This window comes from Pseudacidovorax intermedius, assembly GCF_003350475.1.
Taxonomy (GTDB): Bacteria; Pseudomonadota; Gammaproteobacteria; order Burkholderiales; family Burkholderiaceae_C; genus Xenophilus; species Xenophilus intermedius.
The window spans coordinates 749,821-806,095 of record NZ_QQAV01000001.1 but is presented as its reverse complement, the minus strand read 5'-3'; the positions used below and the strand labels follow the sequence as shown (position 1 = coordinate 806,095).

The 56,275-nt window shown below is 70.1% G+C and carries 48 protein-coding genes and 1 pseudogene (2 of these 49 running past the window's edge); 31 read left to right on the top strand and 18 right to left on the bottom strand.

Annotation, left to right across the window (positions count from 1 at the left end):
* Both DFR41_RS03520 and DFR41_RS03515 read left to right on the top strand, forming a co-directional pair.
* Positions 1 to 574 carry the 3' portion of a flavodoxin family protein gene (locus tag DFR41_RS03520; RefSeq protein WP_114801696.1) on the top strand. The gene continues 506 nt to the left of window position 1, outside the view, so only the last 574 of its 1,080 coding nucleotides appear in the window; its start codon lies beyond the left edge, outside the window; its stop codon occupies positions 572 to 574.
* A 191-nt stretch (positions 575 to 765) separates the two neighbouring features.
* A complete protein-coding gene (locus DFR41_RS03515) occupies positions 766 to 1,296 on the top strand; it encodes a Spy/CpxP family protein refolding chaperone (protein ID WP_114801695.1) in 531 nt (176 codons plus the stop codon).
* Between the two features lie 87 nt (positions 1,297 to 1,383).
* On the opposite strand, the gene DFR41_RS03510 is transcribed toward DFR41_RS03515, so the two are convergent.
* Positions 1,384 to 1,803 carry a serine/threonine protein kinase gene (locus tag DFR41_RS03510; RefSeq protein ID WP_114801694.1) on the bottom strand — a complete coding sequence of 140 codons (420 nt, stop codon included), beginning with the start codon at positions 1,801 to 1,803 and terminating at the stop codon, positions 1,384 to 1,386.
* Positions 1,804 to 2,067: 264 nt separating this feature from the next.
* Between DFR41_RS03510 and DFR41_RS03505 the strand changes: the two genes are divergently transcribed.
* The 5 genes from DFR41_RS03505 (at position 2,068) to DFR41_RS03485 (ending at position 8,224) form a co-directional block, all read left to right on the top strand.
* Entirely contained in the window at positions 2,068 to 2,850 is a 783-nt protein-coding gene (locus DFR41_RS03505; protein WP_114801693.1) for an endonuclease/exonuclease/phosphatase family protein, read from the top strand.
* A 27-nt stretch (positions 2,851 to 2,877) separates the two neighbouring features.
* Positions 2,878 to 4,167, top strand: coding sequence for a cardiolipin synthase ClsB (gene clsB, locus DFR41_RS03500; protein ID WP_114801692.1), 1,290 nt, complete (start codon positions 2,878 to 2,880; stop codon positions 4,165 to 4,167).
* Positions 4,168 to 4,172: 5 nt separating this feature from the next.
* Complete coding sequence (locus DFR41_RS03495) at positions 4,173 to 5,150, top strand: lysylphosphatidylglycerol synthase domain-containing protein (RefSeq protein WP_017760033.1); 978 nt, start codon at positions 4,173 to 4,175, stop codon at positions 5,148 to 5,150.
* 51 nt (positions 5,151 to 5,201) lie between these two features.
* The gene (locus DFR41_RS03490) at positions 5,202 to 6,485 is read left to right on the top strand and encodes a putative DNA modification/repair radical SAM protein (RefSeq protein ID WP_114801691.1); all 1,284 of its coding nucleotides are present in this window, start codon (positions 5,202 to 5,204) and stop codon (positions 6,483 to 6,485) included.
* A gap of 179 nt (positions 6,486 to 6,664) precedes the next feature.
* Positions 6,665 to 8,224: a UdgX family uracil-DNA binding protein gene (locus DFR41_RS03485; RefSeq protein ID WP_114801690.1), complete on the top strand. Its 1,560-nt coding sequence runs from the start codon at positions 6,665 to 6,667 to the stop codon at positions 8,222 to 8,224.
* On the opposite strand, the gene DFR41_RS03480 is transcribed toward DFR41_RS03485, so the two are convergent.
* Positions 8,199 to 9,383: a metallophosphoesterase gene (locus tag DFR41_RS03480; RefSeq protein WP_114801689.1), complete on the bottom strand. Its 1,185-nt coding sequence runs from the start codon at positions 9,381 to 9,383 to the stop codon at positions 8,199 to 8,201. The two genes, DFR41_RS03485 and DFR41_RS03480, sit on opposite strands and share 26 nt — an antisense overlap.
* A 212-nt stretch (positions 9,384 to 9,595) precedes the next feature.
* On the bottom strand, positions 9,596 to 10,099 hold the full coding sequence (locus DFR41_RS03475) for a hypothetical protein (protein WP_043117100.1): 504 nt from the start codon (positions 10,097 to 10,099) through the stop codon (positions 9,596 to 9,598).
* Between the two features lie 259 nt (positions 10,100 to 10,358).
* On the opposite strand from DFR41_RS03475, the gene DFR41_RS03470 reads away from it, so the two are divergent.
* Positions 10,359 to 10,655 carry a hypothetical protein gene (locus tag DFR41_RS03470; protein WP_244917632.1) on the top strand — a complete coding sequence of 99 codons (297 nt, stop codon included), beginning with the start codon at positions 10,359 to 10,361 and terminating at the stop codon, positions 10,653 to 10,655.
* A 79-nt stretch (positions 10,656 to 10,734) separates the two neighbouring features.
* On the opposite strand, the gene DFR41_RS03465 is transcribed toward DFR41_RS03470, so the two are convergent.
* Positions 10,735 to 12,738: a PhoX family protein gene (locus DFR41_RS03465; protein WP_114801688.1), complete on the bottom strand. Its 2,004-nt coding sequence runs from the start codon at positions 12,736 to 12,738 to the stop codon at positions 10,735 to 10,737.
* 156 nt (positions 12,739 to 12,894) lie between these two features.
* Positions 12,895 to 14,184, bottom strand: a complete 1,290-nt coding sequence (mltA, locus tag DFR41_RS03460; RefSeq protein ID WP_425326685.1) for a murein transglycosylase A — start codon at positions 14,182 to 14,184, stop codon at positions 12,895 to 12,897.
* On the opposite strand from mltA, the gene DFR41_RS28145 reads away from it, so the two are divergent.
* Both DFR41_RS28145 and DFR41_RS03455 read left to right on the top strand, forming a co-directional pair.
* Positions 14,174 to 14,302: a hypothetical protein gene (locus DFR41_RS28145; protein WP_017760173.1), complete on the top strand. Its 129-nt coding sequence runs from the start codon at positions 14,174 to 14,176 to the stop codon at positions 14,300 to 14,302. The genes mltA and DFR41_RS28145 overlap by 11 nt on opposite strands.
* 252 nt (positions 14,303 to 14,554) lie before the next feature.
* A complete protein-coding gene (locus DFR41_RS03455) occupies positions 14,555 to 15,223 on the top strand; it encodes a YiaD family glycine zipper/OmpA-like lipoprotein (RefSeq protein ID WP_017758251.1) in 669 nt (222 codons plus the stop codon).
* Positions 15,224 to 15,334: 111 nt separating this feature from the next.
* On the opposite strand, the gene DFR41_RS03450 is transcribed toward DFR41_RS03455, so the two are convergent.
* The 4 genes from DFR41_RS03450 to DFR41_RS03435 are packed head-to-tail and all read right to left on the bottom strand — an operon-like array spanning position 15,335 to position 22,929.
* Positions 15,335 to 15,970 (bottom strand): response regulator transcription factor, encoded by a 636-nt coding sequence (locus tag DFR41_RS03450; protein ID WP_017758252.1) that lies wholly within the window; start codon positions 15,968 to 15,970, stop codon positions 15,335 to 15,337.
* Positions 15,971 to 15,975: 5 nt separating this feature from the next.
* Positions 15,976 to 18,048: an ATP-binding protein gene (locus DFR41_RS03445; protein WP_114801686.1), complete on the bottom strand. Its 2,073-nt coding sequence runs from the start codon at positions 18,046 to 18,048 to the stop codon at positions 15,976 to 15,978.
* A gap of 16 nt (positions 18,049 to 18,064) precedes the next feature.
* On the bottom strand, positions 18,065 to 18,883 hold the full coding sequence (locus DFR41_RS03440) for a carbon-nitrogen hydrolase family protein (protein ID WP_114801685.1): 819 nt from the start codon (positions 18,881 to 18,883) through the stop codon (positions 18,065 to 18,067).
* Positions 18,880 to 22,929 carry a YhdP family protein gene (locus DFR41_RS03435; protein WP_114801684.1) on the bottom strand — a complete coding sequence of 1,350 codons (4,050 nt, stop codon included), beginning with the start codon at positions 22,927 to 22,929 and terminating at the stop codon, positions 18,880 to 18,882. The genes DFR41_RS03440 and DFR41_RS03435 overlap by 4 nt, the downstream gene beginning before the upstream one ends.
* 127 nt (positions 22,930 to 23,056) lie before the next feature.
* On the opposite strand from DFR41_RS03435, the gene glnE reads away from it, so the two are divergent.
* Together glnE and DFR41_RS03425 are read left to right on the top strand one after the other, a co-directional pair.
* Positions 23,057 to 25,792, top strand: a complete 2,736-nt coding sequence (gene glnE / locus DFR41_RS03430) for a bifunctional [glutamate--ammonia ligase]-adenylyl-L-tyrosine phosphorylase/[glutamate--ammonia-ligase] adenylyltransferase (protein ID WP_114802169.1) — start codon at positions 23,057 to 23,059, stop codon at positions 25,790 to 25,792.
* 4 nt (positions 25,793 to 25,796) lie between these two features.
* Entirely contained in the window at positions 25,797 to 27,065 is a 1,269-nt protein-coding gene (locus DFR41_RS03425; RefSeq protein ID WP_244917630.1) for a septal ring lytic transglycosylase RlpA family protein, read from the top strand.
* 58 nt (positions 27,066 to 27,123) lie between these two features.
* Here DFR41_RS03425 and DFR41_RS03420 read toward each other — a convergent pair whose 3' ends face one another.
* Positions 27,124 to 27,987, bottom strand: coding sequence for a ferritin family protein (locus DFR41_RS03420; RefSeq protein ID WP_114801683.1), 864 nt, complete (start codon positions 27,985 to 27,987; stop codon positions 27,124 to 27,126).
* Positions 27,988 to 28,398: 411 nt separating this feature from the next.
* Positions 28,399 to 29,013, bottom strand: a complete 615-nt coding sequence (locus tag DFR41_RS03415) for a glutathione S-transferase N-terminal domain-containing protein (RefSeq protein WP_114801682.1) — start codon at positions 29,011 to 29,013, stop codon at positions 28,399 to 28,401.
* A 114-nt stretch (positions 29,014 to 29,127) separates the two neighbouring features.
* Between DFR41_RS03415 and purB the strand changes: the two genes are divergently transcribed.
* Together purB and DFR41_RS03405 are read left to right on the top strand one after the other, a co-directional pair.
* A complete protein-coding gene (gene purB / locus DFR41_RS03410; RefSeq protein WP_114801681.1) occupies positions 29,128 to 30,522 on the top strand; it encodes an adenylosuccinate lyase in 1,395 nt (464 codons plus the stop codon).
* On the top strand, positions 30,522 to 31,082 hold the full coding sequence (locus DFR41_RS03405; RefSeq protein ID WP_017758703.1) for a YaeQ family protein: 561 nt from the start codon (positions 30,522 to 30,524) through the stop codon (positions 31,080 to 31,082). The genes purB and DFR41_RS03405 overlap by 1 nt, the downstream gene beginning before the upstream one ends.
* Before the next feature lie 165 nt (positions 31,083 to 31,247).
* On the opposite strand, the pseudogene DFR41_RS03400 reads toward DFR41_RS03405, so the two are convergent.
* Together DFR41_RS03400 and DFR41_RS03395 are read right to left on the bottom strand one after the other, a co-directional pair.
* Positions 31,248 to 31,531 (bottom strand): annotated as a pseudogene (locus tag DFR41_RS03400) (DUF2007 domain-containing protein).
* 18 nt (positions 31,532 to 31,549) lie between these two features.
* Positions 31,550 to 32,026 carry a DUF3717 domain-containing protein gene (locus DFR41_RS03395; RefSeq protein ID WP_017759568.1) on the bottom strand — a complete coding sequence of 159 codons (477 nt, stop codon included), beginning with the start codon at positions 32,024 to 32,026 and terminating at the stop codon, positions 31,550 to 31,552.
* A gap of 396 nt (positions 32,027 to 32,422) precedes the next feature.
* Between DFR41_RS03395 and DFR41_RS03390 the strand changes: the two genes are divergently transcribed.
* The 3 genes from DFR41_RS03390 to DFR41_RS03380 all read left to right on the top strand — a co-directional run bounded on the left by DFR41_RS03390 (position 32,423) and on the right by DFR41_RS03380 (position 34,113).
* Positions 32,423 to 33,148, top strand: coding sequence for a TerC family protein (locus DFR41_RS03390; protein ID WP_017759569.1), 726 nt, complete (start codon positions 32,423 to 32,425; stop codon positions 33,146 to 33,148).
* A gap of 82 nt (positions 33,149 to 33,230) precedes the next feature.
* A complete protein-coding gene (locus DFR41_RS03385; protein WP_114801680.1) occupies positions 33,231 to 33,704 on the top strand; it encodes a hypothetical protein in 474 nt (157 codons plus the stop codon).
* Between the two features lie 61 nt (positions 33,705 to 33,765).
* Entirely contained in the window at positions 33,766 to 34,113 is a 348-nt protein-coding gene (locus DFR41_RS03380) for a phage holin family protein (RefSeq protein WP_043114101.1), read from the top strand.
* Between the two features lie 166 nt (positions 34,114 to 34,279).
* Here the strand turns inward: DFR41_RS03380 and DFR41_RS03375 are convergent, their stop codons facing one another.
* Entirely contained in the window at positions 34,280 to 35,767 is a 1,488-nt protein-coding gene (locus DFR41_RS03375) for a M48 family metalloprotease (protein WP_425326678.1), read from the bottom strand.
* Positions 35,768 to 35,979: 212 nt separating this feature from the next.
* Between DFR41_RS03375 and moaC the strand changes: the two genes are divergently transcribed.
* Entirely contained in the window at positions 35,980 to 36,468 is a 489-nt protein-coding gene (gene moaC, locus DFR41_RS03370) for a cyclic pyranopterin monophosphate synthase MoaC (RefSeq protein WP_017760040.1), read from the top strand.
* A 79-nt stretch (positions 36,469 to 36,547) separates the two neighbouring features.
* Here moaC and DFR41_RS03365 read toward each other — a convergent pair whose 3' ends face one another.
* Positions 36,548 to 37,441: a LysR family transcriptional regulator gene (locus tag DFR41_RS03365; protein WP_017760039.1), complete on the bottom strand. Its 894-nt coding sequence runs from the start codon at positions 37,439 to 37,441 to the stop codon at positions 36,548 to 36,550.
* Between the two features lie 108 nt (positions 37,442 to 37,549).
* Between DFR41_RS03365 and DFR41_RS03360 the strand changes: the two genes are divergently transcribed.
* From DFR41_RS03360 to DFR41_RS03340, 5 genes are all read left to right on the top strand, one after another.
* On the top strand, positions 37,550 to 37,990 hold the full coding sequence (locus tag DFR41_RS03360) for a PACE efflux transporter (protein ID WP_017760038.1): 441 nt from the start codon (positions 37,550 to 37,552) through the stop codon (positions 37,988 to 37,990).
* Between the two features lie 271 nt (positions 37,991 to 38,261).
* Positions 38,262 to 40,979, top strand: a complete 2,718-nt coding sequence (gene metH, locus DFR41_RS03355) for a methionine synthase (RefSeq protein WP_114801679.1) — start codon at positions 38,262 to 38,264, stop codon at positions 40,977 to 40,979.
* A 190-nt stretch (positions 40,980 to 41,169) separates the two neighbouring features.
* Positions 41,170 to 42,939, top strand: a complete 1,770-nt coding sequence (locus DFR41_RS03350; protein ID WP_244917629.1) for an ArnT family glycosyltransferase — start codon at positions 41,170 to 41,172, stop codon at positions 42,937 to 42,939.
* A 49-nt stretch (positions 42,940 to 42,988) separates the two neighbouring features.
* Positions 42,989 to 43,936, top strand: a complete 948-nt coding sequence (locus DFR41_RS03345; RefSeq protein ID WP_017758771.1) for a glycosyltransferase family 2 protein — start codon at positions 42,989 to 42,991, stop codon at positions 43,934 to 43,936.
* Between the two features lie 34 nt (positions 43,937 to 43,970).
* Complete coding sequence (locus DFR41_RS03340; protein WP_017758772.1) at positions 43,971 to 44,366, top strand: GtrA family protein; 396 nt, start codon at positions 43,971 to 43,973, stop codon at positions 44,364 to 44,366.
* Between the two features lie 19 nt (positions 44,367 to 44,385).
* Here the strand turns inward: DFR41_RS03340 and DFR41_RS03335 are convergent, their stop codons facing one another.
* The 3 genes from DFR41_RS03335 to DFR41_RS03325 are packed head-to-tail and all read right to left on the bottom strand — an operon-like array spanning position 44,386 to position 47,068.
* On the bottom strand, positions 44,386 to 45,585 hold the full coding sequence (locus DFR41_RS03335) for an amidohydrolase family protein (protein ID WP_017758773.1): 1,200 nt from the start codon (positions 45,583 to 45,585) through the stop codon (positions 44,386 to 44,388).
* A complete protein-coding gene (locus DFR41_RS03330; RefSeq protein WP_114801677.1) occupies positions 45,531 to 46,289 on the bottom strand; it encodes a TetR/AcrR family transcriptional regulator in 759 nt (252 codons plus the stop codon). The genes DFR41_RS03335 and DFR41_RS03330 overlap by 55 nt, the downstream gene beginning before the upstream one ends.
* 5 nt (positions 46,290 to 46,294) lie before the next feature.
* Positions 46,295 to 47,068, bottom strand: a complete 774-nt coding sequence (locus DFR41_RS03325; RefSeq protein ID WP_017758775.1) for a ferredoxin--NADP reductase — start codon at positions 47,066 to 47,068, stop codon at positions 46,295 to 46,297.
* A gap of 289 nt (positions 47,069 to 47,357) precedes the next feature.
* Between DFR41_RS03325 and DFR41_RS03320 the strand changes: the two genes are divergently transcribed.
* The 8 genes from DFR41_RS03320 to DFR41_RS03285 all read left to right on the top strand — a co-directional run.
* Positions 47,358 to 48,977, top strand: a complete 1,620-nt coding sequence (locus DFR41_RS03320; protein ID WP_114801676.1) for a 6-hydroxynicotinate reductase — start codon at positions 47,358 to 47,360, stop codon at positions 48,975 to 48,977.
* 23 nt (positions 48,978 to 49,000) lie between these two features.
* Entirely contained in the window at positions 49,001 to 49,891 is an 891-nt protein-coding gene (locus DFR41_RS03315) for a UPF0280 family protein (RefSeq protein ID WP_114801675.1), read from the top strand.
* Positions 49,892 to 49,915: 24 nt separating this feature from the next.
* Complete coding sequence (locus DFR41_RS03310) at positions 49,916 to 50,557, top strand: amino acid synthesis family protein (RefSeq protein ID WP_017758778.1); 642 nt, start codon at positions 49,916 to 49,918, stop codon at positions 50,555 to 50,557.
* A 26-nt stretch (positions 50,558 to 50,583) separates the two neighbouring features.
* Complete coding sequence (locus tag DFR41_RS03305) at positions 50,584 to 51,168, top strand: amino acid synthesis family protein (protein ID WP_076504932.1); 585 nt, start codon at positions 50,584 to 50,586, stop codon at positions 51,166 to 51,168.
* Positions 51,169 to 51,238: 70 nt separating this feature from the next.
* Entirely contained in the window at positions 51,239 to 52,453 is a 1,215-nt protein-coding gene (locus tag DFR41_RS03300; RefSeq protein WP_017758780.1) for an ABC transporter substrate-binding protein, read from the top strand.
* A gap of 30 nt (positions 52,454 to 52,483) precedes the next feature.
* Positions 52,484 to 54,439 (top strand): ABC transporter permease, encoded by a 1,956-nt coding sequence (locus DFR41_RS03295; RefSeq protein WP_114801674.1) that lies wholly within the window; start codon positions 52,484 to 52,486, stop codon positions 54,437 to 54,439.
* A 43-nt stretch (positions 54,440 to 54,482) separates the two neighbouring features.
* The gene (locus DFR41_RS03290; RefSeq protein ID WP_017758024.1) at positions 54,483 to 55,247 is read left to right on the top strand and encodes an ABC transporter ATP-binding protein; all 765 of its coding nucleotides are present in this window, start codon (positions 54,483 to 54,485) and stop codon (positions 55,245 to 55,247) included.
* Between the two features lie 784 nt (positions 55,248 to 56,031).
* Positions 56,032 to 56,275: the 5' end (the start) of an ABC transporter ATP-binding protein gene (locus DFR41_RS03285; protein ID WP_017758025.1), read on the top strand. The gene runs 491 nt beyond the window's last position; only the first 244 of its 735 coding nucleotides appear in the window; its start codon is at positions 56,032 to 56,034; its stop codon lies beyond the right edge, outside the window.

Genomic DNA, 56,275 nt, shown 5'->3' with positions numbered 1-56,275 from the left:
GTGCCACTGGCCCTGCAGCTGCTATCCCAACCATTCGCTGCGGCAGACGGGCGACTGGATGAACGAGATCTACGAGCGCTGGGTGGCGGCACACGGCGTGCTGATCTTCACGCCCACCCACTGGTACCAGGCGCCCACGCCGCTCAAGGCGATGATCGACAGGCTGGTCTGCGCCGACGGCGGCAATCCCGATCCCACGTCCACCCACGGCAAGAAGGCCGCGCAAGCGAAGGCGCTGGAGCTCCAGGGCTGGGACTATCCCAAGCACCTGGAAGGTCGGGCCTATGGCGTGGTGGTGCATGGCGACGTGGCGGGCATCGAAAGCCTGCGCCGCAACCTCTGCGACTGGCTCGACTGGATGGGCCTCATCGACGCGGGCACCCAGGCCAGACTCGACCGCTACATCGGCTACTACGAGCCGTACGCGACCAGCCACCAGACACTGGACGCCGACGAGGCCATGCAGGAAGAGGCCCGCAATGCCGCCCGCGCGGTGGCGACGGCCGTAGGGATGCTGCGCGCCGGTCGCCTTTCCCCGCCCGATGCGCGCCTGAAGAGGCCGCGGCCCAAGTAAGCAGCTGCAACGCCCGCGCGAGGGTCGCGGGGTTGCGGCTCCTCGATTCCTGCCCGATCACGCGGCAGGCTTCACGCTTCTTTACCTCGACACACCTGTCGCTTACCGAGGACGAACGCCGTCTTGACCTGCGGGGCGCACAGTCGTCTCCACGCTGCCGATCCGGTGGCGGTCTTCGGAAAGGAAGCACCATGAAATCCCCTCGTCATTCCCTCCTCGCGGCCGGCCTGCTGGCCTGTGCCGCCTTCGCCGCCTCCGCGCAGCCCGCGCCGTCGGCCCCTGCAGAGGGCGCCCCGCCGCCGGCCGGCATGAACGGCCAGCGCCATGGCAAGACCATGGACCCGCAGCAGCGCATGGAGCGCATGAAGGAGCACCATGCCAAGCGCATGGAGGCCCTCAAGGCCAAGCTGCAGCTGACGCCGGCCCAGCAGCCCGCCTGGGACGCCTATGCCAGCGCCTTCACGCCGCCAGCGCGTCCCCCGGGGGCGCGTGAAGATCTGGCCAAGCTCAGCACCCCCGAGCGTCTGGACCGCATGCAGGCCCGGCAGGCTGAACGCCAGGCGCGCTTCGCCAAGGTGGCCGATGCGACCCGCAGCTTCTATGCGCAGCTGTCGCCGCAGCAGCGCCAGACCTTCGATGCCGAGACGCTGCCGCGCATGCATGCGCGTGGCGAGCATCCGCACGGCCACGGGCCACGGCCCGGAGATGCAGCCCGCGGCTGACATTCGAGGCGAGCGCCCATGAAAAAACCGCGGTCCATCGGCCGGGGTTTTTTCGTGCGGCGCCGGGGTGGGTGGCGCCGGTGTCGGTCACTTCGGCGTGCCGGTCATGTTCTTGGGGTTGGTGGGCACGTCCGGGCGCTCGCCGGTATTGCCATAGGGCCGACGCTGCATGTCGGCCTTGGTGTCGGCGCGCACCTCGGCGCGGGTGTTCTGGTTCACGGGCGGCGTCGGGTTGGGCTGGCCGTTCATCACGGTGCTCGGCTGGCCGCTGGGCGTCGTGGTGTTGTCGGGCATGCGGTTGTTGGCCCGGGCCTCGGAACGCACGTTGTCGCGTTGGGCCGGCATGGTGCCGTCGGGACGCTGCGTGGGGTTGGGCACGCCGGCCGGCGTCATCGTGCTGGCCTGGCCCTGCGTCGCAGGCACCGTGGTCTGGGCGATGGCGCTGGCGCCCACGGCCATCAGGCTGGCGGCGGCGAGTGCGGACAGGGTGCGAGTGGTGCGGGTCATGGGTCTCTCCTTCGATGGGTTGGAAGTTGCGGGATGACGTCGCCATCCCGACGGCGTGCAAGCACCGTAGCGGTGCCGATTGCAACGCCGGTGTGGGCCTCGACTGCGCGCCCCTGTAGGAGCCGCATCCGCATGGGCCGCTGCTGAAGCGAAATCGGCTGGAGAAAAAATGGGCGTGGGGAACCGGACGCGCTCCTACAGGGCAGTTCCGACGGGCGGCCTACAACATGCCCCGTGTCCTCATTGCCCCAACCCGATCTGTCCATGCCTGCGCCCGAGCCTGCCTCGGTCCCCGCCGCCGCGCGCCGCGTCAAGGTGATGACGGTGAACACGCACAAGGGCTTCACCACCTTCAACCGGCGCTTCATCCTGCCGGAGTTGCGCGAAGCCGTGCGCACGGTCGGCGCCGACGTCGTCTTCCTTCAGGAAGTGCTGGGCACGCACGAGCGGCATGCGCGTCGGGTCGACAACTGGCCGGAGGCACCGCACTATGAATTCCTCGCGGACACCATGTGGCCGCAGTTCGCCTATGGCCGCAACGCGGTCTATCCGCGCGGACACCATGGCAATGCCCTGCTGTCCAAGTTTCCGATCGTCCATCACCGCAACCATGACGTATCGGTGGCGGGGCCGGAAAAGCGCGGTTTGCTGCATTGCGCGATCCGCATGCCCGGCATCGCGGGCGAGCTGCATGCCATCTGCGCCCACCTGGGCCTGGCCGAGTCGCACCGTCAGCAGCAGCTGGAGTTGCTGTGCCACATCGTCCGCGATGAGGTGCCGGCCGATGCCCCGCTGATCGTGGCGGGCGACTTCAACGACTGGCGCAGCCGCGCAAACGCTGTGCTGGAAGAAGGAGCCGGCCTGAAGGAGGTCTTCATGAGCGCAACGGGCAAGGCAGCCCGCACCTTCCCGGCTCGCTTTCCGCTGCTGCCGCTGGATCGCATCTACGTGCGCAATGCCGATGTTTCCGCGCCGGTGGTGCTGCCCCGCACGCCCTGGTCCCATCTGTCCGACCACGCACCGCTGGTGGCCGAAATTCATTTCTGATCCCATGCCGATGGAGCGACTGCGACCATGACCGCGCCCACATGGCACCCTGACAACGACGTCGAACTGCTCGAGAACGGCGAGGCGTTCTTTCCGCGCGTCTTCGAGGCCATCCGTCGCGCCGAGCGCGAGGTGGTGATCGAAACCTTCATCCTCTTCGAGGACAAGGTGGGTCTCGCATTGCACGAGGCGCTGTGCGAGGCCGGCCGCCGCGGCGTGAGCATCGACCTGATGATCGATGGCTTCGGCTCGCCAGATCTGTCCGCGCGCTTCCTGGGCGAGCTGGCTGCGGCCGGTGTGAAGGTGCGCGTGTTCGACCCCGGCGAGCGCTTCTTCGGCAAGCGGCTCAATGTGTTCCGCCGCATGCATCGCAAGATCGTGGTCGTCGATGGCTGGCGCGCCTTCATCGGCGGCATCAACTACTCCGCCGACCACCTGGCCGACTTCGGCCCCGAGGCCAAGCAGGACTATTCGGTCGAGCTGCGCGGCCCCATTGTGGGCGAGCTGCACCGCTTCGTGCTGCGCGAGATCGCCCTGGGGGCACGCAAGCCGCGCTGGTACCGGCGGCGCATGAAGCGGGTGCAGGCGCTGCAGCAGTCGCCCGCCCACCATGACGCACCGCCCACGGCCACGCGGCTGCGCGGGCCGCAGGCGGCACAGGGCATGCAGGCCCTGCTGGTCACCCGCGACAACCGCCACCACACGACGGACATCGAGCGCCACTACCTGGAGGCGATCCGCAAGGCGCGTCGGCGCGTCGTGATCGCCAATGCCTATTTCTTTCCGGGCTACCGCTTCATCAAGGCCTTGCGGCAGGCGGCGCGGCGGGGTGTGGATGTGCGGCTGATCCTGCAGGGCGAGCCCGACATGCCCATCGTAAAGAAGGCGGCAAGCATGCTCTACCACCACCTGCTGCATGCCGGCGTGCGCATCTACGAATACTGCGAGCGCCCGCTGCACGGCAAGGTGGCGCTGGTGGACGACGACTGGAGCACCGTGGGGTCGAGCAACCTCGATCCGCTGTCGCTCTCGCTCAACCTCGAGGCCAATGTGGTGCTGCGCGGCGAGGGCTTCAACCGCGTGCTGTCCGAGCGGCTGGAGCACCTGATGCGCCACAGCTGCAAGCAGATCGCGCCCGAAGACCTGGCCGAGGAGTGGAGCGGCTGGCGCCTGGTGCGCAGCTTCTTCGTCTTTCACTTCCTGCGTTGGTATCCCTCGCTCACCAGCTGGCTGCCGCGCCATGCGCCGCAGCTCAAGCCGGCGGTGCCGCCGGCTGCGGCTGCGCCCCTGGGCGCGCAGCCGGCCGACGCCGTCTGACGGCCATGCCGACGGCCGCCTCTGCCCGCGCGCCAGCCCGGCCGGCGGCGTCCGAGCGACGCTGGTGGCCCTGGCTCAAGCGCGGCGCGCTGTGGGCCTTCCTGCTGGGGGTCGGATGGCTGATCGTGCGGCAGGCCCGCACCATCGAATGGGACGAGGTGCTGGACGCATTGCAAGCGCTGCCGCTCGCCCTGGTGGCCGCCGCGGCGGCCCTTGCGGCCTTCAGCTTTGCGCTCTACACCACCTTCGACCTGCTCGGCCGTCACCTTACCGGCCATGGCCTGCGCGCGCCCACCGTCATGGGCGTGGCCTTCATCAGTTACGCCTTCAACCTGAACTTCGGCTCGCTGGTGGGCGGCGTGGCCTTCCGCTATCGGCTTTATTCGCGGCTCGGGCTGCGCGCCTCGGACATCACGCGGGTGCTGGGCTTCTCGATGCTCACCAACTGGATCGGCTACCTGCTGGTGGCGGGCGCCGCCTTCGCGCTGTCGCCGCTCGCCCTGCCGCCGGAGTGGCGCATCGACAGTGGTGGGCTTCGCGTGCTCGGCGTCGTTCTGGCGGCCGTGGCCCTCGGCTACCTGCTGCTGTGCGCCTTCGCGGGCGGGCGCTCGATGACGGTGCGCGGCCATGCGCTGGAAGTGCCCTCGCTGCGCATGGGTGCGCTTCAGCTGCTGCTGTCCGCGGCCAACTGGTCATTGATGGGCGCCATCGTCTGGCTGTTGCTGCAGGGGCGTGTCGACTATCCGCAGGTGCTGGCCGTGCTGCTGGTCGCGGCCGTGGCCGGCGTCATCACCCATGTGCCCGCTGGGCTGGGCGTGCTGGAGGCGGTCTTCGTCGCGCTGCTGTCGCACCGGGTGCCGCAGGCGCCGCTGCTGGGGGCGCTGCTCGCCTATCGGGCGGTGTACTACCTGCTCCCGCTCGTCGTGGCGGTGATGCTCTATGGCGTCACCGAGTGGCGGGCGCGCCACCGGCACAAGACCTGATCGCGCGCGGGGCCTTCGCGCAACGGCGGCGCGGGGCTGTATATTCATCCAGTGGATCTCCAGCGCAAACTCGCCATCCTTGCCGACGCGGCCAAGTACGACGCCTCCTGTGCCTCATCCGGCACGGACAAGCGTGACTCGCGCGGCGGACGCGGCATGGGCTCGACCGAGGGCATGGGCATCTGCCACAGCTATGCGCCCGACGGCCGCTGCATCTCGCTGCTCAAGATCCTGCTCACCAACTTCTGCCAGTACGACTGCCTCTACTGCATCAACCGCGTGAGCAGCAACGTGCCGCGCGCACGCTTCTCGGTGGACGAGGTGGTGCACCTCACGCTCGACTTCTACGCCCGCAACTGCATCGAGGGCCTGTTCCTGTCCAGCGGCATCATCCGCAGCCCCGACTACACCATGGAGCAACTGGTGGAGGTGGCGCGCATCCTGCGCGAGGACCACGACTTCCGCGGCTACATCCACCTCAAGACCATCCCCGATGCCGATCCGGTGCTCCTGGCCCGCGCCGGACGCTATGCCGACCGGCTGAGCATCAATGTCGAGCTGCCCACGCCCGCCGGCCTCGAGGCCCTCGCGCCGGAAAAGGACGCCACGGCCATCCGCCGCTCGATGGCTCGCATGGCGGTGCACATTGGCGAGGCCAAGGGCCAGGCCGGCGACGACGCGGTGGCCGCGGCCAAGGCCGTCTCCCTGCCCGTCACCGGCCCGCGCCGCGGCAAGGCGCCGCGCTTCGCGCCCGCCGGCCAGAGCACGCAGATGATCGTCGGCGCCGATGCGGCCACCGACGTGGCCATCCTCGACACCAGCGCCAACCTCTACGGCGCCTACCGGCTTCGGCGCGTGTACTACTCGGCCTTCAGCCCCATTCCCGATGCAGCCAGCCGCCTCCCGCCCGCAGCGCCCCCGCTGATGCGCGAGCACCGCCTCTACCAGGCCGACTGGCTCATGCGCTTCTATGGCTTCGAGCACCACGAGATCGTGCCGGCCTCGCAGCAGGGCATGCTGGCGCTGGACGTCGACCCCAAGCTGGCCTGGGCGCTCGCGCACCGCGAGCGCTTTCCCATCGACCTCAACACCGCCCCGCGCGAGCTGCTGCTGCGCGTGCCCGGCCTCGGTGTGCGGGCCGTGCAGCAGCTGGTGGCCGCGCGTCGCCACCGACGCCTGCGGGCCGAGGACCTGCGCCGCCTGCGCGTGCCCGTGGCGCGCGTGATGCCCTTCGTGCAGCTCGATGGCCATCGTCCCGCACGGGCGCTGGAGTCGCCCGCCTTGCGCGCCACGCTCGCCGCGCCCGCGGCGCCCGTCCAGGCCAGCCTGTTCTGAGCGTCCGGCGTGGCGCGTCAGGGCGGGCGCGCAACGCGGCGGGCGCCGGCCCGCGCGCATCACGCAGGTCTGCGCACGTGCTGCAGTCCCCCGCTGACCCAGGCGCATGAATCCGACCTGTGCGCCGCGGGTCACCTGCCTACAGAACGGGCGCTTCCGCCTCCCTACCTTGCATCCCCATGAGTCCCCGTGTCATCACCCTGGAAAGCGAGATCGATTGGCCGGGCTTCCGTCGTGAGGCACGCACGCTGCTGGCGTCCTTGGTCCCGCCTGACGAGGTGGTGTGGCAGACACCGGGCCACCCCGCGCCGGAGCTGTGGCAGGCCGAGGCCGCGCCTGCGCCCGTCGCCGCTGCGGCGCCGCATCGGCCGCTCAATGCTTCGCGGCCTGGGAGGCTGGTGGTGCCGCCCGCCTTCATCACGCTGTGCGAAAAGGTGGTGCTGCATCAGGACCCGCAACGCTTCGCGCTGCTCTACCGCCTGCTGTGGCGGCTGGTGCACGAGCGCGGCCTGCGGCAGGACCCGCTGGACCCCGATCGCCTGCGCGCGCGGCAGATGCTCCAGTCCGTGCGGCGCGACATGCACAAGATGAAGGCCTTCGTGCGCTTTCGGCCCGTCGGCCAGCCCGAAGGCGAGCCACCGCTCTCGGTGGCCTGGTTCGAGCCGGAGCACCACATCGTCGAAGCCGTGGCGCCCTTCTTCGTGCGGCGCTTCACGCAGATGCACTGGGCCATCCTGACGCCCGAGTGCTCCGTCCGCTGGACGCCCTCTCCCAAGGACGCGCCGCCCCTGGCGGGTGACGAGGCCCTGCCCGGCGAACTGGAGTTCGGCCCCGGCGCCTCGCGGGAACAGGCCCCGGGACCGGACGAAGGCGAGGCGCTGTGGCTCACCTACTACGCCCACATCTTCAATCCCGCCCGGCTCAAGCTGTCGATGATGGCGCGGGAGATGCCGCGCAAGTACTGGGCGAACCTGCCCGAGGCGCAACTCATCGCGCCCCTGGCGGCGCAGGCGGCCGAGCGCACGGGCCGGATGGTGCAGACCGTGCCGGCCGAGCCGCGTCGCCGCATTCCTGCCCGCGCCCCGCTGCCGCCGGTGGACACGGCCCAGGACCCCGCGCTGACGCTCACCTCCCTCGCCACGGCTGCAGATCGCTGCCGCGACTGCCCGCTCGGCGAGCACGCCACGCAGGTCGTGTTCGGCGAGGGCGCGCTGCGCCCGCCGCTGATGCTGGTGGGCGAACAGCCCGGCGACCAGGAGGACCTGGCGGGTCATCCTTTCGTCGGCCCGGCCGGCCGCCTGCTGGACCGTGCATTGGAGGAACTGGGCTGGCCGCGCGAGGCGCTCTTCCTCACCAACGCGGTGAAGCATTTCAAGTTCGAGCTGCGCGGCACGCGCCGCATCCACAAGAGCCCGGGTCAGCGCGAAGTGCTGGCCTGCCAGCAGTGGCTGGAGCGGGAGATCGCGCTGGTGCGTCCCCAGGCCTTCGTGGCCCTGGGCGCCACGGCCGCCCGTGCGCTGGTGGGGCGGGCCGTGCCGGTGATGAGCGAGCGCGGGCAATGGCTCACCGGACCGGACGATCTGCCGGTGCTCGTCACGCTGCATCCTTCGGCGCTGCTGCGGGGCGACCCGGCCGAGCGGGACACGGCCTGGCGCGCCTGGCTGGACGACCTCGCCCTCGCCGGGCGCTATCTGCGCGGCGAGGACCCCGCCCTCAATCGTCCGCGCGCCGCAGCGTGACGAGCGTGATCTCCGAGGGGGCACCCAGGCGCTTGGGCGGTCCCCAGTAGCCGGTGCCCCGGCTCACGTAGACCCACATGTCCTGCAGCCGGTGCAGGCCCGCCGTGAAGGGCTGTTGCAGCGGCACGAACAGGTTCCAGGGAAAGAACTGTCCGCCATGCGTGTGGCCCGACAGCTGGAGCTGGAACCCGGCCTCGGCCGCCGCAGGCGCGCTGCGGGGCTGGTGGGCGAGCAGGATGCGCGTCGCCACCATCGGAGGCGCATCGCGCAGCGCCTCCTGGGGATCGCTTTCATGCGCGGCGTCGAAGTGGCCGGCGGTGTAGTCGGTCACGCCGGCCACCAGCAGCGCGCTGTCGAGGATCTCCTCGTCGGTCTGCGCGCCGTGCACGCTGCGCGTCTGCAGCACGACATGCTCGTTCAGCAGCACCTTCAGGCCCAGGCGGCGCAGTTCGTCGATCCAGGCATGAGCGCCGGCGTAGTACTCGTGGTTGCCGGTCACCACGAAGGTGCCGTGGCGCGCCCGCAGCCGCGCGAGCGGTGCCACATGCGCGCGCAGTTCGGCTACCGAGCCGTCGACCAGGTCGCCGGTGATGGCCACCATGTCGGCGCCGAGCCGGTTCACCTCCTCCACGATCCGGGCGATGTAGGAGGCGCGGATGGTCGGGCCCACATGCAGGTCGCTCAACTGGGCGATGGTGAAGCCGGCCAGGCGCGCGGGCAGCCCGGCAATGGGCACCTCCACGCGGCGCACCGGCGGCGTGCGCCGGGCAAAGAACAAGCCCACCAGCGAATCGGCCGTGGCCAGTGCCATGACGGCCAGGGCGCTGCCCTGTTCCCACGAGGCGCGGTCCATGGACAGATCGGCGAGCCGCGTGACGGCCCAGGCCGAGAGCAGCCCGATGTCGCGCAGCACCGCCAGCACGAACACCGAGGAGAACCAGCCCATGGCCAGCAGGCCGACCCAGCGCACCGGGGCGCGCAGCACGTCGGGCAGGGGCAGTCGGCGAAGGAAGGGCAGCGGCATGGTCACGGCCGACAGCAGCAGCAGCAGCGCGAAGACCGGCCAGGCGCCGGTCGCCTGCGCCAGGGCAGGCAGCAGCCGCACGGCCAGGAAGACGTGCAGCAGCGTGGTCAGAAAGGCGATGGGAGCGAGAGGCATGGCAGGCGGGCGCCATTTTGCTGCGCCGCAGCAAACTGCGCACGTGGGGAAACCCGCTGTCCTTGCAGAAGCGGGTAATAAAAAGCGCTAAAGGTAAGAAATTACCGCCGGCGTGTGAGCCAACCGGCGGGAGACCCCGGACGCCCCGCGCTCACAAGGTGTGAATGAATCCGGCGTGGCCGAGCGGGCATGTCGGGGTCGTTCACACCTTGTCAGTGGTCGGCCTGCGGACCTTGGGCCAGGGCCTGCGGCGGATGCGTGGCGGCGGCGATGTCGAAATTGGACGGCCACAGGAACAGTGTCCGTCCCGGGGCGCCCAGCGCCACGTTGAGGGTCTGCGTGAGCGTCAACGGCCCGAGCGTCGCCTGCACGTCGTAGGTGCCGGGAGCCAGCCGCGCCAGCATGTACGGACCATGGGCGACCGCGTCGAGCACCTGTTCGCCGTTGTACTTGTTGACCACGCGCACCTTCACGGGCTCGTCGAACTGGCCGCGCTGGCCGCGCGAGACCGCGAACTCGAGGGTGGCGCCCCAGCGCGGCGAGACCATCTCCATGAAGGCCTGCTGTTCGCGACCCACGCCACCGCACATGTATTCGGTGCCCTGCGGCGCCATGAGGATGTCCGGCAACGGCGCGGCGGAGGCAGGGCCTGCAGACAGGACGCAGGCGCCGGCGGTGACGGCGGCGGAAAGAAGACGGGAGAGCCGGAAGGACATGGACTTCTTCAACAACGGTGGACGGTGCGCGGCCCGGATCGACCCGGCCTTGCGGGCCGCAACGGCGGCCGGGCCATTGTGCTCAGCAAGAATCGGGCGCAGTCTGGGGACTGCTCCCCTTGACAGCAGGCGCCGGCACGGGCGGGCTTTGGCGCCGGAATGCGCCAGCATGGGGCATCGGCAGCGGGCGTGCACCTACAGGCGGGGGCCGCCCGGCGGTCTACAAGCGTCGCTTCTCTGCCTATTTCCGATGCCTGCCATGACCCAGCCCGGTTTCCCCCAGACGCCCGACTCGCCAGTCGAGCCCGCCCGCACCGACGGCCAGCAATCCTGGCTCGACGCGATGAAGGCCTTCGATGCCCGACGCCCCGACCTGCCGGGCGAGCACCTGGTGGTGCTGGGCCTGGGGGTGGCCCTGCTGCTGTCCTCGGGCCGGAGCCGCTCGATCCTGGGCCGGCTGGTCAAGGCGGCGGCCGGCGGTGCCCTGGTGGCACGCGCCGCCAGCGGCACCGGCGGTGTGGCCCGCGTGGCGCGGGTCATCTCCAAGGTCACCTGAGGAAGGACGCGCCCGTCAGGTCCTGACGGACGCGCCTTCGAGGCGGCGGGGCGGCATCGCGCCGTTCCCCTCTGCGCGCTCAGCCCTTGATCAGGCGGTACTGGACCGGGTCTGCCGTGAGGTAGCCGACGGCGCAACCGTCGCCGTAGTTCGAGCGGATCAGCGGCTCCAGCGTGCCCTTGACGACGCTGTGGATGCTTCCCCAGTCGCCCGGGTGCTGGAAGTTGCTCATGATGTAGGTCCAGCCGTTGATCTCGTCCACCGCATGCAGGCCGGTGGATTCGGCGCCGGCCGGCGTCGACAGGATGCGCGACAGCTTCTTCGTGTCCACGTTGTACGCCCAGAGGAAGTTGTTGACGTGGTGGCCGCTGTCTTCACCGATGAAGAGCGTGCGCATCTTCTCGGAGAACTTCAGGTTGTCGGCGCTGGAGATCTTGTCCGGGTTGGTCGTGTTGCCCAGGCTGTCGGGGGTGCTCAGGTCCTCGCCCGTGAGCAGCACGCGCGAGCTCACCGCCACCCATTCGCTGTCGATGGCCGCGCCGGAGGAATCCTTGGCGCCGCCGCCCAGCTTGTGCTCCAGCACCACGCCGCAGTTCAGCACCTTGGGGAAGGTCACGTTGGCGCTGCTCATCCAGGCGCTGTTGCCGTTGACCATCGAGCTCTGCACGTTGGCAAGCGCCGAGTAGGCCACCTTGTCCTTGACGTTCACCGTCGTGCCTTCCATCTTGGTGAAGGCCATGCTGCCGCCCTTGAGGGCGGCATAGCGGTGGGTTTCCAGGAAGGCCGCGGCCTTGTCCTTGTTGGTCTTGACCTTGATCCAGTTGGCCTTGCCGCTGTACATGATCCGGGTGTACGTCGCGTCGGCCGGATCGGCGGTCTGCACGTCCATGATGTCCGTGGGCACCAGGGCGTTGGCCAGCGCCTCGATCTCCGCGCTCGTGGCATGGCCGAGGTTGATCCACGTGAGCCTGGCGGTGCTGGTGTCCGTCAGCACCTCGTCGTAGCGCGCCACGTACAGCGTGCCGGCCGACAGGTCGCGTGCCTTGTCGGCCACGAACATGAACAGGCCGCCGTTGGTGGCGTCGTCGCCCATCAGCGCGGTGCGCTCGTCGGGCATGACGTGGATCAGCTCGTGCGAGATGCGGCCCAGGCAGTAGTGCTTCTTGCAGCTGCCGGTGCCGTCGGCGTTGACGGTGATCTCGGGCAGATGGCCGTAGTGGTACGGGTTGGCCTTGGTGGCATCGCCGAACACGTTCTTGCTGTAGGCCTGGAACATCGTGTTGGAGGCGATGGTGAAGGCGTCCGGCTCGTACTCCTCGCTCGACAGGTGCGTGCCCCAGGGCGACAGGCTGGCGCCGCAGGTGATCCACAGGCCATGCGCGGCCGAGGTGTCGACGTTGTGGTACTTGACCAGCGACAGCTTGCCTGTCTTCGGGTCCTGATCGAGCGTGAGCACGGCGATGGGCGAGGGCAGCTTGCCGTACATGTCGGTCTTGCGATCCTGCGCCAGGCTGGTGTACTCGAACTGCACCACGGCGAACACCGCATTGCCCTTGACGCCGCTCACCTTGGCGCCCGGCACCGTCAGCAGCGAGCTGCCATCGGCGCAGTCCGAGAAGAACTGGCGCTCCTTGCCGGCCACCGAGTTGTCGATGATCGGCTTGTTGTTGATGTCGTAGTAGCCGCCGGCTAGGACGGTGCCGCCCTTGCCGTCCGGCACCATCTGCCCGCTGATGAAGTAGGGCTGGTAGGCCAGGTTGTAGCTGACGCTGCTGCCGTCGTTGAACGCGACCTTCATGACCGAGCTGGTCGTCGTGGTGGCCATCTCGGCCGGCTTGACGAGCGATGGCGCGGGCATGCTGCTGAACTCGGTGGACACGTACTGCGCGGCGGGTGCCGGAACGGGCGCAGGGGCAGGCGCCGGGCTGGGCGTCACGCCCGCGAAGTTGAAGTTGCCGTCGCTGCCGCCGCCGCAGGCGGTCAGCAGGGCAGCGCCGCCCAGCGGCAGCAGCGGCGCGGTGCCGAAGAGCTTCAGCGCCTTGCGGCGCGTGGGGACGGAAAGGATGCTGTCGTGGGTCGTCATCGTCGGACTCTCTAACGGGGGAGAACAAGGCCGGCGCCGTCCGTGAGGCGGGCGTCGGCCGAAAGCCGTGACGATGGCGCCGCTCGATGACAGCGGCGTGAAATGGTCAGCCTGGTGGCAGTTTTTTGCGATAAGCGCCAGGCCGGCCGGGGTCGCTCAGAATCCGGCGCCCGAGGGGTCCACCCCGCGCGGCCACAGCGCCCACAGCCGCAGCGGCTGCTTCATGCGCGCCGCGAAGCGGCCGGCCTCGGCGCCGGTGCCAGCGAAGAAGTCGGCGCGCACGGCACCCAGGATGGCGCTGCCCGTGTCCTGCGCCACCACCAGCCGCGACATCTGCGCCACCGGCCCGCTGGTGGCCAGCCACACGGGGGTGCCGTAGGGGATGGACTCGCGGTCCACCGCGATGGAACGGCCCGCCGTCAGCGGCACGCCCTGGGCGCCGCGCGGGCCGAAGGCGGCGTCCAGCTCGGTCAGCGGCTCTTCACGGAAGAACACGTAGCGCGGATTGCTCCACAGCATCTGCTGCACGCGCTGGGGGTTCTGGCGCGCCCAGTCCTTCACGTCCTCCGGCCAGCGGCCGATGGGCGAGACGCCCTGGCTGGCCAGCCACTGCTGCACGCTGCGGTAGGGCTGCTCGTTGGTGCCGGCGAAGGCCAGGCGCACCGTGCGGCGGCTGCCGTCGGGCTCGGTGATCTGCAGCCGGCCCGAGCCCTGGATGTGCAGCATCAGTGCATCGACCGGGTCGGACAGCCAGGCGATCTCGCGCCCCCGCAGTGCGGCCTGGGCCTCGGGCAGGGTGTCGATCTGCTGGCGGGTGTACCAGGGCCGGCGCGGCGCCCAGCCGGCCGGGGTCTGGTAGAGCGGCACGGCATAGGCGGAGGAGGGCGTGCGGCTGGCCTCGAAGACCGGCTCGTAGTAGCTGGTGAGCATGCCCTGCGACTGGCCATCGGCCGCCTCCACGCGGTAGGGCTGCAACCGCTCCATCAGGAAGGCGCGCTGCTCCTCGGGCGTGCCGATCGACAGCCGGCGCAGCTCCTGGCACAGCGGCGAGATCACGGCATTGGGACGCTGGCAGTTGGCCATGAGCACGATCCAGGCCTCGTGCATCGCATCGTCCTGCACGCCGGGCAGCTCGGACCAGTCCACTGGCACCCAGCGGCTCTTGGGATGGGTGAGTGGCCCGGTGAGTGGTGCCAGCGGCGGCTGGGGCGGGGGCGCCGTGGGCGCGACGGTGCGGGCCGGGGGCACCGGCGCCGAGGCGCAGCCGGCCAGCACCGCTACGATGGCCGCCGCGGTCAGGGCCGCCAGGCCGCGCCAGCGTCCCGCGCCCTGCCGCCGCAGCGGCGTGCCGTCCCGCGAGGGCGCCTGTCCCGGCGCGGTGGCAAGGCGGCCCTGCAGGAGGAACAGCCGTGAAACTTGTGGAGCATTGGGACGCATGTACTTGATTTTGCTGGAAGCATTCGCCGCACTGGCGGTGCTGGTGCTGATTGTGTGGTGGACCATGTTCCACGGTCGCCGCGGGGGTGAACTGCCGCCGGACGAGGACCCCGACAAGAAGCCCTGAACCCTGTCGGACAGTCGGCCAGCCGCCTGTGGGAAGGGCATGCGACCTCGGCGGTGCCAAGGGGCAAGCGATTCACTTTTGATAGCGGTCAAGATTGATGGATAAAGGCGTGTGTCAGGTTTTCATCGGCGCTGGCAGGCCATCCTCCCTGTCTCGCCGTCGCCCTGGGCGCCTCCCATAATGGCGCCAACCCGCCGGGTGGACGGACGTCCCGGCCATGGTGAGGCGGGTGCCATCCAAGGAGAAACAACCATGCAGAAACTCTCGGGCAAGCTCGTCCTCAGCTCCGCCGCCCTGGCCGTCTTCCTCACCGGCTGCGCCGGCATGAGCGACACGCAGCGCAACACCGGCATGGGCGCTGGCATCGGCGCGCTGGGCGGCGCGGCCATCGGCGCGGCCACCGGCAACAGCCGCACTGCCGCCACCGGCGCGGCCATCGGCGCTGGCGTTGGCGCGCTGGGCGGCTACCTGTGGTCGCAGCGCATGGAAGCGCAGAAGCGCCAGATGGAGCAGGCCACCCAGGGCACCGGCATCGCCGTGTCCCAGACCGCCAACAACGAGCTGAAGCTGGCCATCCCGAGCGACGCCGGTTTCGACACCGGCCGCGCCAACATCCGCCCGACGCTGGCGGGCGTGCTGGACCAGTTCGCGACCGGCCTGCGCAACAACCCGAATGCCGAAGTGCGCATCATCGGCCACACCGACAACACCGGCACCGACGCCATCAACGATCCGCTGTCGGTGCAGCGCGCCGCCGCCACCCGCGACTACCTGACCTCGCGCGGCGTGCCCGCCCGGGCCATCCAGATCGACGGCCGTGGCTCGCGCGAGCCCATCGCCAGCAACGCCACCGATGCCGGCCGCGCGCAGAACCGCCGCGTCGAGATCTACGTCGGCGAGCGCGCACCCAACCGCGGCTGATCGATCTCCATCGCCGTCTGCGGCCCCCGGGGAGGGCGGACGGCAACACGCCGTGGACCGGACCCTCGGGACTGGCCGCGGCGTTGTCGCGTCTGGCCGTGCGCGGCGCAATCAGGCGTCCGCGCCGCGCAGCAGGTTGGCCAGCTCGACGGCCGACTTCACTTCCATCTTGTCGAACACGCGCGCCCGGTGCACTTCCACCGTGCGGACGCTGATCGACAGCTCGTCGGCGATCAGCTTGTTGGGTAGGCCGCGCACCACGCGGCGCAAGACCTCGCGCTCGCGCTCGGTCAGCTCCTCCAGCCGCTGCTGGATGCGCTGGCGCGCCTGCCGCACGTCGATGGCGGCCTGCGACAGGCGCAGCGCCTCCTCCACGCGGTCCACCAGGGCGTTGTCCGAGAAGGGCTTCTCGCAGAAGTCGAAGGCGCCGCGCTTGACGGCGTCGACCGCCGTGGGCACGTCGGCATGGCCGGTGAGGAAGATCACGGGCATCTCGTCCAACTGGCCGGCGCCGGCCAGCCGGTCGAACAGCGCCAGGCCGCTGGTGCCGGGCATGCGCACGTCCAGCAGCAGGCAGCGCGGCTGGTTGCGGAAGGCGGTGCTTTCGTCCAGCCGGGCGGTGAAGGCGTCGGCACTGGCGAAATGCTCGCTGGCCAGGCGGCGCGAGCGCAGCAGCCAGGCCAGGGCCTCGCGCACGCTCGCGTCGTCGTCGACGATGAAGATGAGGGCGTCGATGAGGGGTTGCATGGGGGTCAGAAGGAAAGGGGCGCCGCCTCGCCGCGGCCCGTCGGCAGCGTGAAGCGGAAGACGGTGCCGCGCGGGCGGTTGGGCGCGTGTCCGAGCGCGCCGCCGTGCTGCTCGACCACCGTACGACACAGGCTCAGGCCGAGGCCCATGCCGTCGCGGCGGGTGGTGAAGAAGGGGGTGAACAGGCGCTCCTGCACCTCTGCGTCGATGCCGCAGCCCTCGTCGGCCACGCTGAAGGCGATCCAGCGGCGCGTGTCGACAGCGCTGCCGTCCGCGGGTTCTGCGCTCAGGGTGAGCACGCGGCGGCGCAGCTCGGACCGGTCCATGGCCTGCATGCCGTTGCGCGCGAGGTTGAGCAGCACCTGTTCGACCAGCGAGCGGTCGCACAGCACCGGCGGCAGGTTGGCAGGCACCTGCAGTTCGACGCGCACGTCCAGCTTGCGGGCCTGCAATTGCACCAGCGGCATCACGGCCTCGAAGAGCTGCAGCGGCGTCACCGGCTCGCGCGCACGCTCGCGGCGGCGCACGAAGTCGTGCACGCTGCGGATCACGCGGCCTGCGCGCTCGGCCTGCTCGGCGATGCGGCGCATGGCCAGCGCCAGCTGATGGCGGTCCTCGGCCTCCTGGCCGGGCAGCGGCGGGCTTTCGAGCAGGTTGATCGAGCCGGTCGCATAGCTGGCGATGGCGGCCAGGGGCTGGTTGAGTTCGTGGCTCAGCAGCGAGGCCATCTCGCCCACCGTGGCCAGGCGTGCCGTGGCCTGCAGCCGCTCCTGGCTGGCGCGCGACATCTCCTCGATGCGGCGCTGCTCGCTCAGGTCGACGATGGCGCTCATCCAGCCGGTCTGCACGCGCCGGTCATCGATCAGCGGCGTCTCGAAGATCAGCACCGGGAAGCGACTGCCGTCCTTGCGGCGGAAGACCGACTCGTAGCCCTCGCGCGCGGTGCCGCCGCTGGCCTGACGCATGTGCTGGCGGTTGCGGTATTCGGCCGACAGTTCCGGCGGCCAGTAGGGCATCTCGTCGGCGCGGCCCAGCAGCTCTTCGGCCGTGAAGCCCACCATGTCGCAGAAGGCGGCATTGACGTAGGTGACGCGGCCGTCCAGGTCGCGCGCGCGCAGCCCCGTGAGCACCGAGTCCTCCATCGCCTTGCGGAAGGCCAGGGTGTTCGACAGGTCGTGTTCCACGCGCAGCCGCCGGCGCGTGTCGCGCGCCAGCAGCACCAGCACCGACACCAGCGCGATCGACATGGCCGTGACCAGGCCGGTGAGCAGGTTGGGGAAGAGATCCGGTGCGCTGCGCCAGCCGTCCACGCGCAGCATCAGCGTGAGGCCGGGCAGCTCCAGCGCCTGCTGCGCCGTGAACACGCGGTTGCCGGCGCGCCGCGCGGTGCCGATGCTGGCCAGGCGCGTGCCGTCCAGCTCCAGCAGCGAGACCTCCTGGCCGCGGGTCATGCTCGCATCCAGCATCTCGGAGAGCACGCCGCGCAGCGAATAGAGGGCGATCAGGTAGCCGCCGTGGCGCGAGGGCAGGCAGACCTCCAGCACCTCGATGCCGCCGCCGCCGGGCAGCGGCAGGTAGTGCGAGGGCGCGTAGGCGCCGCCGCGCTGGCGCTCGGCCGCGGTGCAGGCCTGCACCAGCTCCGGCAGGCTGGACGGGCGCTGCTGCAGGTCCAGCGGATGCGGCCGGTAGGGCGTGTCCTCGGCCGTCTGCAGCACCAGCGAGGCGTCGCGCCGCTCGATGCGCAGCCACTCGCGGTGGCCGCGCAGCAGCTGCGCCGCCTCGGCGGCAAAGCGCTGCGGGTCGGCGTCGGTGGCCTGCAGGCTCTGCAGGTTGCGCGCAAGGGCCGACCGCAGTTCGGACGTCGCGTCGGCGGTGTCGCGCTCCAGCCGCTGCTGCACCTGCTCGATCTCGTGGCGCCCCGCCAGCCAGACCACCGTGATGAGCAGGCCCATCACCAGCAGCGCCATCAGCACCCACAGGAACCAGCGGCGCCACATCGAGCGCAGGCGCCGCCAGCCGGGGGGCGGCAATGCGGCGGCCTCGATCGGCAGCTCGGCGGCGGGCAGGCTGGCGCTCATCGACGAAGGGCCTGGCTCACAGCACGCGGTGACCCAGCGCCGGCAGCTGTTCGCGGCAGGCGATCAGGCGCGCGATGTCCAGCTCGGCGATCACCACGCCTTCGCCCTCGTCGCGGCGTTCGGCCAGCGTCTGGCCCCAGGGTTCGGCCACCAGCGTCTGGCCCCAGGTGCGCCGGCCGTTCTCGTGCCGGCCGCCCTGGGCCGGCGCGGCCACGAAGGCCAGGTTTTCGACGGCGCGGGCGCGAAGCAGCAGTTCCCAGTGGGCCTGTCCGGTGGTGTGCGTGAAGGCCGCGGGCACCAGCAGCAGTTCGGCGCCCTGCGCCGACAACTGGCGGTAGAGCTCCGGAAAGCGCAGGTCGTAGCAGACCGACAGGCCCACCTTCCAGCGGTGGCCATCGCGCGAGGGCAGCTCGAACAGCGTCGGGGTGCCGCCCGGCGCGATCACGCGCGCCTCGTCATAGCGCTCGCGGCCGTTGTCGAAGCAGAAGAGGTGGATCTTGTCGTAGCGCGCCACGCATTCGCCCGTCGGCGCATAGGCGAGCGAGGTGTTGAACACATGGGCCTCGTCCGCCGCCTGCAGGGGCAGCGTGCCGCCCACGATCCACAGGCCGAACTCGCGGGCGCAGGCCGCCAGGAAGTCCTGCACCGGCCCCTGGCCCGGTGCTTCGCGCAGCGGCAGCTTGTCGGTGTCGCGGTGACCCATGAGGCAGAAATACTCGGGCAGCGCGGCCAGTTCGGCGCCGGCCTCGGCGGCCTGGGCGAGCAGGGCGCGGGCCCGCGCGAGGTTGTCCTCGCGCACGGGGCCCGAGACCATCTGGATGGCGGCGATCTTCATGGTTTGGATTCGTTGTCGGTGGCGGTACCGGCGCCCGGTTGTGCCGCTGCGCGCGGCACCTTGACCACGCGCGGATCGGCCCAGGTGCCGTCGATCAGGAACTCCTGCGTGGTGGCGGCCACCAGCGGGCGGCTCAGCACCATCTGCGCCAGGAAGGTGCCCAGGCCGACCGCCGGGTTGATGGCCGTGGCCACCAGCGCCGCCGTGCCGGCGTTGATCTCGGGAATCACCACCACGCGCAGCTGCTGCGTCTCGTGCGCGATGTCGGCCGAGCCGTCCATGAAGACGGCGGCATTCACGCCCTTCATCTGCAGGTTGTTGGTGCTGGCGATGCCGTTGGCGATGCGCGCGTCGCCGCGGATCTGGTCGAAGGCGAAGCCGGCGCTGAACAGGTCGCGGAAGTCCAGCGTCAGCCGGCGCGGCAGCGCCTGCAGGTTGATCACGCCCAGCAGCTTGGCGATGCCGGGCTCGGCCTTGAGAAACTGGCCGCTGGCGACGTCCAGGTGCAGGTTGCCGCCCAGCGAGGCCAGGTCGAGGTCGAACGGCGAGCCTTGCCAATGCACGTCGCCGCCCAGCCGGCCCTTGCCGGAGGCCAGCACGCCGGGCATGCCGAAGCGGCCGAGCAGAGCGCCCGCGTCCTGCATGTCGAGGATGAAGTCCAGCGTCATGTGGCGCTTGGCGCCGGCCGAGGTGGGGGGCGCCCAGCGGCCCTTGGCGTCCAGGCGCGCCTCGGGCAGCGTGAAGGCCAGCTTGTCGAGCCGCCACTCGCGCCGGCCACCTTCGGCTGCCTGCGTGGCGGCCACGATCTCGGCCCGGCCCAGGTGGCGGCCGAGCAGTTCCAGGTCGTCCACCACCACGTCCAGGGCCGGCAGGTCCTCGGGCGGGGCGGTGTCGAGCAGCGACTCCACCTGCTCGCGCGACTCGCCCGGCGCGATGCGCAGATAGGCCAGCCGCGCCTTCACCTGGGCGGGCGCCTGGTTGCGGTACTCGACGCTGCCGCTCAGCTCGCGGGCCTGCACCTTGGCCTTGTACACATTGCCTTCGATGGTGCCGTCCACCGTCAGGTCGTGCAGCGTGCGGCCGGCCACCTGCAGGCGGCCGGCCTGCAGCGCAACGCGGTTGGGCAGCCAGGGCGAGGCGGCCACCGCCTGGGCGGTGCCCGGCGGCGCGGGCGTGGTCGGGGCGGCCGGCGCCTTCTGGGTCGCCAGGGCGCGCCAGGCGTCCACGTCGATGTCGTCCAGGTGGATCTGCGCCAGCACGCCGTTGGCCGGCAGCGTCTTCGAGCCGGCCACGGCCGTGCCGACACGCAGCGCGCCGCGCACCACAGTGGGCTGCGGCGTGTCGAGCTCGCGCACGTACTCGGCCGAGGCCACGTCGCCCAGGCGCACGTCGATGGTCTCGGTGCGGCCGCGGCGCGCTTCCTCGGCCTGGCGCAGGCCGAGGCGAAGCGGGCGCGTCGCTTCGGCAGATTTGCCCAGGGGTGCCGGCAGGTCCATGCCCAGGCCCTGCAGGCTGCTTTCGAACTGGAAGTCGGGCACGCCGTTCTGCAGCTGCAGGCTGGCCGTGTAGCTGCTGCCACCCTGCAGCCTGCCGGCCAGGCCGTTGAGTTCGGGCTGGCCTTCCACCGTGCGCAGGCCTTCGGCCGTGAACTGGCCCTGGGCCTTGAGCGCAAGCGGCTTGGTGGTGCCGCCGTAGCCGCCCTGGCCTTCGATGCGGATGGAGCCGCCGGCCAACTGGGCCTGCACGCCGGCCAGCGAGAAGCCGCTGTCGGTGAACTGCAGCGTGCCCTTGACCTGCGTGAACGATGGCGAATTCGGCACCAGCCGCACGTCGTTGCCCGGCAGGGCGACGCTGGCCTTGACCTGCGTCTGCGCCATCTGCGTGAGCGGCATGTCCATGTCGAAGCGGTAGTCGGCGTTTCCGCTGGCCTGGATGCCCCCGATGAAGCTGCGGGCGTCGCCGGTGAGCGGCGCGCCCTGGCGCAACAGGTCGGCCACCGGGCCGCGGGCCTGCAACTGCAGCAGCAGCCGGGGCGCATGGGCGAGGTCGGGAATGCGGGCCTCGCCCTTGACCAGTTCGATGGAGGGCGCCCCCGCCATGCGCCCGCGGGCGTTCAGCACCTGCATCGTCTGCCGGTCGAACACCAGTTCGCCCGACAGGCCGGTAACGGCCGGCCAGGCCGCGTGGCCGGTGGGCACATGCGGCACGTAGTTGAAGTGCACGTCCTGCACCTGGGCTGTGATGCGGAAGGCGTCCTGCGGCGCCGCCGAAGGCACATGGTGCAGGTCGCCGCGGATGCGGAACTGCACGTCGCTGGCGCGGCCCTTGACCACCGCGTCGCGCACGTAATGGCGCGTCTCGGCCGGGATGCCCAGCGGCAGGTAGCGGTGCACGCGCGTGCCGTCGGCGCGGGTGAGCTGCGCCGTGAGATCGAGCACGCCCGGAAAGCGGCCTTGCCCGGCGGGGGCAGGCTCGCCGGTGTGCCAGCGGATCTGCGCGCTGCCTTCCGCGTCGGCATTGGCCAGGCGCAGATCGGGCAGCTGCACCTCGATGTCCTCGTCCTTGCGGCTCCAGCGGAGGGAGGTGTCGAGCCGGTCGACCGGCACCGACGGCTCCTCGAACACGCCCGGCACGTCGACCGCGCCATTGCGGATCTGCACCCGGGCCGTGCCGCCGGCCTGATTCAGGTCCACCTCGGCGTCCAGTCCGCGCACGCCCGGCGAGCCCAGGTGGTGGCCATCGGGCGTGGCGTTGCGCCCGTCCGCGGCCACCGCCAGGCCCTTCACGCGCAATTTGGCCTGGTAGCGCGTGGGCGAATCGGCCGGGCCCTGCCAGCTGCCCTCGATGTGTTCGAGCAGGCCGCGCGGCGCCCGCACCGAGAGCAGGCGCCGCACCTGGCTGCCGATGGGCAGCCGGTCGGCAATGAGGGCCATCGCGCCCAGGTCCAGCTGGTCCGCGCGCAGGGCGCCGCTTTCGGGCGTGCGGCCGTTGGCCGGGTGCGTGCGCAGCCAGAAGTTGCCGCCGGGCCAGCGCTGTCCGTCGCCGGTGGCGAACTGCAGGTTCTGGGTCGAGAACTCGAACAGCTGGTCGGTGGCGCGTACCGCCAGGCGCCCCGTCAGGTCGCGCAACTGCAGCGGTTCGAGCTGGGCGCCGAGCACGGCGTCGATGCGCGACAGGGCCAGGTCGGCCGCGCCGCCGACGGCCCGGCCCGACTCGACGTCGATCCAGGCCCGGACCGCGCCCTCACCCTCGCGGATGCGCGCATCCAGCTTGACGTACTGGCCCAGCCGCGTGACGTCGATGTGCGGCAGGTCGGCATAGAGCTGGCCGCTCCAGTCGCGCCAGTCGCCGCTGCGCAGGCTCAGCAGCGGCTGGCGAAAGCGGCCGTTGATGGAAAAGCGCTGCCCCCAGCCCTCGGGCGGCGTGGCGTCCAGCCGCATCGCGTGGCTGCGCACGCCGTTGCGCACCACGAAGCGCACGTCTGCCAACGTGAGCGTGGGCGCATCGCGTGTCTCGTCGGTCCAGCGCACCGTGCCGTGCTCGACCACCACCTCGCGCTGGGAGAAGAGCCAGTCGGCGCCCGGGCTGTCGTCCTTGCGGTCGTCGGGGTTGAGCACCACGCCGGCGATGCGCAGCCGGCCGTCGGCATCGCGCCGCACGTCGAGCTCGGGCCGCTCGATGTAGAGCTGCTCGAAGCCGCGGTGCCACAGCGAGCGCGGCGACACGCTGGCCACCACGCGCGCCAGCCGCAACGCCTCGCCGCGGCCAGGGTCTTCCAGCACGACGTCGTGCAGCTCGATGGTCGGAAACAGGCTCCTGGAGTACGCCTCCAGCGAGCCGATGCGAACGGGTACCCCTGCGAGACGGCTGGCTTGCGCCTCCAGCGCGCCGCGCCACTCGCCGATCCGCGGCACAATCCACGCGTGTAGGACGACGACGCACAGGCCGACGAGCAACCAGCCGGCCACCACCAGGGCCAGCAGCCAGCGTGCTGCGGCAGCTGCGATCCTGAGCAGACGTGGAGGAGATGGCGTCGTGACATTCATGAAGGATCGCGCTGTGTCGGAAATTATGACCGGCCGCCCCTGGCCCGGTTCCGAGCCGGCCGGCGGAGAAGGCCCCTCAAACCGTCCGATTTCGGAGCATGCGCAGTCGGCTGTCTCGTCGGCCGCCATGCCGCCCTCGCGAGGGCTTTCATCGGGCTCTCGTTTCGTGCAGCGGCTGCGCCGGCGCTATGCCGACGAACTGACGCTGCTGCCCCCCGGGGCGCCCCGCCGCCCCCATATGGAGAGCGCGCTGGCCGCATTGCGCGCGGCCGGCCGGCCCACGGGCGATGCGCTGCGCATCGTGCGCCAGCTGGTCATGGAGCGCTTGATTGCCCGCGATTGCGATGAAGGCGCGCCGCTCGAGGAAGTGCTGCAGGCCGTGACCGAGCTGGCCGAGTTCGCCCTCGACACCGCCTGCCGCGAGGCCTGCGCCGAGCTTGATGCCGTGCACGGCGCGCCGCGCACCGCCGACGGCCAGCGGGCCCAGCTGTGGATCGTGGGCATGGGCAAGCTGGGCGCGCGCGAGCTCAACGTCTCCAGCGACATCGACCTCATCTACCTGTACGACCAGGACGGCGACACCGCGGGCGACGCCCAGGGCCGCGGCAGCATCGCCAACCAGGATTACTTCGGCCGCGCGGTCAAGCGCATCTACCAGCTGGTGGGCGACACCACCGAGCACGGCTTTGTCTTTCGCGTCGACCTGGCGCTGCGGCCCAACGGCAACTCGGGGCCCAGCGTGGTCTCGCTCGACGCGCTGGAGGAGTACTTCCAGGTCCAGGGCCGCGAATGGGAGCGCTTCGCCTGGCTCAAGAGCCGCGTGGTCGCGCCGACGGCCGCCATCGAATCGGGCAGCGCCCAGGCCCTGCGCGGCGTGGTGCTGCCCTTCGTCTTCCGCCGCTACCTCGACTACAGCGTGTTCGACGCGCTGCGTTCGCTGCACCGGCAGATCCGCGAGCAGGCCATGCGCCGCAGCGCCGGCCGGCCCGAGCGGGCCAACGACGTCAAGCTTTCGCGCGGCGGCATCCGCGAGATCGAATTCATCGTCCAGCTGCTGCAGGTGGTGCGTGGCGGGCAGTTTCCCGAACTGCGCACCCGTCCCACGCTCGACGCCCTGCAGCGCCTAGCGCGTGCCGGCCTCATGCCCCAGGCCACCGCCGACGAGCTCGACCGCGCCTACCGCTTCCTGCGCCAGGTGGAGCACCGCATCCAGTACCTGGACGACCAGCAGACCCACATGCTGCCCGTGGCGGATGAGGACCTGCGCTGGATCTCCGCCACGCTGGGCTTCCCGGACTGCTGCGCCTTCCTCGAAAAGCTGGACACCTACCGCGAGTTCGTCGCGCAGGAGTTCGACACGCTGCTGGGCGGCGAAAAGCGCTGCAGCGGCGGCAGCTGCCAGCGTGGCGGCACCGGCCCGCGCTCGGCGCCGCAGGACCTGGGCGAACTACTGGCCAGCCTGCCCGCCCCCTTCGCGGAGCGCGTGCGCCAGTGGGCCGACAACCCGCGCATCGCCGCCCTGCGCGACGAGGCTCGCGCCCGGCTGCGCCAGCTGGTGATCCGCACCGGCCGCTGGCTGCAGGAGGCCGAGGCGTCGACCGCGGGCGACCGCTGCGCCCATCCGGTCGATGCCGCCCTGCGCTGGGCCGACTGGATCGAGCCGCTGCTGCGCCGCGAGAGCTACCTGGCGCTGCTGGTCGAGCGCCCCGGCGTGCACGAGCGCCTGCTGCGCCTGCTGGGCGCGGCCAAATGGCCGGCGCGCTACCTGCTGCAGCACCCCGGCGTGATCGACGAACTCGCCAGCCCCGACATGCTGGCCGCGCGCTTCTCGGCCATCGAGTTCGACGCCGAACTGGACGCCCGCCACCGCTCGCTCTCGCGCACCGGCGAGGCCGACGAGGAGGCGCTGATGAACCTGCTGCGCCGTGCCCACCATGCCGAGGTCTTCCGCATCCTGGCGCGCGACCTCGAAGGCCGGCTGACGGTCGAGCAGGTGGCCGACGACCTGAGCGCCCTGGCCGACACCGTGCTGGCCATCACCGCCCGCTGGTGCTGGCCCCACGTGCGCAACCGCCACCGCGAGCTGCCGCGCTTCGCCGTCATCGGCTACGGCAAGCTGGGTGGCAAGGAGCTGGGCTATGGCAGCGACCTGGACATCGTGTTCGTCTACGACGACGAGGACGAGCGCGCGCCCGAGGTCTATGCCGCCTATGTGCGCAAGCTCATCAACTGGCTGACCATCAAGACGCGCGAAGGCGACCTGTTCGAGATCGACACCGCGCTGCGGCCCAATGGCAACTCGGGCCTGCTGACCATCACCTTCGACGCCTACGAGAAGTACCAGTTGGGCCGCGGCAGCAACACGGCCTGGACCTGGGAACACCAGGCCATGACCCGCGCGCGCTATGTGCTGGGCAGCGCGGAGCTGGGCGCGCGCTTCAACGCGGTGCGCCACGCCGTCATCGCCGCACCGCGCGACCGCGCCGCCCTGCGCAAGGAGATCGTCGCCATGCGCGAGAAGGTGCGTGCCGCCCACCCGGTGCGCCCCGGTCGCTTCGACGTCAAGCACAGCGCCGGCGGCATGGTGGATGCCGAGTTCGCCGTGCAGTACCTGGTGCTGGCCCATTCGGGCGAGGTGCCGGCGCTGCTGGACAACGTGGGCAACATCGCGCTGCTGCAGCGCTCGGAGGCTGCCGGACTGCTGCCGGCCGGCGTCGGCCATGTCGCCGGCGATGCCTACCGCGAGCTGCGCCGCCTGCAGCACCGCGCACGCCTGGACGAGGCGCCCACGCAGGTGCCGCCCGAACTGGCGGCCGGCGAGCGCGCCGCCATGCTGGCGCTGTGGGAGGCGGTCTTTGGCTGAACCGGTGTTGCGTCGCCGCCGGCCGATCGGCTTTCCGGTCCGATGGACGACCTGGACGGCGGCCTGCGCCGCCGTCGTGCTGGCCGGATGCGCCAGCGCGCCGCGCGACGGCCCACCCCGCAACCCGCCCCCGGGGCTGGCCCAGACGCCCGATGCCGAGCCCCGTGTGGAGCCCATCCGCGGCGCGGGCGGGACCAGCCGTCCCTACACCGTCGCCGGCCGCAGCTACACGCCCATCACCGACGACCGCCCGCTCGTCGAGCGTGGTCTGGCCTCCTGGTATGGCCAGGGCTTCCATGCGCGCTCCACCGCCACCGGTGAGCCCTACGACATGTACGCCATGACGGCTGCGCACCGCACCATGCCGCTGCCCAGCTACGCGCGGGTGCGCAACCCGGCCAACGGGCGCGAGGTGATCGTGCGGGTGAATGACCGCGGCCCCTTCCGCGACGACCGCATCATCGACCTGAGCTACACCGCGGCGCTGCGGCTGGACCTGCTGCGCGGCGTCGCGCCGGTGGAAGTGGAGCGGCTGACCAACGAGGCGATCCGCACCGGCGCCTGGCGCCGGCCGTCGGACACGCAGCTGGCCGCGGCGCCGACGGCCGTCGCGTCGTCACGAGCGGTGGCGTCGTCGGCGCAGGCCGAGGCCGTGCCAGTGCCGGCGGCCTGGGTGCAGCCGGTCGCGGCCGTGCCGTCGGGTGCAGCGGCATCGCCTTCGGCGTCCGCACCCGTGCCGGTCTGGCGGCTGGCGCAGGCGTCCACGGCCGTGGCCAGCGATGCGGCGCCTGCGTCAGCGGCGCCCGAGCTGCCAGCAGCGATTGCGCCTGCAGCGTCACTGCCCGCCGAGCCGCCGCCGCGTTTCCGCAACATGGAAGTCGCGCCGCTGGCGCCGATGACGCCCGCGCCTGTGCCGGCGCCCGCTGCGCCAGCCTCGCCCGCTGCACCGGACGCAACGCTGCCCGGTTCGGCGGCCGCCCCTGGCGTGTCGCCACCGTCCGCCGCAGGCGCGGCAGCGTCTGCCTCGTCAGCCATCGCTGCAGGCGTATGGATGCAACTCGGTGCCTTCCGCGAGCGCGATGGGGCGCAGACGCTGCTGGCGCGCGTGGCCGCCTCCCAGCCCGAACTGGCGGGCCGCCTGCGCATCGTCGAAGAAGCGGGGGCGCACAAGGTGCAGGTCGGCCCCTATGCCACGCGCGACGCCGCGCAGGCGGCGGTCGGACCCCTGCGCGGTGCGCTGGGCCTGTCGCCCTTCGCGGTGGAACGCCGCTGAAGGCCTGGCCCGGCGGCTTCCGCCTCGGGCCGATCCGGGCGCAGCGGCCGAGTGCGGCTCAGGTGCCCTGCGGGGCGGGGCCGGCCGGCGAGCCGAGCCGACTCGTCAGTTCCTTGCGATAGCGATTCAGGTCCTGCACCGTCTTGAAACTGCGGTTGAACAACAGCCCCAGGTTGTGCAGGATGCGCTCGCCCACCTTGCCTTCCCACACCGCGTCGAAACGGATCTGCTGGTCGAGCCAGTGCTCCAGCCAGTCCGGATCGGGCATGCGGCTTTGCACCGTGTCGCGTGGGAACAGCGCCTTGTTGACATGCAGGTTGGTCGGGTGCAGCGCCTGGGCGGTGCGGCGGGCGCTGGCCATCAGCACGCCCACCTTGGCGAAGGCCGCACGCGCCTCGTCGCCGCACTTCTCGAGTGCGCGGCGCATGTAGCGCAGGTAGGCGCCGCCGTGGCGCGCCTCGTCCTGCGAGAGCGTGGTGTAGATGTGCTTGATGACCGGTTCGCTGTGCCATTCGGCCGCGCGGCGGTACCAGTGGTTCAGCCGGATCTCGCCGCAGAAGTGCAGCATCAGCGTCTCCAACGGAGGTGCGGGGTCGAAGTCGAAGCGCACCTGGTGGAGTTCTTCCTCGCTGGGCACGCAGTCGGGCCGGAAGCGGCGCAGGTATTCCATCAGCACCAGCGAGTGCTTCTGTTCCTCGAAGAACCAGATGGACATGAAGGCACTGAAGTCGCTGTCGTGCCGGTTGTCACGCAGGAACATCTCGGTCGCCGGCAGCGCGGCCCATTCCGTGATGGCGTTCATCTTGATGGTCTGCGCCTGTTCGTCGGACAGGCGCGCGCCGTCGAAGTCCTGCCAGGGGATGTCGGTCGCCATGTCCCAGCGAACCGATTCGAGCTGCTTGAAAAGATCGGGGTAAAGCATGTCCGAAGGTCTGTGGGTAAGCCTTGCATTGTCCCGGCCACCCGGGCGCATCGGTGCCGTTGTCCGAGCCGCCGCGGGGTCTTCCGCCGTATTGCGGAGACGGCCTTACGGAAATTTACAGACTCCCACGGGAACCATGGAAGTCGGCCTACGCTCGGAGAAAGGGTGAGCGCGGACCATTCCGCTCAACGGTTTTCGATGCTGCGAGGTCTTCCGGATTCAGAGCCGGTCGAAGCATCCCGAGGCGACTCTTCTCCTCCTCCCTCCCTCCCTCCTTCGTGTCGGGATATCTCGCAGCATCTTTTTAACAATTGGCATCGGTGCCTTGTCTCGCCGCGATGCTGCCCTCAAGGCGCGATTTCTCCATCGCGCCTTTTTCTTTGCCGGTGGTGTAGCGTCGGCGCGCGGCGCTCAGCGGGGGGCGGTGTCCTTGATGCTCGGCCGCTGGTGGAGCTTTTCGCACAGGCGGGCCAGCGAGGGATGCTCCGCCCGCCAGTCCAGGTCGGGGAAGCGGAAGCCGATCCAGTCCAGGGCGCAGACGACCGCGATGTCCGAGAGGCTCAGGTGGATGCCGCTGCAGAAGGGTTTGTCGCCCAGGCCCTTGGCCATGGCGGCGATGCCGGCCTCGACCTTGCCGCACTGGCGGTCCATCCAGGCCTGGCTGCGCTCGCGGTCGGCGCGCTTGGGCCAGACGGCTTCCATGCGCCAGAGCACGCCAGCGTCCATCACGCCGTCGGCCAGGGCTTCCCAGGTCTTCACCTCGGCGCGCTCGCGGCCCGAGGCGGGGATGAGCTTGCCCACCGGCGACAGGGTGTCGAGGTACTCGACGATCACGCGCGAGTCGAACATGGCGTCGCCGCCGTCCATCACCAGGCAGGGCACCTTGCCCAGGGGGTTGGAGGTGGCAATGGTGGTGTCGTCGGCCCACACGTCTTCCTGCACGAACTCGTAGTCCAGGCGCTTCTCGGCCATGACGACGCGCACCTTACGCACGTAGGGGCTGGACGTCGATCCGATGAGTTTCATGCAGGCAGGATCCTCGAAAGTGGGCCAGGGGAGGCGGGGCGCGGCGGATTCTAGAGGGAGCGCCGCCGGGCCGGCGCAGGCGCCTGCCGCCAAGGCGCCACCTACAATCCCGGGATGAGTTTCGCGCCCGTTTCCGCCCTTTCGCCCCTCGATGGCCGCTATGCCGGCAAGCTCGCGCCGCTGCGTCCGCTGATGAGCGAGCAGGGCTACATGCACCGCCGCGTCCAGGTCGAGGTGGCCTGGTTCATCGCCCTGTCCGATGCCGGTTTCGCCGAGTTCAAGCCGCTGACGCCGGGCGCCCGCAAGTACCTGATGGGCCTGGTCTCGCATTTCTCCGAAGCCGACGCGTTGGCGATCAAGGAGATCGAGAAGACCACCAACCACGACGTCAAGGCCGTGGAGTACTGGATCAAGTCCAAGTTCGAGGCCCGGCCCGAGCTGGAGTCCGCCGCCGAGTTCGTGCACTTCGCCTGCACCAGCGAGGACATCAACAACACCAGCCATGCGCTGCAGATCCAGGCCGCGCGCGACCAGGTGGTGCTGCCGGCGCTGGACGGCATCCTCGCCACGCTGCGCAAGATGGCCGGCGACTTCGCCGCCGTGCCCATGCTCAGCCGCACCCACGGCCAGACCGCCAGCCCGACGACCGTGGGCAAGGAGATCGCCAACGTCGCCGTGCGCCTGGCCAAGGCGCGCGAGCAGATCGCGGCGGTCAAGCTCATGGGCAAGATGAACGGCGCCGTGGGCAACTACAACGCCCATCTGGCGGCCTGGCCCGACTTCGACTGGGAGGCCTTCAGCCGCAAGGTCGTCGAGACCCCGGCGCCGCAGGGCCTGGGCCTGGTCTTCCAGCCCTTCAGCATCCAGATCGAGCCGCACGACTTCATGGCCGAGCTGTTCGATGCGCTGGCTCGGGCCAACACCATCCTGGTCGACTTCTCTCGCGACGTCTGGGGCTACATCAGCCTGGGTTATTTCAAGCAGCGGCTCAAGGCGGGCGAGATCGGCTCGTCGACCATGCCGCACAAGGTCAACCCGATCGACTTCGAGAACGCCGAAGGCAACCTGGGCCTGGCCAATGCCCTGCTGCGCCACCTGTCGGAAAAGCTGCCCATCAGCCGCTGGCAGCGCGACCTGACCGATTCGACCGTGCTGCGCAACGTCGGCGTGGCCTTCGGCTATGCCGTGCTGGCCTATGCCAGCCTGGCCACCGGCCTGGGCAAACTGGAGCTCAACGAGGCCGCCCTGGCCGAGGACCTGGACAGCAGCTGGGAAGTGCTGGCCGAGCCCATCCAGACCGTGATGCGCCGCTACGGCGTGGCGGGTGCCTACGAGAAGCTCAAGGAAGTGACCCGCGGCCAGGCCGTGACGGCCGAGGCGCTGCACGGGCTGATCCGTTCGCTCGAGATTCCCGAGGCCGAGAAGGAGCGCCTGCTCGCCATGACGCCCGGCAGCTACACGGGCAAGGCGGCCGAACTGGCCCGACGCGTGGGCGGCGGCCAGGCCTGATGGCGCTCAAGTCCACCATCTTCAAGGCCAACCTGGCCGTGGCCGACATCGACCACGGCTACTACGCCGACCATGCGCTGACCCTGGCCCGCCACCCGAGCGAGACCGACGAGCGCATGATGATCCGCCTGGCGGCCCTGGCCCTGCAGGCGCACCAGCTGCAGGCCATGTGCGGCGGCGACGGCCAGCTGGCCTTCGGCGCCGGCCTGTCCGACCCGGACGAGCCCGATGTCTGGCTGCGCGACTTCACCGGCCGCACGCGGCTGTGGATCGAGGTGGGCCAGCCCGAGGACAAGCCGGTCAGCAAGGCCTGCGGCAAGGCCGACCAGGTGGTCGTCTATGCCTTTGCCAGCTCCGCCGAAGTCTGGTGGCGCGGCATCGAGACCAAGCTGACCCGGCCGCAGAACCTGCAGGTGTGGCGCATTCCCACGGCGGCCTCGCAGCAACTCTCGGCCCTGGCCCAGCGCAGCATGCAACTGCAAGCCACGGTCCAGGAAGGCGTGCTCATGCTCGGCGACGCCGAACGATCGGTGGACATCGAGCCCCAGCGCTTGAAATGAACACCCCCCATGCCGCTTCGCGGCTCCCCCCTCTCTGTCGCCTTCGGCTCGGAGGGGGCGCACCCAGAGGCCTGGCGGAGCCAGTTCCTCGGGTGCCCTGGCGTGGCCTGCGCCGAGAGCCCTCGGCGACTGCCTACGTAGAGCTGCTGGGGGGCGGTAGGGCGCTCAAAGCCCCGGCATCGGCGCGCCGCAGTTCCAGCACTGCTCGAAGCCGCCTTCCACGAATTCCCCGCAGCGGCAGTGCCACTGGCGCTGCGGCGGCCGCTGCAGCGCGCCCAGCAGGCGCAGGGCGCGGCTGTGGTCGTCGTTGTGCTCGATCCACAACTCCGGCAGGCACTGGTCCGGCGGCAGCTGGCCGGCGGCGGCGCCCAGGTACTCGCGCTGCACGCTCACCGACAGCCCCACAGGGTGGCCAATGCCAGATTGGGGGCCTGGGCCAGGCGGCGCATGGGCGTGCGGGGATCCGCTCAGGGCGTCGGATCGCCGCCCGCCGGCGCGGCAGGGTCCGAGGGCGGCGGCTCGTCTGCAGCAGGCGCATCCGCCTCGCGCGCACGTTCGGCATAGCGGTTGAAGCGCCACGCCGTGTCCTGCATGGTGATGCGGCGCCAGGTCTGCCGCTTCTCGGCCGGGCTCATGGCCGGCCAATGCTGCACCTCGTCGAAGCTGCGTCCGCAGCCCTTGCATTCGTCGTCGCCCTGGCTGGTCGAGCAGATGGCGATGCACGGCGTGTCGGGGGTGGTCTCATACCAGGCCGTCCACGCCGCCCAGGCCTTCGGCGGAAAGCCGAACTCGTCGGCCTCGTCCTCGCGGTGGAAGACCATCAGCGCATAGACCTCGGCCAGCGCGCGCACCTCGGGCGCCAGGCTGATGCCATCGGGCGAGGGCTTCAGTCGCCGCCAGTGGTTGATGGCGGCCTCGATGTCGGTGATGTGGATGCCGGCCATGCAGGAGGAAACGTGGCGACCGCGACGGCCAGAATGCCGTCTTGATCGAAATGAGGGCGGGCGATCTTATCGCCATGGTTCCCGCCTTGCGCCTCGCAAGGGCGCTGTGTTCCAATCGCGCCGTTCGAAGGGGAGTAGCTCCCGGCCCGGCCCCACGCCGGCGCTGTCGGTCCTGTCGTCAGTACGAAGCGCAAGCTTCCGGCAGTTCCGGGTCCGGTATCCGCAAAGGAGCCGTTCCGAGCAAGACCTTTGATGAGCCCGCTTCGGGCTGATCAAGGCCGTCCTTCGGTTCCATGGTGCACCCCTCGGTGCACCTTCCTCGATCAGCCCGCAGCGGGCTGCCCTCCCCGGCAGGCGCCAGCCGCCTGCTCATCGGTCACAGGTATTGAGGAATCTATGGACTTTCTGACTTCTCCCGAGTTCTGGGTCGCACTCGGGCAGATCATCATCATCGACATCCTGCTGGGTGGCGACAACGCGGTCGTGATCGCGCTGGCCTGCCGCAAGCTGCCGCCCGCGCAGCGCACCAAGGGCATCATCTGGGGCACCGCCGGTGCCATCATCCTGCGGGTGGTGCTCATCGCCTTCGCGATGACGCTGCTGAACCTGCCCTTCCTGAAGCTGGTCGGCGCACTGCTGCTGGTGTGGATCGGCATCAAGCTGCTGGCGCCCGATGAAGAGGGCCACGGCGAAGTGGCGAGCAGCGACCGCCTGTTCGCCGCCATCAAGACCATCATCGTGGCCGACCTGGTGATGAGCGTGGACAACGTCATCGCGATCGCCGGCGCCGCCCAGAACGCGGGCGAGCACTCGCTGCTGCTGGTGGTGCTGGGCCTCGTGATCTCGATCCCGATCATCGTCTGGGGCAGCCAGCTGGTCATCAAGCTGATGGAGCGCTATCCGCTGATCATCACGCTGGGCGGCATGCTGCTGGGCTGGATCGCCGGCGGCATGCTGGTCACCGACCCGGTGCTGGCCAACCCCGACCGCTGGCAGTGGATGTTCAAGCTGCCGCAGACCGACGTGATCAGGTACGGTGCCCAGATTGCCGGTGCGCTGCTGGTGCTGGCCATCGGCAAGGCCGTGCTGGCCCGCCGCAGCAAGCAGGTGGCCGTGCACTGATCGCGCCCGAGGCCGGCTGAACCTTTTCGGTGGGCCGGCCTCCTTCTGTCATCCCCACTTTCCCGGCCCAAGGAGCCCCTCGATGGACAAGATCATCCTGTACGTGGACGACGCGGCCTATGCCGTGGAACACCTGGACCAGCTGGCACCGGCCGCGCCGGGCCGGCACTGGATCGTGGTGGCCTGCGCACCGCGCATGACCCACCGCATCAGCAAGTGGGTGAGCCACAGCGCGCGCGAGAACTGGCGCGCCAAGTGGTTCGCCCGCGTGCAGGAAGCGCTGGCGCCGCTGCTGGCCCGCGAGGGTGCGCAGGCGACGGCCGTGCTGGCCAAGGGGCCGCTGGTCGAGCTGACCCAGCGGCTGCATCTGGAGCACGGCGCCGCCCGCGTGGTGGATGCGCGCCGCCCCCGCATCGGCTCGACCATGGAGCCGTTGGTGCCCGCGGCGGCCGAGCCGGCGCCTCGCCGTCCGCTCGTGCCGGGCGCACGTGCGCTGCCGGGTGGCCTGGCGGGGCTCGCTGCCTTCCTGCTGCTGGCGCCTGGCCTGGCCGACTGAGCGGCGTGCCGGCCCGGCCGGCATGCGGCCCGTCGTCAGGTCCACCGGCTATGCTGGCGCCATGCGATTGATCCTCAAATGGGTGCTCAGCGCCTTGGCGCTGCTGATGGTCACCTACCTCTACGGCGGGGTGCAGATCTCGGGATTCGGCAGCGCGATGATCGCCGCGGCCGTGCTCGCACTGCTCAACGTCTTCGTGCGGCCCGTGCTGGTGATCCTGACCCTCCCGGTCACGCTGGTCACCCTCGGACTGTTCCTCTTCGTCGTCAATGCGCTCATCTTCTGGATGGCCTCGGGACTGCTGCCGGGCTTCCATGTCGACGGCTTCTGGGCGGCGCTGTTCGGCTCGCTGCTGTACTCGATCTTCGGCGTGATCATCGAGGCCGCCATCGGCGCCAGCCGCCGCTGAATAGTGAAACACCCCCCATGCCGCTTTGCGGCTCCCCCCTCACTGGCGCCTTCGGCTTGGAGGGGGGCGCACCCAGAGGCCCGACAAAGCCGGTTCCTCGGGTGCCCTGGCATGGCCTGCTCCGCGGCCACTCGATCCTTGTTGCTGCGGCGCTGACGCGGCCAGCCTACATCGGCTTCTCTTCCATCTGCTCGCGGGCGAGGCGTTCGATCTCGCGTGCGCGCACGTCCACGATCGAGGCCTCGATGTGGTCGATGCGGCCGCCCTTGGCGGTGGTCTCTCGCACGTAGTCCTGCGCGGCGCGGAAGCGGTCGCGCGCCGCCACGTAGTCCAGCTGGGCCACCTGGGACTCCGCTTCGGCGCGGATGGCGCGCAGCGTGTCGCCTTCCACGTCGTACAGGCCCCCGAGCAGGCGCCAGACGGTGGCGTCGCGCGGATGCGTGGCCACCCAGTCGCGCAGCACCGGCGCGGCCTCCGCGGCATGGGTCCGGGTCAGCAGGGCGGCCTGGCCGGCCATCAGCATCTCGCCCCGCGTCTTGGCGCGCACGTCGAGCAGGGCGACGGCTGCGGGCGCATTGCCGGCGCCCATCTCGATCTCGGCCGCCAGCAGCCGCGCCAGCCGGGCCGGTTCGCCGGCCGTGCCGACCTGCGTGCGCAGCTTCTGCGCCAGGCTGCGGGCGGCGGCCAGATCGCGCAGTTCCTTGGCGGCCATGGCGCCCGCATAGAGGGTGCCGGCCGTGGCCGCACTGGCCGGTGCCGTGCTGCCCTGCGCGGCCTGCACCCACTGGCGCAGCAGGTCCACGCCCGGGCGGCCCAGCACGCGGGCACGGGCCGCGATCATGGCGTGCTCGGGTGTCAGGGCCACGGTCGGTGGTGGCGCCCCTTCGCGGAACTGCACGCGCGCCTGCATCTCGGTGATGCGCTCGCTGGTCAGCGGGTGGCTGCGCAGGTAGGGATAGCTGCCGTTGTCGTTCAGCCGCGAGGCGTACTGCAGCTTCTCGAACATGACGGCGGCGCCCTGCGGCGCGAAGCCGGCCTGGCTCATCACGCCGAAGCCGATGCGGTCGGCCTCGCGCTCCATGTCGCGCGAGAAGTCCAGCTGCTTCTGCATGGCCATGGCCTGGCCGCCGACCATCATGGCCGAGCCCAGGTCGCCGCCGCTGCGGCCGCTCTTGCTCATCGCCAGGCCGCCCAGCAGCATGGCCGCCAGCATCAGCGGCATCTGCCGGCTCTGCTGCGTGAGCATGCGGGAGATGTGCCGCTGCGTGACGTGGGTGAGTTCATGTGCCAGCACCGAAGCCAGTTCGTCGCGGCTGCCCACGATGGCGATGAGCCCGGTGTTCACGCCCAGGTAGCCGCCAGGCAGCGCGAAGGCATTGATGCTGCGGTCGCGGCCGATCAGCAGCACCCAGGCGAAGCGTTCGTCCAGCTCGGGCGTGAGCTCGCCGCGTTGGCGGGCCGCGGCAAGCAGCGGCTGCCAGATGCCCTGGACGTAGTCGGCGAGCACCGGGTCGTCCACGAAGTCCGGATCGCGGTAGAGCTCGCGGGCGATGCGGTCGCCCAGTTCGCGCTCGGTGCCGGTGCTCATTTCGGCGCCATCGCCCAGGCCGGGCAGCGGGCGGGCGGGCGTCAGGGTCTGGGCATGGAGGGGCACAGCAGCGAGCTGGGCGGCCGCCAGGGCCACGGCCAGCGCGACACGCGCACCCCGCCGCGGTCGTCGCGGCCCAGACAGCGAAGAGATACCGCGCGCAGCGGTGGACGGCGGGGCAGGCATGTCGCGGAGGGTGGCAGAAGACGGCATCGGACGCGGCATCGGTGGCTTTTTCCGGCCCGTATGATGCGCCTCCCGCCGGATCGTTCAGCCCCATGTCCTCACCCCTCACCCATTTCGACGCCCAGGGCCAGGCCCACATGGTGGACGTGGCGGCCAAGCCGGCCACGCACCGCATCGCGATCGCGCAAGGGCGCATCCGCATGCAGGCGGCCACGCTGGCGCTGGTCGAATCGGGCACAGCCAAGAAGGGCGACGTGCTGGGCGTGGCGCGCATCGCCGGCATCCAGGCGGCCAAGAAGACCAGCGACCTGATCCCGCTTTGCCATCCGCTGGCCATCACCCGCGTGGCGGTCGAGTTCGAGACCGAGCCGGGCGCCGAGCCCGCCGTGCGCTGCCGCGCGACGGTCGAGACGGTCGGCCCGACGGGCGTGGAGATGGAAGCGCTGACCGCTGTGCAGGTGGCGCTGCTGACCATCTACGACATGTGCAAGGCCGCCGACCGCGGCATGGTGATCGACGGTGTGCAGGTGCTGGAGAAGCACGGCGGCAAGTCGGGCTCGTACATCGCCCCGTCGGCCTGAGCGCGCCTGCTCTCGAATCATCGAAGTCCGGCCGTGCCGGCGCATCGGCGCTTTGCGGGCGCCGGCGAGGCGCACGGCCTCACCCTTCGTCTGGCCGCTTGCGCCGCAGCGCCTCGATCACCTGCCGCGCGCCCAGCCCGAGCGGGCGCTCCTTGGACCACACCACGTCCACCCACAGGTCCAGCCGGTTGCTGAGGTTCTCGAACGGGATCTCCACCAGCGCGCCCGCCGCCACATGCGGCTGCACGAAGGGCCTGGGCAACCAGCCCCAGCCCAGGCCGGCCGTCAACAGGCTCAGCGCCGCCAGCGCGTTGTCGGTGCGCCAGGTGTGGCGGGCGAAGACGGTGCGCGGATCTCGCTGCGCCGGGTCGCGGCCGGCCACCACGATCTGGCGCGTGTCGATCAGGTGCTGCTCCCGCAGGCGGCCGCCGGCGGCGACCAGCACCGGATGGTCCGGCGCCATCACGGCGACCAGCGTCTCGGTCGCCACCTCCTGGAAGCCCTCGCGGCCGTCGAGGCTGGGCCGCTCGAAGACCAGTGCGAGCTGCGCCCGGCCGCTGTGTAGCAGCGCGAGCGCATCGGCCTGCGGGGCCGCCAGCACTTCCACCTCCAGCGAGGGATGCGACTGCGCCAATGCGGCCAGCGGCTGGCTCCAGGGGCCGCTCAGCAGTTCGGGCGCGATGGCGAGCGTCAGCCGCTCCTCCAGCCCCTGCGTCAGGGCCAGGGCCTGCACCTCCAGCGCCTTGAGCTGGGCGGCGAGCAGCCGGGCCTGTGGTTCCAGCGAGCGGGCAGCGGCGGTGGGGCGTGGCTCGCGGCCGCTACGGTCGAAGAGTTGCAGGTCCAGCTCGGCCTCGAGCTGAGCGATGCCCATGCTCACCGCCGAGGGCACGCGCCGCAAGGCGCGGGCGGCCGCCGAGAACGAACCGTGGTCGAGCACCGCGAGGAAAAGGGCGACATCGTCGCTGTTGAGCATGCCGATCTTTCAGTGAATCTGAAAGAAGCTGACTTTATGTGTCAGTGCGGGAGAAATAAAGTGACACCGTCAACCCACGTGTTTCGAGCAAACAGAAAGAAGAAAGCCATGCAGGGCATCAAGCGCCGCGTCGTCTACATCAGCCTCTATGAAGGCATCGCCATCGTGGTGGCCAGCCTGGGGCTGGCGTGGATGTCGGGGCAGGGCGTGGGCCATTCCGGCGTGGTGGCGGTGATGGCGTCGGCCATCGCCATCGCCTGGAACCTGCTGTTCAACACCCTGTTCGAGCGCTGGGAGGCGCGCCAGGCCAAGCGCGGCCGCAGCCTGGGCCGCCGGGTGGCGCACGCCATCGGCTTCGAGGGCGGGCTGGTGATGCTGCTGGTGCCCACCATCGCCTGGTGGCTGGAGATCAGCCTGTGGGAGGCGCTGGTGATGGACCTGGCCCTGGTGGTGTTCTTCCTGGTCTACACCTTCGTCTTCAACTGGGTGTTCGACGCGGTGTTCGGGCTGCCCGCCTCGGCGGCGGCGCGACCTGCCGGCGCTGCCTGAGGGCCGTAGCGCTGCGCTGACGGAGGCCGGGGCGCGCGCCGGTCTTTCGGGGTTATCCCGGGTCGAGCCCTATAAAATCCGCGCTCCCCGCGCAAGGAGCGTTGCAACGGCGGGCCCTGGCACACCACCTGCGGTGGCGCCCGAGCGGCCCGGACCGTGAGGCTTGGCGGGGCCGGACGCCGGCCGCCAGGCGCCGGCTGCAACGACGCTCACCTGATTCCCGCCCCCAGGTGTGCCGTCCATGAGTTCCTCCGCCCCTTCCGTTCCCCCCATGCTGCTGTCCGGCCTGGAGCCGGTCGTCATCGACGCGGGCACGCTGTTCGTCAACATCGGCGAGCGCACCAACGTCACGGGTTCCAAGGCCTTTGCCCGCATGATCCTGAACGGCCAGTTCGAGGAAGCGCTGGCCGTGGCCCGTCAGCAGGTCGAGAACGGCGCCCAGGTGATCGACATCAACATGGACGAGGCCATGCTGGACAGCAAGGCGGCCATGGTGCGCTTCCTGAACCTGATCGCCAGCGAGCCCGACATCGCGCGCGTGCCGATCATGGTCGACAGCTCCAAGTGGGAGGTGATCGAGGCCGGCCTGCGCTGCATCCAGGGCAAGGGCATCGTCAACTCCATCTCCATGAAGGAGGGCGTGGACAAGTTCAAGCACGAGGCGCGGCTGATCCGCCGCTACGGCGCCGCCGCCGTGGTGATGGCCTTCGACGAGCAGGGCCAGGCCGACACCTATGCCCGCAAGATCGAGATCTGCGAGCGGGCCTACCGGGTGCTGGTCGACGAGGTGGGCTTTCCGCCCGAGGACATCATCTTCGACCCCAACATCTTCGCGGTGGCCACGGGCATCGAGGAGCACAACAACTACGCCGTCGACTTCATCGAGGCCACGCGCTGGATCAAGGCCAACCTGCCGGGCGCCAAGGTGTCGGGCGGCGTGTCGAACGTGAGTTTCAGCTTCCGCGGCAATGACCCGGTGCGCGAGGCGATCCACACCGTCTTCCTGTACCACGCCATCCAGGCGGGCATGGACATGGGCATCGTCAACGCCGGCATGGTGGGCGTGTACGACGACCTGGAGCCCCAGCTGCGCGAGCGCGTGGAAGACGTGGTGCTCAACCGCCGCGCCGACGCCGGCGAGCGCCTGGTCGAGATCGCCGAGACCGCCCGCAGCGGCGCCAAGGACGAGGGCAAGAAGCTCGAATGGCGCGGCACGCCCGAACAGCCGAAGTCCGTGGATGAGCGCCTGGCCCATGCACTGGTGCACGGCATCACCGACTTCATCGTCGCGGACACCGAAGAGGCCTACCAGGCCATCGTGGCCCGGCCGGGCGGCCGGCCGCTGCACGTCATCGAAGGGCCCTTGATGGACGGCATGAACATCGTGGGCGACCTGTTCGGCGCCGGCAAGATGTTCCTGCCGCAGGTGGTCAAGAGCGCCCGCGTGATGAAGCAGGCCGTGGCCCACCTCATTCCCTACATCGAGGAAGAGAAGAAGCGCGACGAGGCCGCGGGCCGCGACGTGCGCTCCAAGGGCAAGATCGTCATCGCCACCGTCAAGGGCGACGTGCACGACATCGGCAAGAACATCGTCACTGTCGTGCTCCAGTGCAACAACTTCGAAGTGGTGAACATGGGCGTGATGGTCCCGTGCCACGAGATCCTGGCGCGCGCCAAGGTCGAGGGCGCGGACATCGTCGGCCTGTCGGGCCTGATCACGCCCAGCCTGGAAGAGATGCAGTACGTGGCCGGCGAGATGCAGAAGGACGAGCACTTCCGCATGAGGAAGATCCCGCTGCTGATCGGCGGCGCCACCACCAGCCGGGTACACACGGCCGTCAAGATCGCGCCGCACTACGAAGGCCCGGTGGTCTACGTGCCCGATGCCTCGCGCAGCGTGAGCGTGGCGCAGAGCCTGCTGTCGGAACAGGCGGCGAACTACATCGCCGAGCTCAACGCCGACTACGACAAGGTGCGCCAGCAGCATGCCAACAAGAAGCAGGTGCCGCTGTGGCCGCTGCCCAAGGCACGCGCCAACAAGACGCCCATCGACTGGACGGGCTACCAGCCGCCCAAGCCGAAGTTCATCGGCCGGCGCATGTTCCGCAACTACGACCTGGCGGACCTGGCGAAGTACATCGACTGGGGCCCCTTCTTCCAGACCTGGGACCTGGCCGGCCCCTTCCCGCAGATCCTCAAGGACGAGATCGTGGGCACCGAGGCCCAGCGCGTGTTCAGCGACGGCAAGCGCATGCTGCAGCGGCTGATCGAAGGCCGCTGGCTCACGGCCAATGCGGTGGTGGGCTTCTGGCCGGCCAACACTGAGCGCGACGACGACATCGTGCTGTATGCCGACGAGTCGCGCCAGACGCCGCTGCTCACCTGGTACGGCCTGCGCCAGCAGACCGAGAAGCAGGCGGTGGATGGCGTGATGCGGCCCAGCCGCTGCCTGGCCGACTTCGTGGCGCCGCGCGAATCCGGCGTGGCCGACTACGTGGGTGCCTTCGCCGTCACGGCGGGCATCGGCGCCGAGAAGCGCGAGAAGTACTTCCTCGACGACCTGGACGACTACTCCGCCATCATGTTCAAGGCCCTGGCCGACCGCCTGGCCGAGGCCTTTGCCGAGGCGCTGCATCACCGCGTGCGCCTGGACCTGTGGGGCTACGCGGCCGACGAGCAGCTGAGCAATGACGAGATGATCAAGGAGCAGTACCGCGGCATCCGTCCGGCGCCGGGCTATCCGGCCTGCCCCGACCACAGCGTCAAGGGCCCGATGTTCGAGCTGCTGCAATGCGCCGAGATCGGCATGGGCCTGACCGATTCGCTGGCGATGACGCCAGCGGCCAGCGTCTCGGGCTTCTACCTGAGCCATCCCGAGAGCACCTACTTCAACGTCGGCAAGATCGGCCACGACCAGCTGCAGGACCAGGCGGCGCGCCGCAAGCTGGCCGAGGCGGACCTGGAGCGGCTGCTGGCGCCGAACTTATGAACTCCCCCCCAAGCCGCTTCGCGGCTCCCCCCCTCTCTGGCGCCTTCGGCTTGGAGGGGGGGCACACCCGGCGGCCTGGCGAAGCCAGTTCCGCGGGTGCTCTGGCGAGGTCCGCCGAGCGGTGCCGCTCGCCTGAACTTCTTGATCCCCACTGGAGGCTGCCATTCTGCAGAAGCTGAGCTTCACGGCCGTGCACCTGGCCGGTCTGGCCGTGGTGCTGTTGGCACTCTGGGGCGCGGGCGACGCGTTGATGCGGCGCATGTGGGCAAGCGCCGGCGACACGCCCGGTCGCGAGGACCCCTGGCTGCGCATGGCGCTGTCCGCCGCCACCGGCCTGGGCCTGGCCATCGTGGCGCTGCAGGCGCTGGGCATCGCGGGCCTGCTGAAGCCGCCGGGCACGCTGACGCTGCTGGCCATCGGGCTGGTGCTGGCGCTCTGGCGCCTGCCCGCGCAGTGGCGGCTGCTGCGCGCCCTGCCGTCAGGCCCGCCGCTGGGCCGCGCCGAGCGCGTGGCGACCGTGGTCGCCATCGGTGCCTTCGTCATCAGCCTCTTCGAGCCGATGGCACCGCCGCATGCCTTCGACGAGATGATGTACCACCTGCCCTATGCGCGGCAGGTGGCCGAGAACGGCGCGCTGGGCATCCACGACTGGCTGCGCTATCCCTGGTTCCCCTACAACTACGACCTGCTCTATGCGGCGGCCCTGCCGCTCGCGGGGGACGTGTTCCCGCATCTGCTGCACGCGCTGGGCGGCTGGCTGGCGGCCGCGCTGGTGTGGCGCCTGGCTGTGACGCACACCGACCGCATCTGCGCTGCGATTGCGGCGGCGGTGTGGCTGATGATGGGCGAGTTCTTCAACGCCCTCATCGACATGGGCGTGGCGCTGTTCGTGGTGTCGGCCTTCACCGTGCTCTGGCTGTGGTGGAGCACGCCGGTCACGCCGGCGCAGCCGCGGCGGCCGGCGCGCTGGCTGGGCCTGGCCGCCTTCTACCTGGGCGTGGCGGCAGGCAGCAAGTACCAGGCGCTCACCTTCCTGCCGCTGGTGGCCGTGTGCGTGGCCTGGCGCGAGCGCCGGCCGGGGCCCTGGCTGCTGGCGCTGGGCTGCTTTCTGCTGCCCTGCATCTACTGGTTCGGCCGCAACTGGCTGCAGACCGGCGACCCGTTCAATCCCATCGGCGCCAAGGTGTTCGGCTTCACCAACTGGAACCTGGACGACTATCAGCGCCAGGTCGACGACGTGCGTGCCCATGCCGCGCTGCCCAACGTCATGCTGTGGCCGGCGCTGCTGGTGCCCTTCGCGGCGGTCTGGAAGACGCGGCCCGCGGTGCGCGCCGCGGCGCTGTTCGGCGCTTGGTCGGTCCTCGTATGGCTGGCCACCTCGCGCTATCCGCGCTACATGGCGGCCTCGTTCCCGATCCTGGCCTGGCTGGGCGCGATCGGCTGGTGCCAGCTGTGGCGCTGGGCCGCTGCCGCGCTGCAGCGGCGCGTCGGCGACCGGGCGCGCGCACGGTCGGTGGCCGGGCTCGGCGTCGTCTTTCTGTCCGTGCTCGTCGTGGCCGGCGGGGTGCGGCTGTGGAACCACATCCGCCAGATTGCGCCCACACCCGAGACGCGGGAGGCCTTCCTGGCCCGCAACGTGCCGGGTTACGTGGTGCTGAGCTGGCTGCGCGCGCATCCGCAGCCCGGCCGCCTCTATCAGGTGGGCCTGAGCGACGCGATCTACTTCGCGCCCAACCCGGTCTGGGGTGATGTGTTCGGCCCCTACCGCTACGTCGATTTCCTGCTGCTGCCCGCCCCCGAGATGGCGCGCAGGTTGGTGCAGCACGGCTTCGGTACCATCGTCGTCCAGACGGCGCTCGGGCCCTATGTCGATGGCAAGCCCGGCTTCGAGCACCACTTCACGCTGCTGGTCGAGCGCGATGGCGTGAAGGCGTACCGGATCGTCCCGGACCCGTCCTGATGCCTCTGCCGCTCTTCCGCCGCCTCGTCACCACCACCGATCTGCCCGCATGCGCATTGCCGCCGTCATCCCCTGCTACAACGAAGCCCTGGCCATCGCCCAGGTGATCGAGGGCTTCCGCACCCATCTGCCGCAGGCCCAGGTGCATGTGTTCGACAACGCGTCCAGCGACGACACCGCCGCCGTGGCCCGGGCTCATGGGGCGCGGGTGACCACCGTGCGCCTGCGCGGCAAGGGCAACGTGGTGCGGCGCATGTTCGCCGACGTCGAGGCCGACATCTACATCATGGTCGACGGCGACGCCACCTACGACCTGGCCCGGCTGCCCGAGATGATCGACATGCTGGTGCAGGGCAACCTCGACATGGTGGTGGGTGCCCGGCAGGACGACCAACAGGACGCGCAGACCTACCGCCGCGGCCATCGCCTCGGCAACCGCATGCTGACGGGGGCCGTGGTCAAGCTCTTCGGTGGCGAGTTCAGCGACATGCTGTCGGGGCTGCGGGTTTTTTCGCGCCGGTATGTGAAGTCCTTCCCGGCGCTGTCGCAGGGCTTCGAGACCGAGACCGAGCTCACGGTGCATGCGCTGGAACTTCGCATGCCCTGGGGCGAGCTGCCTGTGCGTTACCTGTCGCGGCCCGAGGGCTCGGAGAGCAAGCTGTCGACCTACCGGGATGGCTGGCGCATCCTGGTCACCATCACCAAGCTGTTCGTGAGCGAGCGGCCGCTGTTGTTCTTCGTGATCGTGGCGGCCGTGCTGGCGCTGGCCTCACTGGGCCTGGCCCTGCCGCTGGTGCTGACCTATCTCCATACCGGCCTCGTGCCGCGCCTGCCGACGGCGGTGCTGGCCACCGGCCTGATGCTCGCCGCCATGCTGTCGGCCAGCTGCGGCGCCGTGCTGCGCACCGTCACGCTGGGGCGGCGCGAGGTCAAGCGCATCGCTTACCTCGCCATTCCCGGCGCGGCGCGTCTGGCAACGCCGGTGAGCGCACCGTGAGCGCCCGCCAGGCCGCTTCTGCGAAAGTGCGCGAGTGATCTCAGGCCCGCTGCTGCGTCGGCTGCTGAGCTTCGGCATTGCCGGCGTCATCGGTTTCGGCGTCGATGCCGGCCTGCTGTACCTGCTGGCGCCGCATGTGGGCTGGTATGCGGGGCGGGTGCTGTCCTTCTGGGGCGCGGCCACGGCCACCTGGCTGATCAACCGGCGCTTCACCTTTGCCGATGGCGCGCGGCGCCTGCCGCTGTGGCACGAATACCTGCGCTACCTCGCCGCCATGCTGGGCGGCGCGCTCGTCAACTACGCGGCCTATGTGGCCGTGCTGCACACGCTGAACGGGCCCGCCGCGCCGCTGCTCGGCGTGGCGGCCGGCAGCGTCGCCGGCATGGGCGTCAACTACCTGTCGGCGCGCTACCTGGTCTTCAAACGCTGAGCCAGGCGGGCGCGTTGGCTCAATGCGCGCCGGACACCACCACGGGCACTTCCGTGGCTGGCGGCGTGTTGCGGCTGCGGCCGCAGCGCACGATGCCGTCGATCATCACCATGCCCACGCCCGGCAGGTCGCCGAGCTGCACGCTTTCCAGCAGCGTGCGGCCGGCCGTGTGCTGGGCACGGTCCATGAACACGAAGTCGGCGGCGTAGCCCTTATCGATCAGGCCGCAGTTGAGCTTGCGCATGCGGGCCGTGTTGCCGGTGGCGAAGCAGAACACCAGCTCGGCCGGGATGTTGGCCAGCGACGAGAGCATGGCGATCATGCGAAGGATGCCCAGCGGCTGCACGCCCGAGCCGGCGGGGCCGTCGGTGCCCAGGATCACGCGGTGCGGGCACTTGAGCTCCAGCGCCGCCTTGGCCGCCGCGATGGCCACGCGCTCGTTGCCGTTGTGCACGATCTCGATGCCGCGGGTGCTCTTCTCGCACAGCTCGCACACGTGCGCCTCGGGCAGCGAGGTGTGGCCGCCGTTGATGTGGCCGATGATGTCGGCATCGGCCTCCAGCACCACGTCCTTGTCGATCAGGCCCGAGCCGGGAATCGATGGGCCGCCTGTGTGGATGGTGCTCTGGATGCCGTACTTGCGGGCCCAGGCCACCATCTCCTTGGCCTCGTAGCCTGCCTTGACGCTGCCCAGGCCCACCTCGCCCAGCAGGCCGACGCCGGCCTCGGCCAGTTCCTTGAAGTCGCTCTCGACCATGCCTTTCTCGATGACCGGTGCGCCGGCCAGCACCTTCACGCCGCCGGGACGGAAGGCGTCGAAGGCGCGCTGCGCGGTGATGGCCAGGGCCTTCAGGCCCACGATGTCCTTGGGCCGGCCGGGGTAGTGCACCTCCCCGGCGGAGATCATGGTGGTGACGCCGCCGTTCATGCTGGACTCGATCCAGTTGAGCTGGCTCTGGCGCGGCGTCCAGTCGCCGGCCACGGGGTGCACGTGGCTGTCGATCAGGCCCGGCGCCACGCAGGTCTGGCGCGCGTCGATGACGGTGGTGGCGCCTTCGACATCGCAGTCCTTGTAGCGGCCCACGGCGGCGATCAGGCCATCCTGGACCACGATGGTGTCGGCCTGCAGGATGGGCTGGTCGATGTCGCCCGAGAGCAGCAGCCCTATGTTCTGGATGACGACCTTGCCCGACTTGCCGGCGGTGGCGACTTCTGCCATTTTTGGGTTTCCTCGTGGGGTGGGAGAGATTCCGTGCTGTCGTCCAGCCGCACGGCGCGCAGCACCGTCTCGGTCACGAAGGCCTCCCAGTGCTGGGCGGCCTCGGGCGCATCGAGCTGCTCGCCCAGAAAGCTGGCGAGCGTGTAGCGGTTGGACATGTAGAAGTAGCCCGTCGCCGCGATCAGCAGGTAGACGTCGCGCGCGGCCAGGTCGGGGCGGAACAGGCCCTGGGCCATACCGCTCTCCAGGATCGAGGCGATCACCGCCACCGCCCGCGACGAGTATTCGCGCGCGCGCACCGACTTGGCGATGTGCCGGCCCTTGTGCAGGTTCTCGGTGTTGAGCAGGGTGACGAAGTCGGGATTGCGCCGGTAGTAGCCCAGCACGAAGCGGATCACCTCGGTCAGCGCTTCGACCGGGCGGGCCATGTCCAGCGCCATGGCGGCCTCGGCCTCGTCCATGCGCTGGTAGATGCCCTCCAGCACGGCCACGAACAGGCCTTCCTTGCTGCCGAAGTAGTAGTAGATCATCCGGTCGTACGACTTGGCCGCGCGCGAGATCTTCTCCACGCTGCCGCCCTCGTAGCCGTACCTGGCGAACACCTTGGTGGCCGCACGCAGGATGGCCTCGCGCGAGGCCTGCGCCTGCGCCTCGCGCACGCCGGTCTTGCGCTGCGGCTTGGCGGGCGTCTTGCGCGTGGCCACCTGGGTTACTTCTCTACAAAGGCACGTTCGACAACGTAGTCGCCGGGGGTGGTCGTGTTGCCTTCGTGGAAGCCGCGCTGCTCCAGGATCAGCTTCATGTCGGCCAGCAGCATGGGGCTGCCGCACAGCATCACGCGGTCTTCGGCGGGATTGAGCGGCGGCAGGCCCAGGTCGTCGGTGAGCTTGTTGCTGGTGATCAGGTCGGTGATGCGGCCCTGGTTGCGGAAGGGCTCGCGCGTGACGGTGGGGTAGTACAGCAGTTGCTCGCTCACCATCTCGCCCAGGAACTCGTGGTGCGGCAGGTCCTGCGTAATGGTGTCGTGGTAGGCCAGCTCGGCCACCTCGCGCACGCCGTGCACCAGGATGACCTTCTCGAACTTCTCGTAGGTCTCGGGGTCGCGGATCACGCTCAGGAAGGGCGCGACGCCGGTGCCGGTGCCGAACAGGTACAGCCGCTTCCCGGGCAGGGTGTAGTCGATCAGCAGCGTGCCGGTGGGCTTGCGGCCGACCACGATGGTGTCGCCGACCTTGATGTGCTGCAGGCGCGAGGTGAGCGGGCCGTCGGGCACCTTGATGCTCAGGAACTCGAGGTGCTCCTCGTAGTTTGCGCTCACGATGCTGTAGGCACGCAGCAGCGGCTTGCCGTCGACCTTGAGGCCGATCATCGTGAAGTGCCCGTTGGAAAAGCGCAGGGCAGGATCGCGCGTGGTGGTGAAGCTGAACAGGCGGTCGGTCCAGTGGTGGACGGTCAGGACGCGTTCTTCGGCGAAGGCACTCATAAGCTAATAACCAAATGAAAGGGAAGCTGGCGGGTGGCACGAGGGCATGCGCGCGAGGCTTGCGGCGCCACTGGCTGGTGCTGCCCATTTTCGTTCACGACGCACCAGGAAGGGGAGTCGTGCACTCTGGAAAACACCCATGCAAGCATCGCGCCGGGCCGCTAGATTCGTTTCATGTAGCAATCACAACATGAATATGGAGCGGATGCTACACAAACGGTGCATCGCCGCCAAGCCGATTTCCGGCATGCTTGTTGCACACACAGGCCGCGTTGCACGAAAGCCCACGATGACAGAACACACCAAGACCGACGGCCTGCCCGGCATCGACGTGCCGGCCCTGCCCACCACGCCCGATGGCCTGGGCCGCGCGCCCGCGCGCAACGAGCGCATGAGCACGAGCAAGGTCGAATGCAACGCCTGCCCGGTGCTGTGCCAGATCTCCGACGGCCGCACCGGCGCCTGCGACCGCTATGCCAACCGCGAGGGCGTGCTGGTGCGCGTCGACCCCGTGGTCATGCTGCGGCGCGAACTGGACTCGCCCGAGCCCGCACTCGTGCCCTTCGCCCGCCCCGCGGCCGAAAAGGCGCCGGCCGATGCGTCGCAGGACGACTGGAACGGCGACCTGCTGCTGGCCGACCAGGTCTTCGTCACCGGCATCGGCAGCTCCACCACCTATCCCGACTACAAGCCGGCGCCCTTCATCGTGGCCTCCAAGGCCCAGGGCGTGGACATGGTCACCGTGGTCACCGAAGGCATCTTCAGCTACTGCAGCGTGAAGGTGAAGATCGACACCGACCGCTTCCTCGGCAGCGAGCAGGCCAACGTCCGCTACAAGGGCGAAGTGGTGGGCCATGTGACCACCGCCGAATACGGCTCGCAGATGCTGTCGCTGGGCGGTGTGCACCACCTCACCGGCGGCAGCAAGAAGGAAGGCCGGATGACGCTGGAGATGATGCAGCGGCTGTGCAACAAGCAGGCGGCCGAATGCACCATCGACGGTGGCGCCAGCCTGGTCATCCAGGCCGGCCGCGCGCCCATCGTCAACGGCGTGGAAGAGCAGCGCATGCGCGTGGGCTGCGGCTCGGCCACGGTGGGCATCTTCGCCAAGCAGCTGCTGGGTCTGGCCGACGAGGTGGTGGTGGTCGACGACCACATCACCGGCGTGCTCACCGAACACCAGGCTGGCCGCTGCCTGGCCATGCCGCCCTCGGGCATCCAGATGCGCGGGCGCAAGTCCACGCCGGGGCGCTACTTCCAGGTGGCCAATCCGGGCAGCGGCTGGGGCGGCACCGACATCGCCGATCCGCTGGCCATCATCGAAGGCTGGGAGCCCGGCGTGGCCAGGCCGGGCCTCAAGCTGCTGATGACCTCCACCACTGGCGAGCAGGCCGAGTGGTACGTGCTGGACGACGAGCTGCGCCCCGTTCCGCAGCCCATGCCCGAGGCCGTGCGCAAGGTGGTCGAGCGCATCGGCGAGAACTGCGAGCCTTCGCTCACCACGGTGCTCTTTCTGGGCGGTGCGGGCGGCAGCCTGCGTGCGGGCGTGACCGAGAACCCCATCCTGCTCACCCGCGCCATCAAGCGCGCGCTGGTCAACGTGACCTGCGGCGGCGCGCCGGCCTATGTGTGGCCGGGCGGAGGCATCACCGTCATGGCCGACGTGATGCGCATGCCCGACAACAGCTTCGGCACCGTGCCCACGCCGGCCATCATCGCGCCCATTGAATTCAGCATGCGGCTGCAGGACTACGCGGACCTGGGCGGCCACATGGAGCATGTGATGTCGCTGGAACAGGCGCTGCGCCGCGGCGCCTGGCAGGATGACGGCGCGCCGCTCGCCCGCCGCTTCGTCGGCCAGGCCAGCGACAACCCCTGGCCGCTGGGTCACAAGCCCATGCTGGGCTGACCGGCCCCTCTTTGCCGCGACGCATGCCCGCCCAACGCCACGCCCTCGATGCCCAGCGCTGGCACTGGCACCACGGTCCCATGGACCTCGTGGTCCAGGCCGAGGGTGAAGTGCGTGCCGTGGCCGAGGCGCACGAGGCGGCGTGGGCGCGCTTCGAAGGCCTGCTGGACGAGCTGGTCGCCGAGCTGCCTTCGTTGCGCCGGCCGGTGTCGGAACATGCAAGCCTGCGCAGCCCAGTGGCGCGCCGCATGCAGGCGGCCTGCCTGCCCTTCCTGCCGGCCTTCATCACCCCGATGGCGGCGGTGGCCGGCTCGGTGGCCCAGGAGTTGATCGCCTTCTACCAGCGGCCCGGCATTGCCCGCGCCTGGATCAACAACGGCGGCGACATCGCGCTGCATCTCGCGCCCGGCACCGAGGCGCGCGTCGGCCTCTATGCTGACCTGGCCCGCTTCGCGCCGCAGGACGCGCAGCGCCTGCGCACCGACGGGCAGTTCAGCGTTGCCGCCGCCGACCCGGTGCGCGGCGTCGCCACCAGTGGCTGGCGCGGACGCAGCTTTTCGCTGGGCATCGCCGACAGCGTCACCATCCTTGCGGCCACTGCCGCGCAGGCCGATGCGGCGGCATCCATCGTCGCCAACGCCGTCGATGCGGACCACCCTGCCATCGAGCGCCGCCCCGCCAACGAATGCAAGGACGACAGCGACCTCGGTGCGCTGCCCGTCACCGTGCAGGTTCCGCCGCTGCCCCCCAGCGTGGTGCGCGATGCGGTCGAATCGGGGCTGCGACGCGCGACGGAACTGCAGTCGCACGGCCTCATCCACGCTGCCGTGATCGTGTGCCAAGGGCAATGGAGAGTGCTGTCGACACGGAACGAGACCCTGGCGGCGCCGTCCGTTGGTTCAGTATTTGCTTAACGAATTGCACACCCCTTCACCACGATGATCGACATCCGCCGCGTCTTCACCCAGGTCGAGCACATTCACCACGAGTTCGGCCCCCGCGCCGAGCAGCCGCTGGTGCGCGGTGCCATCGGTGCCGTGCTCGCCAATCCCTTCGCCGGCCGCTACGAGCCGGACATCCTGCCCATGATGACGCTGCTGGACCCGGTGGGCGTGGACATGGCCCAGCGCCTGCTGGCCGCCATGGACGTGCCGCGCGAGGCCATCGCCACCTACGGCAAGGGCGCCATCGTCGGCGCGGCGGGCGAGCTGGAGCATGGTGCCCTCTGGCATGTGCCCGGCGGCTACGCCATGCGAGAGCTGCTGGGCTGGAAGGGCGACCGTGCGGCCTACACCGCCGGCCAGGGTGAGGCCAAGAGCGGGCAGCCGGGCAACGCGCTCTCCATCGTGCCGTCCACCAAGAAGGTGGGCCCCCCCGGCGCCGCGCTCGATGTGCCGCTCACCAACATCAACGCCAGCTATGTGCGCGGCCAGTTCGACGCCATCGAGGTGCGCGTGCCCGGCGCGCCCGCGGCCGACGAGATCGTCTTCATCCTCGCCATGACCACCGGCTACCGCGTGCATGCCCGCGTCGGCGGCCTCAAGGCCGAGGACATCAGCCAATGGAACGGCCTGCGCTGAGGCGCCGTAGACAACAAGGAGAACTCATGCCCGCAGACATCCGCAAGCTCATCGTGCAAGTCGACGAAACCCGCAAGGAGATGGGCCAGACCATCGACCCGCCCACGCGCCGTGCCGTCGCCATCGCCGTCATCGCCAACCCCTACGCCGGCCGCTATAGCGAGAACCTCGACGAACTGATCGCCATCGGCGAGGAACTCGGCGGCCTGCTCGGGCAGAAGGCCGTGAAGGCCCTGGGCATCGAGCCCGGCCAGGCGCAGAGCTACGGCAAGGCCGCCATCGTCGGCGAGGCCGGCGAGTTGGAGCATGCCGCCGCCATCCTGCATCCCAAGCTGGGCGCGCCGCTGCGTGTGGCGGTCGAGAAGGGCGCCGCGCTGGTGCCCTCGGCCAAGAAGCAGGGCACGCTGGGCACCGCCATCGATGTGCCGCTGGGCCACAAGGACGCGGCCTTCGTGCGCAGCCATTTCGACGCCGTCGAGGCGCGCGTGAGCGATGCCCCGCGCGCGGGCGAGATCGTGGTGGCCGTGGCCGTCACCGACAGCGGCCGTCCGCTGCCGCGCATCGGCGGTCTGCAGGTGTCCGAGATCAAGGGCGTGGACGGCCTTCGCTGAACGCGGCGCGGCTATTCTTCGCCTGCTTCATTTCCCCCGGTTTTCCATCCCATCCGACGAGGAGTTCCCCATGCAACCCTTCCGCCTCCATTTCGGTGCCGCCGCGGCGCTGGCCCTGGCTGCCGGCACGCTGATGCCGGCCCACGCCCAGAACGTCATCAAGATCGGCGAGGTCAACAGCTACAAGGCCCAGCCGGCCTTCCTGGAGCCCTACAAGAAGGGCATGGAGCTGGCCGTGGACGAGATCAACGCCAAGGGCGGCGTCAACGGCAAGAAGATCGAGCTGATCACCCGCGACGACAACGCCAACCCGGGCGACGCCGTTCGCATGGCCGAGGAACTGGTCTCCCGCGAGAAGGTGGACGTGCTGGCCGGCGCCTTCCTGTCCAACACCGGCCTCGCGCTGGCCGACTTCGCCAAGCAGAAAAAATTCTTCTACCTGGCCGGCGAGCCGCTGACCGACAAGATGACCTGGCAGGGCGGCAACCAGTACACCTTCCGCCTGCGCCCCGGCACCTACATGCAGGCCGCGATGCTGGTGCCCGAGGCCGTCAAGCAGAAGAAGAAGCGCTGGGCGCTGGTCTACCCCAACTACGAATACGGCCAGTCGGCCGTGGCCGCCTTCAAGAACCTGCTGAAGGCCGCGCAGCCCGACGTGGAGTTCGTCACCGAGCAGGCCACGCCGCTGGGCAAGGTCGACGCGGGCAGCGTGGTGCAGGCCCTGGCGGATGCCAAGCCCGACGCCATCTTCAACGTGCTGTTCGGCGCCGACCTGTCGAAGTTCGTGCGCGAGGGCAACACCCGCGGCCTGTTCAAGGACCGCACCGTGGTCAGCGTGCTGACCGGCGAGCCCGAGTACCTCGACCCGCTCAAGGACGAAGCGCCCGATGGCTGGATCGTGACCGGCTACCCGTACTACGGCATCAAGACGCCCGAGCACAAGGCCTTCCTCGACGCCTACCAGGCCAAGTTCAAGGACTACCCGCGCCTGGGCTCGGTGGTGGGCTACAGCATGATCAAGTCGGCCGCCGCCGGCATCGCCAAGGCCGGCAGCACCGACGCCGACAAGCTGGTCGCCGCCTTCAAGGGCCTGCAGGTGGACAGCCCCTTCGGCAAGATCAGCTACCGCGCCGAGGACCACCAGTCGACCATGGGCGCCTTCGTGGGCAAGACCAAGAACGAGGGCGGAAAGGGCGTGATGGTGGACTACGTCTACTACGACGGCGCCGATGCCCGCTTCCAGCCGCCCGCGGCTGACGTGAAGAAGTCCCGCAGCGCGGACTGACGACTGCTGCCCCCTGAAGAGAGCCTTGCCATGAGTTTTTCCGGCCTGATCGTCCAGCTCCTCAACGGGCTGGCGTCTGCGTCTTCGCTGTTCCTGGTCGCGGCGGGCCTGTCGCTGATCTTCGGCGTGACGCGCATCGTCAACTTCGCGCATGGCTCCTTCTTCATGGTGGGCATCTATGTCGCCTACACCTTGGCCGACAAGCTGGGTGGCGCGGGCTTCTGGGTGGCGCTGCCGCTGGCGGCCATCGCGGTCGGCGTGCTCGGCGGGCTGATCGAGGTTGTGCTGCTGCGGCGCATCTACAAGGCGCCCGAGCTCTTCCAGCTGCTGGCCACCTTCGCCTTGGTGCTGGTCATCAAGGACGCGGTGCTGTGGCTGTGGGGCCCCGACGAGCTGCTGGGCCCGCGTGCGCCGGGCCTGCGTGGCTCGGTCGAGATCCTGGGTCGGCAGTTTCCGGCCTACGACCTGTTCCTGATCGTCGTCGGACCGGTCGTGCTGGGCCTGGTGTGGCTGCTGCTCACCCGCACCCGCTTCGGCACGCTGGTGCGCGCCGCCACGCAAGACCGCGAAATGGTCAGCGCCCTGGGCGTCAACCAGGCCTGGCTGTTCACGGCCGTGTTCGCGCTGGGCGCGCTGCTGGCCGGCCTGGGCGGTGCGCTGCAGTTGCCGCGCGAACCGGCCACGCTGGAGATGGACCTCAACACCATCGGCGCGGCCTTCGTGGTGGTGGTGGTGGGCGGCATGGGCTCGCTGCCCGGCGCCTACGTGGCCGCCTTGCTCATCGCCGAGATCAAGGCGCTGTGTATCTGGCTGGGCGTGGTCGAGATCGCGGGCATCGCCATTTCCTTTTCCAAGCTCACGCTGGTGGTCGACTTCCTGGTCATGGCCGCGGTGCTGGTCTGGCGGCCCTGGGGCCTGATGGGCCGGCCACAGGCGCCGAGCCGCTACGTGGGCATGCAGGAAGAGCCGCTGCGCCGCGCGGGCGGCTCCTATGTGGCCGCCGTCGGCGTGTTGGCCCTGGTGCTGGCCGCCATGCCGGTGCTGACGGCCAGCTCGCCCTACACCACGGTGCTGATGATCGACCTGCTGATCGCGGCGCTGTTCGCGGCCAGCCTGCACTTCATCATGGGCCCGGCGGGCATGCATTCCTTCGGCCATGCCGCCTACTTCGGCCTCGGTGCCTACGGGGCCGCGCTGCTGGCGCGTGCCGCGGGCCTGCCGATGGAACTGACGCTGGTGCTGGCGCCGGTGGTCGCGGGCCTGGGCGCGCTGGTCTATGGCTGGTTTGCCGTGCGGTTGTCGGGCGTGTACCTGGCCATGCTCACGCTGGCCTTCGCACAGATCACCTGGGCCATCGTCTACCAGTGGGACAGCTTCACCGGCGGCAGCAACGGCCTCACGGGCGTGTGGCCGTCGGAATGGCTCAATGACAAGCGCGCCTACTACTGGCTCACGCTGGTGCTGGTGGGCGGTGGCCTGTGGTGGCTGCGCCGCGTGCTGTTCTCGCCCTTCGGCTATGCGCTGCGCGCGGGCCGCGACTCGGTGTTGCGTGCCGATGCCATCGGCATCGACGTCAAGCGCATGCAGTGGGCGGCCTTCGTGGTGGCCGGCGCGGTGGCGGGCCTGGCAGGCGGGCTGTTCGCCTATTCCAAGGGCAGCATCTCGCCCGAGACCCTGGCGGTGGGCCGCTCGGTCGACGGTCTGGTGATGGTGCTGCTGGGCGGCATCCAGACGCTGGCCGGCCCGGTGGTGGGCGCCTTCACCTTCACCTGGCTGCACGACATGGTGGCGCGCAACACCGACTACTGGCGCGCCATGCTGGGCGCCATCATCCTGATTCTGGTGCTGCTGTTCCCGCAGGGCATCGCGGGCTCGATCAAGCAACTGGCCGACAAGTGGCGTGGCCGGCGCGACGACGTGGCCGCCGACGAGGCCGCGAAGGCGCCGATGCAGGCCGCGGCTGCGGCGGGGGAGGGTGCGCGATGAGCCGACCCTTCAACTTGTTCTTCATCGGCCTGGAGGTGCTCTGATGTCCCTGCTGCATGTCCAGAACCTGGGCAAGTCCTTCGGCGGCGTGAAGGCCGTCGACGGCATCAGCTTCACGCTGGCCAAGGGCGAGCTGCTGGCGCTGATCGGCCCCAATGGCGCCGGCAAGTCCACCACCTTCAACATGGTCAATGGCCAGCTCAAGGCCGACCAGGGCTCGATCACGCTGGATGGCACCGAGCTGGTGGGCAAGAAGCCGCGCGAGATCTGGCGCCTGGGCGTGGGCCGCACCTTCCAGATCGCCGAGACCTTCTCGTCGCTGACGGTGGTCGAGAACGTGCAGATGGCGCTGCTGTCGCACGACGCCAAGCTGTTCGCCATGTGGCGGCGGGCGTCCGACCACAAGCGCGACGAGGCGCTGGCGCTGCTCGACCAGGTGGGCATGAAGTCGCAGGCCGACCGGCCGTGCAGCGTGCTGGCCTATGGCGACGTCAAGCGCGTGGAGCTGGCCATCGCCATGGCCAACGACCCCAAGCTGCTGCTGATGGACGAGCCCACGGCCGGCATGGCGCCGAAGGAACGCAATTCGCTGATGGCACTGACCAAGCAACTGGTGATCGACCGCGGCATGGCGGTGTTGTTCACCGAGCACAGCATGGACGTGGTGTTCGCGTATGCCGACCGCATGATCGTGCTGGCGCGCGGGCGCCTGATCGCCGAGGGCAAGCCGCTGGAGATCCGGGACCATCCGAAGGTGCAGGAGGTGTACTTCGGGTCTGGCAAGACCTTCGAGAAGAAGGCTGCATGAATTGTTTGGTGGCTTCTGTTCGGGGCGCGCCCTGGCCGGGGCCTGGCCTGGGGCGGCTGCGAGTTCGTCGGTCGGCCCTGCGGGCCGACTCCCCTGCGATGCTCGGCCGGCCGGGCCGCGGCATAACTCGCTGCGCTGCCTGCGGCAGCTCCGCTCAGACAAACGCCGCGAGTCAGTTCACGAAGCGGGCCTGTCCTCCGGCAGGCCCGCAGCCCGACCAGCCTCCGCTTCTCGGCGACGCACACGCAGCCGCCCCAGGCCAGGCCCCGGCCAGGGCGGGACACGCCGTGGTCAGTTACGGCGGTGACGCTGACGCTTCCGCCTCTGCCCCCACCAGCGCCCCGGTCCCGATCTCAGTTCGCGCTGTTGCCTCGCCAGCGCAGCAGGCATTCGTGCGCCCCATCGAGCGCAAGGTATCCGCGCGGCGGGGCCGGGCTGCCAGGGGCGATTTCGGTGGTGGCGAGAAGCGCAGGGCAGGGGGCGGCGCGCGTGCGAAGACACGCGCGCTTTGTGATCTGACTCGTCGCATTTGTCTGAGCGGAGCTGCCGCAGGCAGCGCAGCGAGTTATGCGACGCGCCTCCTGACCGAGCATCGCAGCGGAGTCGATGCGCAGCATCGACCGCCACCGTCTGAGCCCCTGGCAGCCCGGCCCCGCCGCGCCGCCCCCACCGCCCGCACCGCCAGTGAAACAGTGGCCACGCATGCGATGGTGACCGTCATCCTGACCCAAACGATCACAGCGATCACGATGATCGCAACGACACCCAAAACAAGGCCCCACCAGTGAGCACCCCGCCCGTCCTGCTCGAAGCCAAGTCCCTCTGCGCCTGGTACGGCGCCGCCCAGATCCTCTACGACGTGGACCTGGAAGTGCGCCGCGGCGAGGTCGTCGCCCTCATGGGCCGCAACGGCGCCGGCAAGTCGACCACGCTCAAGGCCCTCATGGGCATGCTCGCCAAGCGCCGCGGCAGCATCCGCTTCCTGGGCCACGACATCTCCAAGACCGAGCCGCACCATGCCGCCCGCC

Bases quoted from the DNA above. Each gene is read 5' to 3' on its own strand.
- DFR41_RS03515 (WP_114801695.1), top strand. From the start codon at position 766: ATGAAATCCCCTCGTCATTCCCTCCTCGCGGCCGGCCTGCTGGCCTGT.
- DFR41_RS03510 (WP_114801694.1), bottom strand. From the start codon at position 1,803: ATGACCCGCACCACTCGCACCCTGTCCGCACTCGCCGCCGCCAGCCTG.
- DFR41_RS03505 (WP_114801693.1), top strand. From the start codon at position 2,068: ATGCCTGCGCCCGAGCCTGCCTCGGTCCCCGCCGCCGCGCGCCGCGTC.
- clsB (WP_114801692.1), top strand. From the start codon at position 2,878: ATGACCGCGCCCACATGGCACCCTGACAACGACGTCGAACTGCTCGAG.
- DFR41_RS03495 (WP_017760033.1), top strand. From the start codon at position 4,173: ATGCCGACGGCCGCCTCTGCCCGCGCGCCAGCCCGGCCGGCGGCGTCC.
- DFR41_RS03485 (WP_114801690.1), top strand. From the start codon at position 6,665: ATGAGTCCCCGTGTCATCACCCTGGAAAGCGAGATCGATTGGCCGGGC.
- DFR41_RS03480 (WP_114801689.1), bottom strand. From the start codon at position 9,383: ATGCCTCTCGCTCCCATCGCCTTTCTGACCACGCTGCTGCACGTCTTC.
- DFR41_RS03475 (WP_043117100.1), bottom strand. From the start codon at position 10,099: ATGTCCTTCCGGCTCTCCCGTCTTCTTTCCGCCGCCGTCACCGCCGGC.
- DFR41_RS03470 (WP_244917632.1), top strand. From the start codon at position 10,359: ATGACCCAGCCCGGTTTCCCCCAGACGCCCGACTCGCCAGTCGAGCCC.
- DFR41_RS03465 (WP_114801688.1), bottom strand. From the start codon at position 12,738: ATGACGACCCACGACAGCATCCTTTCCGTCCCCACGCGCCGCAAGGCG.
- DFR41_RS28145 (WP_017760173.1), top strand. From the start codon at position 14,174: ATGTACTTGATTTTGCTGGAAGCATTCGCCGCACTGGCGGTGCTGGTG.
- DFR41_RS03455 (WP_017758251.1), top strand. From the start codon at position 14,555: ATGCAGAAACTCTCGGGCAAGCTCGTCCTCAGCTCCGCCGCCCTGGCC.
- DFR41_RS03450 (WP_017758252.1), bottom strand. From the start codon at position 15,970: ATGCAACCCCTCATCGACGCCCTCATCTTCATCGTCGACGACGACGCG.
- DFR41_RS03445 (WP_114801686.1), bottom strand. From the start codon at position 18,048: ATGAGCGCCAGCCTGCCCGCCGCCGAGCTGCCGATCGAGGCCGCCGCA.
- DFR41_RS03440 (WP_114801685.1), bottom strand. From the start codon at position 18,883: ATGAAGATCGCCGCCATCCAGATGGTCTCGGGCCCCGTGCGCGAGGAC.
- DFR41_RS03435 (WP_114801684.1), bottom strand. From the start codon at position 22,929: ATGAATGTCACGACGCCATCTCCTCCACGTCTGCTCAGGATCGCAGCT.
- glnE (WP_114802169.1), top strand. From the start codon at position 23,057: ATGCCGCCCTCGCGAGGGCTTTCATCGGGCTCTCGTTTCGTGCAGCGG.
- DFR41_RS03420 (WP_114801683.1), bottom strand. From the start codon at position 27,987: ATGCTTTACCCCGATCTTTTCAAGCAGCTCGAATCGGTTCGCTGGGAC.
- DFR41_RS03415 (WP_114801682.1), bottom strand. From the start codon at position 29,013: ATGAAACTCATCGGATCGACGTCCAGCCCCTACGTGCGTAAGGTGCGC.
- purB (WP_114801681.1), top strand. From the start codon at position 29,128: ATGAGTTTCGCGCCCGTTTCCGCCCTTTCGCCCCTCGATGGCCGCTAT.
- DFR41_RS03405 (WP_017758703.1), top strand. From the start codon at position 30,522: ATGGCGCTCAAGTCCACCATCTTCAAGGCCAACCTGGCCGTGGCCGAC.
- DFR41_RS03395 (WP_017759568.1), bottom strand. From the start codon at position 32,026: ATGGCCGGCATCCACATCACCGACATCGAGGCCGCCATCAACCACTGG.
- DFR41_RS03390 (WP_017759569.1), top strand. From the start codon at position 32,423: ATGGACTTTCTGACTTCTCCCGAGTTCTGGGTCGCACTCGGGCAGATC.
- DFR41_RS03385 (WP_114801680.1), top strand. From the start codon at position 33,231: ATGGACAAGATCATCCTGTACGTGGACGACGCGGCCTATGCCGTGGAA.
- DFR41_RS03380 (WP_043114101.1), top strand. From the start codon at position 33,766: ATGCGATTGATCCTCAAATGGGTGCTCAGCGCCTTGGCGCTGCTGATG.
- moaC (WP_017760040.1), top strand. From the start codon at position 35,980: ATGTCCTCACCCCTCACCCATTTCGACGCCCAGGGCCAGGCCCACATG.
- DFR41_RS03365 (WP_017760039.1), bottom strand. From the start codon at position 37,441: ATGCTCAACAGCGACGATGTCGCCCTTTTCCTCGCGGTGCTCGACCAC.
- DFR41_RS03360 (WP_017760038.1), top strand. From the start codon at position 37,550: ATGCAGGGCATCAAGCGCCGCGTCGTCTACATCAGCCTCTATGAAGGC.
- metH (WP_114801679.1), top strand. From the start codon at position 38,262: ATGCTGCTGTCCGGCCTGGAGCCGGTCGTCATCGACGCGGGCACGCTG.
- DFR41_RS03345 (WP_017758771.1), top strand. From the start codon at position 42,989: ATGCGCATTGCCGCCGTCATCCCCTGCTACAACGAAGCCCTGGCCATC.
- DFR41_RS03335 (WP_017758773.1), bottom strand. From the start codon at position 45,585: ATGGCAGAAGTCGCCACCGCCGGCAAGTCGGGCAAGGTCGTCATCCAG.
- DFR41_RS03325 (WP_017758775.1), bottom strand. From the start codon at position 47,068: ATGAGTGCCTTCGCCGAAGAACGCGTCCTGACCGTCCACCACTGGACC.
- DFR41_RS03320 (WP_114801676.1), top strand. From the start codon at position 47,358: ATGACAGAACACACCAAGACCGACGGCCTGCCCGGCATCGACGTGCCG.
- DFR41_RS03315 (WP_114801675.1), top strand. From the start codon at position 49,001: ATGCCCGCCCAACGCCACGCCCTCGATGCCCAGCGCTGGCACTGGCAC.
- DFR41_RS03310 (WP_017758778.1), top strand. From the start codon at position 49,916: ATGATCGACATCCGCCGCGTCTTCACCCAGGTCGAGCACATTCACCAC.
- DFR41_RS03305 (WP_076504932.1), top strand. From the start codon at position 50,584: ATGCCCGCAGACATCCGCAAGCTCATCGTGCAAGTCGACGAAACCCGC.
- DFR41_RS03300 (WP_017758780.1), top strand. From the start codon at position 51,239: ATGCAACCCTTCCGCCTCCATTTCGGTGCCGCCGCGGCGCTGGCCCTG.
- DFR41_RS03295 (WP_114801674.1), top strand. From the start codon at position 52,484: ATGAGTTTTTCCGGCCTGATCGTCCAGCTCCTCAACGGGCTGGCGTCT.
- DFR41_RS03290 (WP_017758024.1), top strand. From the start codon at position 54,483: ATGTCCCTGCTGCATGTCCAGAACCTGGGCAAGTCCTTCGGCGGCGTG.